Origin of the sequence: Staphylococcus simiae (genome assembly GCF_002902085.1) — a bacterium.
In the GTDB taxonomy this organism is placed as follows: Bacteria; Bacillota; Bacilli; order Staphylococcales; family Staphylococcaceae; genus Staphylococcus; species Staphylococcus simiae.
This window is the reverse complement of record NZ_PPQR01000022.1, coordinates 1-57671: the sequence shown is the minus strand read 5'-3', so window position 1 is coordinate 57671 and position 57671 is coordinate 1. Positions and strand designations below refer to the sequence as shown.

At 34.1% G+C, this 57671-nt stretch carries 46 protein-coding genes and 2 pseudogenes (1 of these 48 running past the window's edge); 34 read left to right on the top strand and 14 right to left on the bottom strand.

The genetic code is table 11. The annotated features are described in order from the left end of the window. From CD113_RS03710 to CD113_RS03690, 5 genes are all read right to left on the bottom strand, one after another. Positions 1–656, bottom strand: partial view of a class I SAM-dependent methyltransferase gene (locus CD113_RS03710; RefSeq protein WP_002461545.1) — the 5' portion only. 100 nt of this gene lie to the left of the window's left edge; only the first 656 of its 756 coding nucleotides appear in the window; it begins with the start codon at positions 654–656; its stop codon lies off the left edge, out of view. A 156-nt stretch (positions 657–812) separates the two neighbouring features. Beyond that, complete coding sequence (locus tag CD113_RS03705; protein ID WP_002461547.1) at positions 813–2174, bottom strand: amino acid permease; 1362 nt, start codon at positions 2172–2174, stop codon at positions 813–815. 427 nt (positions 2175–2601) lie between these two features. After that, positions 2602–3516 (bottom strand): ribokinase, encoded by a 915-nt coding sequence (gene rbsK, locus CD113_RS03700; protein ID WP_002461549.1) that lies wholly within the window; start codon positions 3514–3516, stop codon positions 2602–2604. Positions 3517–3705: 189 nt separating this feature from the next. Continuing rightward, complete coding sequence (locus tag CD113_RS03695) at positions 3706–4920, bottom strand: pyridoxal-phosphate-dependent aminotransferase family protein (protein WP_002461550.1); 1215 nt, start codon at positions 4918–4920, stop codon at positions 3706–3708. Between the two features lie 255 nt (positions 4921–5175). Beyond that, positions 5176–6504: an MFS transporter gene (locus tag CD113_RS03690; protein WP_050801492.1), complete on the bottom strand. Its 1329-nt coding sequence runs from the start codon at positions 6502–6504 to the stop codon at positions 5176–5178. Positions 6505–6725: 221 nt separating this feature from the next. On the opposite strand from CD113_RS03690, the gene CD113_RS03685 reads away from it, so the two are divergent. From CD113_RS03685 to CD113_RS03670, 4 genes are all read left to right on the top strand, one after another. After that, positions 6726–7712: a choloylglycine hydrolase family protein gene (locus tag CD113_RS03685; protein WP_002461552.1), complete on the top strand. Its 987-nt coding sequence runs from the start codon at positions 6726–6728 to the stop codon at positions 7710–7712. A 125-nt stretch (positions 7713–7837) separates the two neighbouring features. After that, complete coding sequence (locus tag CD113_RS03680; protein WP_002461553.1) at positions 7838–8230, top strand: hypothetical protein; 393 nt, start codon at positions 7838–7840, stop codon at positions 8228–8230. 225 nt (positions 8231–8455) lie between these two features. Further along, a complete protein-coding gene (locus tag CD113_RS03675; RefSeq protein WP_002461554.1) occupies positions 8456–9517 on the top strand; it encodes a WD40/YVTN/BNR-like repeat-containing protein in 1062 nt (353 codons plus the stop codon). Between the two features lie 234 nt (positions 9518–9751). Beyond that, positions 9752–10804, top strand: coding sequence for a M23 family metallopeptidase (locus tag CD113_RS03670; protein ID WP_002461555.1), 1053 nt, complete (start codon positions 9752–9754; stop codon positions 10802–10804). Positions 10805–11418: 614 nt separating this feature from the next. Here CD113_RS03670 and CD113_RS03665 read toward each other — a convergent pair. Continuing rightward, positions 11419–12237: a formate/nitrite transporter family protein gene (locus CD113_RS03665; protein WP_002464958.1), complete on the bottom strand. Its 819-nt coding sequence runs from the start codon at positions 12235–12237 to the stop codon at positions 11419–11421. Between the two features lie 521 nt (positions 12238–12758). Further along, positions 12759–14069, bottom strand: coding sequence for a branched-chain amino acid transport system II carrier protein BrnQ2 (brnQ2, locus tag CD113_RS03660; protein ID WP_002464959.1), 1311 nt, complete (start codon positions 14067–14069; stop codon positions 12759–12761). A 305-nt stretch (positions 14070–14374) separates the two neighbouring features. On the opposite strand from brnQ2, the gene CD113_RS03650 reads away from it, so the two are divergent. The 4 genes from CD113_RS03650 to CD113_RS03635 all read left to right on the top strand — a co-directional run bounded on the left by CD113_RS03650 (position 14375) and on the right by CD113_RS03635 (position 18458). After that, positions 14375–14884 (top strand): YfiT family bacillithiol transferase, encoded by a 510-nt coding sequence (locus tag CD113_RS03650; protein WP_002464960.1) that lies wholly within the window; start codon positions 14375–14377, stop codon positions 14882–14884. 345 nt (positions 14885–15229) lie between these two features. Then, the gene (locus CD113_RS03645; protein ID WP_002464961.1) at positions 15230–16123 is read left to right on the top strand and encodes a 5'-nucleotidase, lipoprotein e(P4) family; all 894 of its coding nucleotides are present in this window, start codon (positions 15230–15232) and stop codon (positions 16121–16123) included. A gap of 606 nt (positions 16124–16729) precedes the next feature. Then, complete coding sequence (locus CD113_RS03640; protein WP_002464643.1) at positions 16730–17779, top strand: ABC transporter permease; 1050 nt, start codon at positions 16730–16732, stop codon at positions 17777–17779. Positions 17780–17792: 13 nt separating this feature from the next. Then, a complete protein-coding gene (locus CD113_RS03635; protein WP_002464644.1) occupies positions 17793–18458 on the top strand; it encodes an ABC transporter ATP-binding protein in 666 nt (221 codons plus the stop codon). A 555-nt stretch (positions 18459–19013) separates the two neighbouring features. Here the strand turns inward: CD113_RS03635 and CD113_RS12860 are convergent. After that, positions 19014–19097, bottom strand: a pseudogene (locus CD113_RS12860) (hypothetical protein); the annotation flags it as partial. Here CD113_RS12860 and CD113_RS03630 point away from each other — a divergent pair. The 4 genes from CD113_RS03630 to CD113_RS03615 all read left to right on the top strand — a co-directional run bounded on the left by CD113_RS03630 (position 19060) and on the right by CD113_RS03615 (position 23634). Then, positions 19060–20046, top strand: coding sequence for a PTS sugar transporter subunit IIC (locus CD113_RS03630; RefSeq protein WP_231910059.1), 987 nt, complete (start codon positions 19060–19062; stop codon positions 20044–20046). The pseudogene CD113_RS12860 and the gene CD113_RS03630 overlap by 38 nt on opposite strands. A gap of 343 nt (positions 20047–20389) precedes the next feature. After that, positions 20390–21508, top strand: coding sequence for a carbohydrate kinase (locus CD113_RS03625; protein WP_002464646.1), 1119 nt, complete (start codon positions 20390–20392; stop codon positions 21506–21508). Then, a complete protein-coding gene (locus CD113_RS03620) occupies positions 21483–22403 on the top strand; it encodes a pseudouridine-5'-phosphate glycosidase (RefSeq protein WP_002464647.1) in 921 nt (306 codons plus the stop codon). Before CD113_RS03625 ends, CD113_RS03620 begins: the two co-directional genes overlap by 26 nt. A 10-nt stretch (positions 22404–22413) precedes the next feature. Further along, positions 22414–23634, top strand: a complete 1221-nt coding sequence (locus tag CD113_RS03615; protein WP_002464648.1) for a NupC/NupG family nucleoside CNT transporter — start codon at positions 22414–22416, stop codon at positions 23632–23634. A gap of 232 nt (positions 23635–23866) precedes the next feature. Here CD113_RS03615 and CD113_RS03610 read toward each other — a convergent pair whose 3' ends face one another. After that, the gene (locus CD113_RS03610; RefSeq protein ID WP_002464649.1) at positions 23867–25180 is read right to left on the bottom strand and encodes a YjiH family protein; all 1314 of its coding nucleotides are present in this window, start codon (positions 25178–25180) and stop codon (positions 23867–23869) included. A 733-nt stretch (positions 25181–25913) separates the two neighbouring features. Beyond that, positions 25914–27533, bottom strand: coding sequence for a PucR family transcriptional regulator (locus CD113_RS03605; RefSeq protein ID WP_002465168.1), 1620 nt, complete (start codon positions 27531–27533; stop codon positions 25914–25916). Between the two features lie 345 nt (positions 27534–27878). Here CD113_RS03605 and allW point away from each other — a divergent pair, with 345 nt between their 5' ends. Together allW and allB are read left to right on the top strand one after the other, a co-directional pair. After that, positions 27879–29363 carry an allantoin permease gene (allW, locus tag CD113_RS03600; protein ID WP_002465169.1) on the top strand — a complete coding sequence of 495 codons (1485 nt, stop codon included), beginning with the start codon at positions 27879–27881 and terminating at the stop codon, positions 29361–29363. Next, complete coding sequence (gene allB, locus CD113_RS03595; RefSeq protein ID WP_002465170.1) at positions 29363–30727, top strand: allantoinase AllB; 1365 nt, start codon at positions 29363–29365, stop codon at positions 30725–30727. Before allW ends, allB begins: the two co-directional genes overlap by 1 nt. A gap of 116 nt (positions 30728–30843) precedes the next feature. On the opposite strand, the gene CD113_RS03590 is transcribed toward allB, so the two are convergent. Next, positions 30844–32112 (bottom strand): M20 family metallo-hydrolase, encoded by a 1269-nt coding sequence (locus CD113_RS03590; RefSeq protein ID WP_002465171.1) that lies wholly within the window; start codon positions 32110–32112, stop codon positions 30844–30846. A 22-nt stretch (positions 32113–32134) separates the two neighbouring features. Then, on the bottom strand, positions 32135–32962 hold the full coding sequence (locus CD113_RS03585; RefSeq protein WP_002465172.1) for an alpha/beta hydrolase: 828 nt from the start codon (positions 32960–32962) through the stop codon (positions 32135–32137). A 173-nt stretch (positions 32963–33135) separates the two neighbouring features. On the opposite strand from CD113_RS03585, the gene allC reads away from it, so the two are divergent. From allC to CD113_RS03540, 9 genes are all read left to right on the top strand, one after another. After that, positions 33136–34368 (top strand): allantoate deiminase, encoded by a 1233-nt coding sequence (allC, locus tag CD113_RS03580; RefSeq protein ID WP_002465173.1) that lies wholly within the window; start codon positions 33136–33138, stop codon positions 34366–34368. A gap of 44 nt (positions 34369–34412) precedes the next feature. Next, a complete protein-coding gene (allE, locus tag CD113_RS03575) occupies positions 34413–35201 on the top strand; it encodes a (S)-ureidoglycine aminohydrolase (RefSeq protein ID WP_002465174.1) in 789 nt (262 codons plus the stop codon). A 14-nt stretch (positions 35202–35215) separates the two neighbouring features. After that, on the top strand, positions 35216–36247 hold the full coding sequence (allD, locus tag CD113_RS03570; protein ID WP_002465175.1) for an ureidoglycolate dehydrogenase: 1032 nt from the start codon (positions 35216–35218) through the stop codon (positions 36245–36247). 138 nt (positions 36248–36385) lie between these two features. Beyond that, the gene (gene allD / locus CD113_RS03565; RefSeq protein WP_002465176.1) at positions 36386–37435 is read left to right on the top strand and encodes an ureidoglycolate dehydrogenase; all 1050 of its coding nucleotides are present in this window, start codon (positions 36386–36388) and stop codon (positions 37433–37435) included. Between the two features lie 14 nt (positions 37436–37449). Further along, positions 37450–39207, top strand: a complete 1758-nt coding sequence (gene fdrA / locus CD113_RS03560; protein WP_002465177.1) for an acyl-CoA synthetase FdrA — start codon at positions 37450–37452, stop codon at positions 39205–39207. Next, on the top strand, positions 39207–40472 hold the full coding sequence (locus CD113_RS03555) for a YlbE family protein (RefSeq protein WP_002465178.1): 1266 nt from the start codon (positions 39207–39209) through the stop codon (positions 40470–40472). Before fdrA ends, CD113_RS03555 begins: the two co-directional genes overlap by 1 nt. Next, positions 40469–41260 carry a DUF2877 domain-containing protein gene (locus CD113_RS03550; protein WP_002465179.1) on the top strand — a complete coding sequence of 264 codons (792 nt, stop codon included), beginning with the start codon at positions 40469–40471 and terminating at the stop codon, positions 41258–41260. Before CD113_RS03555 ends, CD113_RS03550 begins: the two co-directional genes overlap by 4 nt. After that, positions 41253–42194: a carbamate kinase gene (arcC, locus tag CD113_RS03545; RefSeq protein ID WP_002465180.1), complete on the top strand. Its 942-nt coding sequence runs from the start codon at positions 41253–41255 to the stop codon at positions 42192–42194. Before CD113_RS03550 ends, arcC begins: the two co-directional genes overlap by 8 nt. A gap of 136 nt (positions 42195–42330) precedes the next feature. After that, positions 42331–43551: a CynX/NimT family MFS transporter gene (locus CD113_RS03540; RefSeq protein WP_002465181.1), complete on the top strand. Its 1221-nt coding sequence runs from the start codon at positions 42331–42333 to the stop codon at positions 43549–43551. A gap of 227 nt (positions 43552–43778) precedes the next feature. On the opposite strand, the gene CD113_RS03535 is transcribed toward CD113_RS03540, so the two are convergent. After that, positions 43779–44453 (bottom strand): hypothetical protein, encoded by a 675-nt coding sequence (locus tag CD113_RS03535; protein WP_002465182.1) that lies wholly within the window; start codon positions 44451–44453, stop codon positions 43779–43781. A 147-nt stretch (positions 44454–44600) separates the two neighbouring features. Between CD113_RS03535 and CD113_RS03530 the strand changes: the two genes are divergently transcribed. After that, positions 44601–45968, top strand: a complete 1368-nt coding sequence (locus CD113_RS03530; RefSeq protein WP_002465183.1) for a YqeG family HAD IIIA-type phosphatase — start codon at positions 44601–44603, stop codon at positions 45966–45968. A 134-nt stretch (positions 45969–46102) separates the two neighbouring features. Next, positions 46103–47089 (top strand): hypothetical protein, encoded by a 987-nt coding sequence (locus CD113_RS03525; RefSeq protein WP_002465184.1) that lies wholly within the window; start codon positions 46103–46105, stop codon positions 47087–47089. 209 nt (positions 47090–47298) lie between these two features. Here CD113_RS03525 and CD113_RS03520 read toward each other — a convergent pair whose 3' ends face one another. Continuing rightward, positions 47299–48489: an NADH-dependent flavin oxidoreductase gene (locus CD113_RS03520; protein WP_002465185.1), complete on the bottom strand. Its 1191-nt coding sequence runs from the start codon at positions 48487–48489 to the stop codon at positions 47299–47301. Positions 48490–48912: 423 nt separating this feature from the next. Here CD113_RS03520 and CD113_RS03515 point away from each other — a divergent pair, with 423 nt between their 5' ends. The 9 genes and pseudogenes from CD113_RS03515 to CD113_RS03475 all read left to right on the top strand — a co-directional run bounded on the left by CD113_RS03515 (position 48913) and on the right by CD113_RS03475 (position 57506). Continuing rightward, a complete protein-coding gene (locus tag CD113_RS03515) occupies positions 48913–49914 on the top strand; it encodes an LLM class flavin-dependent oxidoreductase (protein ID WP_002462826.1) in 1002 nt (333 codons plus the stop codon). Positions 49915–49949: 35 nt separating this feature from the next. Next, positions 49950–50282, top strand: coding sequence for a glycine cleavage system protein H (locus tag CD113_RS03510; protein WP_002462828.1), 333 nt, complete (start codon positions 49950–49952; stop codon positions 50280–50282). Then, the gene (locus tag CD113_RS03505; protein ID WP_002462830.1) at positions 50283–51077 is read left to right on the top strand and encodes a protein-ADP-ribose hydrolase; all 795 of its coding nucleotides are present in this window, start codon (positions 50283–50285) and stop codon (positions 51075–51077) included. Continuing rightward, positions 51070–52028, top strand: a pseudogene (locus CD113_RS03500) (SIR2 family NAD-dependent protein deacylase). Before CD113_RS03505 ends, CD113_RS03500 begins: the two are co-directional and overlap by 8 nt. Next, the gene (locus tag CD113_RS03495; RefSeq protein WP_002462835.1) at positions 51985–53007 is read left to right on the top strand and encodes a lipoate--protein ligase; all 1023 of its coding nucleotides are present in this window, start codon (positions 51985–51987) and stop codon (positions 53005–53007) included. The pseudogene CD113_RS03500 and the gene CD113_RS03495 overlap by 44 nt, the downstream one beginning before the upstream one ends. A 410-nt stretch (positions 53008–53417) precedes the next feature. Continuing rightward, positions 53418–54173: a metal ABC transporter ATP-binding protein gene (locus tag CD113_RS03490; RefSeq protein WP_002462837.1), complete on the top strand. Its 756-nt coding sequence runs from the start codon at positions 53418–53420 to the stop codon at positions 54171–54173. Next, positions 54166–55011, top strand: coding sequence for a metal ABC transporter permease (locus CD113_RS03485; protein WP_002462838.1), 846 nt, complete (start codon positions 54166–54168; stop codon positions 55009–55011). The genes CD113_RS03490 and CD113_RS03485 overlap by 8 nt, the downstream gene beginning before the upstream one ends. Then, complete coding sequence (locus CD113_RS03480; protein ID WP_002462840.1) at positions 55008–55958, top strand: metal ABC transporter solute-binding protein, Zn/Mn family; 951 nt, start codon at positions 55008–55010, stop codon at positions 55956–55958. The genes CD113_RS03485 and CD113_RS03480 overlap by 4 nt, the downstream gene beginning before the upstream one ends. A gap of 519 nt (positions 55959–56477) precedes the next feature. Continuing rightward, positions 56478–57506: an SDR family oxidoreductase gene (locus CD113_RS03475; protein WP_002464530.1), complete on the top strand. Its 1029-nt coding sequence runs from the start codon at positions 56478–56480 to the stop codon at positions 57504–57506. Positions 57507–57671 lie beyond the last annotated feature (165 nt).

Here is a 57671-nt window from a genome sequence, read left to right as displayed (position 1 = left end):
GCATTTTTAATGATTTTAACAGTACCTAACAATCCTTCATCATAGATCATACCTTTAGGTGTCATTAATGACATAGGGCCATTATTAAATTTGATATTGTTAAAGCCTGCATTGTTATATAATGCTAACCAATCATTTTTAATTTGTGGTGACACATTTACATTGATTGCTGATGATAATTGCTCAATGATAGCGTCTTTTTTATCTTCATTGGTAATTACAATATCGTGTGTTAGCAATACACCACCAGGTTTTAATACTCGATAGTATTCAGCTAAAGCTTTTTCTTTAGCTTTGACAGGCAACATTGTTAACATTGCCTCGTTTAAGATAATATCAAACGAATTATCTTCAAATGGTAGTTGCATCGCATTTGCTTGTTGCACATCAATGAGATGCTCTAACTTAGCTTTAGAAATATTATTACGTGCTTTATTTAACGCTTTATTATTTAAATCTACCGCATCGATATGGCAACCATAAGTTTGAGCAAGGTAGATAGATGTAGTACACATATTACATGCTACTTCTAATACACGTTTTTGAGATGAAAAGTGACCTTGCTGAATGAGCCAATCAGTGGCCTTTTTACCACCTGGGCGTAATCTAGTCTTACCTAATTTAGCTAAAAATGTGTGTCCAGCTTCTTTCGACATAATGATATGCCTCCTTAATGATAATCATTATCACTAATATAGCATAAACACATACGAAAGCTAGGATATTTTGAAAATTACAATAACTTGTCACAAATTAATTTTAGAAATGAAACAAATTGAAGATTAATCAATCATGCTGTTATCTCAATGTAGTTAATTAAGTTGTAGTCTTTTTTTGTTTAAATGATAAGCGATGGTTAATCCAATATACCAAATAGGAGATAAAATAAGACCTATACGTGTATCAGCATTGAACATTAAGACGATAATGATAAAGATAAAGAAAGTGACAACTGCATAGGCAGAAACAATACCACCTGGTAATTTAAAAGTACTTGCAGCATGTAGTGCTTTATCTTTTTTCATATAACTAATATAAGCAATAACAATCAGTGACCATACAACGAGTGTAATTGAAGTTGCTACTGACGTAATGTAGACAAAGACTTGTTCGGCGTTTGGAATAATAAGGTTTAATAGAACTGTAATAGAGATTAAACCACATGTGACAAATAGGGCATTTTGCGGGATACCTCTACGTGACAATTGATGCATTGCTTCTGGCGCTTGTTTCTTATCACCTAAACCAAAGAGGACACGACTATTCGCAAAGATACCGCTATTAGCTGATGAAGCAGCTGCAGTCAAGACAACGAAATTAATTAACGTTGCTGCAAAGGGAATCCCTGCTAAAGCAAATAATCCTACAAATGGACTGTTGGCTGGGTTGATTTGATTCCAAGGTACGATCATCATAATCACTGCGAGTGCCCCTACATAAAAAATGATAATACGTAAAGGCACACTGTTAATTGCTCGTGGTAAAGATTTCTGTGGATCTTTAGTCTCACCAGCTGTAATACCGATAAATTCGATACCTGTAAAGGCAAATACTGCCATTTGGAATGACATTAAGAAACCAAGTGTACCATGAGGGAACATACCGCCATGTGAATATAAGTTACTAAAACTTGCTGTATTACCAGAAGGTGATTTAAATGCTAATAAGACCATGACAATTCCTACAACGATAAGTGCAATAATCGTTACTACCTTAATAAGTGAAAACCAAAATTCGAGTTCACCAAAGACCTTTGTACTAGTTAAATTAAGGGCTAAAAGTAATAATATGACTGAAAAACATGTTAACCATGCTGGAATATTGGGATTGAAATATTTTATGTATTGTGAAATAGCCGTAACATCAGCCATAACAGTAATGACCCAAGACATCCAATAAGACCAACCGACGATGAAACCAGCGAATGGACCTAAATATTCGTGTGCAATATCTGGAAATGATTTGAAATGAGTTCTAGCTAATAACATTTCACCCATAGCACGCATAAATAAAAATAAAAAGAACCCAACAATCATATAGGTGAATAAAATAGATGGACCTGCTTTTGAAATCGTGTTACCTGAACCAAAGAATAAACCCGTTCCAATTGCACCGCCGATTGCGATTAATTGAATATGTCTATTACTTAAATCTCTTTTTAATTCGTTTGTCATAAATGACATCTCCCCCTGTTGTTGAACTGACAATCGTCAGATTCAAGATTTAATTTAACCCTTTATACCACTAAAGTTACATTACACTAATTGTCTGAAAATTACAATAATTCACACGTAATTTTTTATATAAAAATTATAATAAAGTACGGAATATTTTTTAAAGTTGATAGTTTAAATATAGAAATATAAATGTAGTGTGAATTATAAAATAATGTTAGAACAGTTGAGGTGGGGAATAGAGTGTTTAATAAAAGTATGTTCTGATTTTTGTCTTATTGATTAAACGTAAATAGAAAGCATCTAAACGATCAGTCCAATTTGTTACAGAAACAAAAAAGAACATAGTGTGAGCAAAGGCTAACGTGATCATGTTAATCACAGTATAGCTTGCTTGAACTATGTTCTAATGGTGTCGTAACAGTAGTTAATTATTTGAGATATCACTAGCAAGTGGGATAGATGATTGTGCGCCAGATTTTTGGACAGTTAAAGCGCTCGCTTTATTCCCAAAATCTATCGCTTCTGCTAGATTATCCATCTCTTTAGTTAGCTTGCTGACAAAGGCACCGATAAATGTATCACCAGCAGCTGTAGTATCAATTGCTTTAACTTTATAAGCTTTAATCAGTTGATGGTCATGTTGCGTTGCAAAATAAGTACCTTGTTCACCCAGTGTAATCAAGACCGTCTTGATACCAAGAGATAAAAAGTAATTGGCATTATCAATCATAGATTGCTCATCAGTTACAGCTAAACCTGATAATACTTCAGCTTCAGTTTCATTAGGAATGATAATGTCGATTAATTTCAACAATGATTGTGGTAAATCTTTAGCTGGTGCCGGATTAAGTATAGTTGTGACACCGTGTTGCCTAGCAATTTCAAATGCTTTAGTAATCGCAGGAATTGGCACTTCTAATTGTGCAACGATAAAGTCTGCATTGATAATGGCATCTTGTGCTGTCATCACATCAGACTCATCGATAGTCATGTTAGCACCGCCATAGACATAAATCATATTTTGACCTTGTGAATCGACAGTAATAAATGCTTGACCTGTTTTTGTATCTTCAGATTCGAAGACATAGGACGTATCGATATTAGCCTTGTTAAAATCATCAAGCATAAAGTTGGCGATACCATCTTTACCAATTTTAGTGATAAAAGTGGTGTGTGAATTCATACGAGCAGTTGCAATAGCTTGGTTAGCACCTTTGCCACCACCATAGGGTTGCTGTGCTTCTTCAATATGCAACGTTTCACCAGGTTTAGCATATCGCTCAACAGTTAAAAATTGATCTACATTTGTTGAACCTAAAATAACAACATGATTGGTCATAAGACTTCGCTCCTTAGAATATCTTTAGTCATATCATAACATGTAAGCTTCTGTTGGTTGAATGTTAAGTGATTCATGGATAGGAGAAAAAGGATTGATAAAATAAAAGTACGTCATGAGGTTGGGGCTACGAAATAATTTGTTTTGAAACAATGATTTCTGACCCACTCCCATGACGTATTGAATTAATTAGTCATTATAATAATCGATTAATGTTTGCATCGCTTTTGCAGGATCCAAACCTTTTACACCTTGTTGTTGTAAGTACACTGAGAAAATAGATAAGAAAGATAATAAGTTTTGTTTATTCACTACATAACCCATTAGACCAATTCTCCAAATTTTACCAGTTAATTCACCAAATGATGCAGCAATCTCTACACCGAAATTGTGTAATAAACCATTTCTGAATTGAGCATCATCAATACCCTCAGGAATATTGACACAAATAACCATCTTCATTTCATTATCAGCATCTCCAAAGATAGATAAACCTAATGCTTCTAACGCACGTTTTAAACCTTCGTGATGATATTCATGACGTTCAGCTCGTGCATGAACACCTTCTTCAATTGCTAATCGCAAACCCGTATATAAACCATAAAGCATAGCTGTTGCTTCAGTGTGGTGATTTAAGCGTTTGCTACTCCAATAATCTTGTAATTGTGTTAAATCTAAATAGTTACTACGTATAAACGTATCATCTTCATTATCTTCATTTGTTGTAATACCTAATTCTACACGTTTACGCTTATTAATTTCTTCACTAAAACGATCATTAAAAGTAATCGGTGTAATGCCAGAAGGTACAGCTAAACATTTTTGTGCGCCACCAATAACGGCATCTAATTCCCAATCGTCAACAGGAATCACAGTGCCTAAATATGTAGCTACGGCATCGACAACGGAGAAAATGCCACGTTCTCTACATGCTTTACCTAATTGATCAATAGGTTGTAAACGGCCTGTAGACGTTTCACCGTGTACAATTGCTAGTACTTTTGGTTTAACTTCATCTAAAGCATCAATAATTTCTTGTTGTTCAAATACTTCGCCCATTGGCTTTTGAATGTTATGAACAATACCACCAGCTCGTGTAACTAATTCTGTGAATAAATAGCCAAAGCGACCAATGATAGGTACTAGTACGACATCTCCAGGTTTAACTATACTTGCAATCACAGCTTCCAAACCGGCGCGACTTGTACCGTCAATTGGGAATGACCATTGATTATGTGTTAGAAAAGATTCGCGGATTAATGACATTGTTTTGTTCATAATGTCAACGAATTCATAATCAAATTGTCCTAAAATAGTATTAGACATCGCTTGAGACACACGTGGGTCAACACTAACTGGACCAGGTGTCATAATTAATCGTTTACTAATTTGTAATTCTTCCATAAATTTTCGACCTCATTTTTTATATATTCACTCATCATACAGTATAAATGTTTATAAACAATAGATAATCGTGCAACTCAACAAATTTTAAAAGTATTTTTGTCTGAATATTACAAAAAAATATCCGCTACATGCTATATCTATTGCCATAATTAAAAAAGATACATCTATAGTTATAAACTGAATCGTAAAAAATAAACATAAAGCCGTGATATGTCACAATTTGTCACATATCACGGCATTAAAATATTTAAATTAGGCTTTAACATTTTTAGGGATAAGGAAGAAAGCAGATAATGAACCAATCGCCATCATGATAATCGTCACTATAAATGATATGGTAGCTGCAGTACTAGATGCATAGTGTAATTGTAACGCTGCAAATACTGTCGTGTTTAATGCGATACCAAAGGCACCACCTAATGTACCACTCATTTTGTACATACCTGTCGCAAGACCAACTTTTTCTTCAGACATGCTAAAAATAGCAATCGTTAATCCGGGTGTAGCAACTAATCCGTTACCAATCGCACAGATAATGAAACCTACAACAACGGCAATCATATAATAAGAAGTTGGCAAGGTTGTCATCGTTATACCGATAATACCTAGTGCAGGGAACAATGGACCTAAGATCAACATCAACTTACCGCCAAATTTGAGTGTCGCTTTTTCTCCAAAGCGAATCATCAACATCGCCATAATCGCATATGGCAATGTAACATAACCTGCTTGTTCAGCTGTTAAATGCAGATGTGTTTGAGCATAAATATTAAATACTACTGTCGTACCTAAGCCACTATTTAACACAAAGTTATTAATGAAAGCGCCAATAAATGGACGATTACGAAAGACGCTAAAGTCAATAAATGGATGGTGCTTACCGCGTTCAATAAAGATAAATACTGCCACACTTAAAATGAAAACAATGGCACAAGTGATTGAAAATGTGCTAAACCAACCTTGTTCAAATCCTTGTGTCAGTAGTAAAGTGAAACTTCCTATTATAATACCGAATATAAACATTCCAATATAATCGAAAGGTGCACGATCCAAGTGTTTCGTAATTTGATCTTTACTACCTTTAAGTAACATCATTGCTATGCATGAAATGACGATACTAATAATAAAGTTAGTTTGCCAATTGAGACGAGTCGCTATAAAACCACCGATAACACCCGCTAGTCCGATACCGCCAACCGTACTTATCATTAAGTAGCTAATGGCACGTCTTAATTGTTGCCCTTTAAATTGATTATTTAACACACCAACTGTAGACGGTAAAAGAATGGCCGCTGATAAACCTTGTAACACACGACCAATAATTAACAATGTAGTTAAACCAGAGATAATTAATAATAATGACGCTAAAATATTTATCATTAATCCTATATAAGTCATACGTAATTGACCTATTTTATCAGCGATATCTCCTGCAGCAACCATGAAGATACCTGTAGCAAATGATGTTAAACTAATAGATAAATTTAATATACCTGGAGACGTATGATATGTTTGGCCGACTAAAGGACCTATATTAATGAAAGATTGTGCAAACAACCAATATGTAAGCGCTGATAGCATAATCGCTATAATGATATTTGATTGAGATCGTTGATACGTTTGTGACAAAACAATCACCTCTAAATTATTATTTTTACTAACATACCGTGTTATAGTAACTTCAAGATGCGCTACATAACACAATAACTAAATATATGATAGCATATAAATGAGAATTAATATCAATTAAAAAGTAGGGAAATACATTGTGATATACATTTGATGATAAAGGAGAAATAATTATGTGCACAGGGTATACAATAACAACGCAAAATGGACAAGTCATACTTGGTAGAACGATGGATTATGATTATCCACTGGATGGTTATCCAGCTGTTACACCTAGACATTATCATTGGACATCACGAACAGGTACAACAGGACAAACGAAGTATGGATTTATCGGTACTGGTAGTGATATGGAAGGATTTATCTACGGAGATGGTGTCAATGAGCACGGTGTTGCTTTATCAACACAATACTTCCGTGGTTTCAGTTCTTATGCGACTGAACATAAAGACCAAGCGATGAATATTACTCAAAATGAAATCGTAACATGGATCTTAGGTTACACAACGAGTATTGAAGATTTAAAACAACAAGCATCAACGATTAATGTTGTTGCGATTGTATTAAATGATATTGGAGAAGTACCACCGCTACACTATCATGTTTCAGATGCAACAGGTCAGTCCGTTGAAGTATCTTTTGATGAAGGTCGTGTCGTTGTGACAGATAACCCATTAGGCGTGTTAACTAATCATCCTGATTTAGCGTGGCACTATAATCATTTAAGACAGTATGCCAATATATCACCTTATACTGCTGACAACTTTAACTTTGACGGCGTAACGATAGAACATTTAGGTAATGAATCAGGGACATATGGACTGCCAGGTGGTTTTACGTCATCTGAACGCTTTGTACGTATGGCATTTTTGAAAGCTAATATTGATCAAACTAATGATCAAGCGTTAGATATTTTAAATGCTTTTAAATTATTGGATGCTGTAAGTATACCTAAAGGCATAGTGAGACCAGCTGATGCTGACAGTCATTATACGATGTATCAAACGGTATTAAATTTAACGCATCCTAGTGTGTATGTGAAATATTATAATAGTAATGCCATAACACAATTAATGTTAACGGAAGAGTTAATTAGTCGACAAGAAATGACAATTTATGATATTAAACCGCAAATGTCTATTCAACAGTTAAATGATTAAGCTAATAGCATGTTAATGACACTTAGCAGTAATTGTGTCATACATTGTTATAACCATGCGATAAGTGTAGTCTATAGGTAGTAAAGCGTTTTAAAAATCCGACTATAAAGAGAGGATGCCATAATATGCAATTAGACTTAAAAGAAGCGGAAATCTTAGATTATTTAAAGCAACAGTATCCACAAAAGACGTTTAGTAAAGGTAGACTGCTTATTGGGCAACATAAACGTGATGATTTAGAAATATTTTATTTTGGTGAAGATTTCTTAGTAGTCATCATGGTAGGATTTAAAAATTATGAAGTAAGAACGACAAATGAATTGGACTATCAAAAAATAAACCGCGTAGCACTCAAAGATGGTGTGCTTTATAGAAAAATGACCATAGAAACGAATGAAGAATTATTGCAATATGAAACATCTAAATTGTTGGAGTCAGATTTTCATAATAATAATTTTGAACAATTTATCAAAGGACAAAAAGAACGTGTCATATATGAACACGGCCAATTTTTATAATGTCAGGAATATATAGAGAATCGTACAAAGTATTCTATGCTTAATATAATACGATTGGCAGTAACTGTCTGGATTATAAAGTATTGATAAATCAACGTTTTATAATCCTAGTCAGTCTTGCCGGAGAGGAACAGAAATAATTTTTCATAAAACTATTTCTGTTCCTCTCCATTTTTGGGGTAAATATAGTCATAAAAAATACATAAGAGATTTGGAGATATTTAGATGAAAACATTTTATGCAGGATTAGAAAAAGAATTGTTAGTGATTACAGAAACAACACAAGGATATCAAGTAACGAGACACTTTAAAGGGACGAATCCAACAAGTATCGCTATAGACCCTAAAGATCATAATATCGTTTATTGTACGACATATGGTAATGGCTTATGGAAGAGTATAGATGCTGGTCAACACTTTGAAGCGATTGGACAAAGTAACTCATACTATACACCTAATTTTGGTAATGGAATTGCTTCTGCATATATGACAGCAGTTTATATAGATGACACTACGAATATATTATATGTTGGAACTGAACAAAGTGCTTTATATTATTCGCATGACGAAGGGCAAACATTTAAAGAGTTTGAAGCAATCCAATCATTACCATCTAAATCACGTTGGCAATTTCCACCGCGTCCTGAAACCCATCATGTTCAAGCAATCGCAGGAAGTTATGTTAATAATCAAATATTAAATGTTGCTATTGAATTCGGTGCAGTGATTAGAACGATAGATGGTGGTCATACTTGGCGAGATGATGAACAGCCGAGTCCGAGAGATATTCATACATTACGTAATCACCCTATGGTACCAGGTAGATTATATGCTGCTTGTGGTGATGGGATGTTAACTGCAGGACATTCTTATGCTGAAAGTCAAGACGATGGACAGACATGGACGTTCAAAAGTGATGGCATCAAGCATCGATATTTATACAGTTTAGCAGTTAATGCGCATAATCCTGAAGATATCATTGTATCAGCAGCACATAGTGCATATGAAGCGCATATGCCAACAAATAAAAAAGCTACAGTTTATCGTAAATTGCACAATGAAGCATGGCAATTGTGGAATGAAGGTTTACCATTTGAAGAAAGTTATATTCATAAATTGATAGCAGATCCAGATAAGGACGGTTTATTTTATGCATTAAATAATCATGGGTTATATCAACGACATAGTGATAACGAATCATGGCAACAATTAGAACTTAATTGGTTGGATGACTATAAAGATCAACATCCTAGTTTTTTAAAAGTTGTGACAACTAAAGATGAATAGAGGACAATAGTAGTAATTTGTAAAAGAATTGCTTAAAACTCTATCGATAATTCAAATATTACAAAATCAATAATAAAAGTAATGATAATGTAATGTTGGTAGAGTAATTTTACAGAAATATTAAAAGATTGATATTTTAACTAGATTTACTTTACTCATTTTTTTAAATACCTTAATATGTGTAGTACGATTTAGCTATAACTACGTATTACAATATTGGAGGATGTTTAATAAATGAAAAAATTAACAGCAGCAACAATCGCTACAATGGGATTCGCTACTTTTACTTTAGCACATCATGCTGATGCGGCTGAATTAAATAATAATGCCCAACAATCACAAGAAAGTACGACGCAATCAACGCAAACACAAGATGTCTCTTATGGGACTTATTATACAGTTGATAGTATGGGAAACTATCATCATACGCCAGACGGTAACTGGAACCAATCCATGTTCGATAATAAAGAATATGATTATACTTTAGTAGATGCACAAGGACATACACATTATTTCTATAATTGTTATCCAAATAGTGTAGCTTCTAACAATGCAACTCAACAAGCAACAACACATCACACATCTATTCAACCAGTAACAGCTGAAGATAATAATGACTACACAGCAAGTCAAAGTCATGAACAAATTGAAAAATATGGCTATAATCCAAATATGGGACCTGATGCAACATACCAACAAAATGGTTCACAATCAAACTACAGTGATGCATATAATCGTAACGATGGTACTGGTGTCGTAAATTATCCAAATGGTAGTTCAGGACAAGTAGTTTCAAATGCGAACACTAATGCATCATCTAATGCAAATGGTTCAGCAGCTACACCAAATGATAATCAAGGTACGACTAGCCATGCTACAGCACAAGGTCATGCATCTAATGCAAGCTGGTTAACTAGTCGTAGACAATTACAGCCATTTGGTCACTATCATGGCGGTGGTGCTCATTACGGTATAGACTTTGATGTACCTGCGAATTCACCAGTTTACTCATTAACTGATGGTACAATTGTACAAGCAGGATGGAGTAACTATGGTGGTGGTAACCAAGTGACAATCCGTGAAGCAAACAGTAACAACTATCAATGGTATATGCATAATAATAGCGTTACTGTAAAAGCAGGAGATAAAGTGAAAGCTGGAGATCAAATTGCTGTTTCTGGTAGCACTGGTAACTCAACTGGCCCACACGTTCATTTCCAACGTATGTCAGGTGGTATCGGTAACCAATACGCAGTCGATCCAACTTCATATTTACAAAGTAGATAAGATATAACAAATCCCAAACACACAGACGTTGATAAAACGTTTAAGTGTTTGGGATTTTTTATAGAACCTTGAAGTATGATATTAGCTAGTAAAGAAGGAGCCTGGAACAAAATGTATTTTACACTTAAAAATTTAAGCATTTGGCAGTAACTGTCTGGTTTTCAAAACGTTGATTTATCCCATTTTGAAAACCTAGTCAGTCTTGCCGGGGTGGAAGGGACCCAACACAAAAAACTGGTTATCTGAAATAGGTTTACAGTTTATTAATACATAATAAACTGCATAAGATTTTCTAGCTATCAAGATAGCAGAAACTCTAACATGCAATGCAGGGACCCAACACAGAAAAACTGGTTATCCAGTTTTTTCATGCCATGCAAGTTGGGCAAGGGACCCGTCATAGAAAAATTTTAAAAATAAAATTTTTTCTTATATGTGCAAGACGGGCATAGTTGGGCAAGGGAGCCGTCATCAAAAATCCATGTGTGGATTTTATATTAATGTGCAAGACGGGCATCTACGAAATGAATTTTATATAAAATTTATTTCTGTACCACTTCCATCTACTAAGTCATATGATTAACAGAGTAGACAATGATGGTATGAGCTTACTTTTAATCAATAAATTGTTTATGATCGTTTAAATAAGCATAAAATAGACCGATAATTAAGCCTCCGCCAATATAGTTACCAATAAAGGCAGCAACGATGTTTGAAATGGCTGGAATAAAATGTAATGTATCTACTTGATAAATAAGTCCACCCATAAATAGGCAACTATTGTAAACGACGTGCTCATAGCCCATAAAGGCAAAGATAGTGACACCAAACATCATGACAAACATCTTAGCTAAGACATCATCAATTTGCATCGCAATAACTAATGAAATATTAATGAAAAAGTTAGCAAATATTGCTTTTACTAGAATACTTAAAAATCCTGTAGATAATGTTTTATGTTCTATAACGGATGATAATTGAGAAAGCATTTCTGGTGTCATAACATTAGAAAAGCGCATAAAACTAAATAGAATTAAAGCACCTAATATATTCCCAGCAAAACATAATAAGAAAATTTTTAATACTCTTGTTGGTTTAATAACTTTGTAGTATAGCCCAACAGTGAAATACATAAAATTGCTGGTCAGTAATTCAGAATTGGTAAATAATATGAGTACCAAGGCAAAACTAAATGTAATTGAACCAGCCATATTTACTATACCAGCAGGTAAATCAGGTTCATGTGTTGCTTTAACAGATAATACGAAAACAGTAATAATACCAATGATGAATCCTGCCATCATGGCACGTAATAAATAACGTTTGAAATAAACATTTTGTAATATATCTTTAGTCTTAATAGTTTCAACAACACTATTAACCCACTCATCACCGTAAAATATTTTATCCCATTTTATTGGTTTATCTTTCAATGTTAGTTCCTCACTTTTCATTTAATATAGAGAGTATACTATGAAAAGATCATTTTGTGAATGTTTTCACAAAATATTTTTTGAAAAACATTCTTTGTAAAATTAGCAAAGATTATATTTTGAAAATGATTGAGTATTGTTAATAATTTATAAGCATTGAAATTCAATGATATTACCTATAAAAAAGGGTTCTCTTCCAAATGGGACTGATACATAATTATTTTTTTAAGCCTCTCACCCCAGCTTGCATATTATAGTAAAAATTCTGTTAACAGAATTTTTCTTTGCTGGGGCCCGGTCCCTCAGGAGTCTTGGCTTCAAAATAATTTATATTTTAAATTATTCACTTTTTATTTATCAATCCTGAAAAATAGAGAACCTAAAAAAGATGAGACATTAAATATGTCTCACCTTAAAGATTGTTATGCATTGTAGATTGGAACGTATTGCTGTGCTATATCGCAATCAATATGAACTGTATTTTTATTAGCAAACAGCTCAGAATCGAACTTACATAATTATTACGATGCTGTCCTATTAGGTTGACGTTTGATAGCAAAGTCAATAATTAAGCCAATAATCGTAAATAGGATAAAAGGTATTAACCAAGCTAAATCGATACTAGCTAGCGGTAAGGCTTTAAACCAATTTAAGACAAAGCCATGTAGTAAGTTAAAGCTATTTAAAATTTGTAAGATTGAAATCACTAGCGTAACAATTGTTGCTAAACGATATGCCCAACTAAATCTGAATGAGCTGAACATATTAATAAATGAAATTAAGACAAGAACAATTGATACTGGATATATTAAGGTTAATAATGGTACAGCAATACTTAAGATCATTTTTAAGCCTAATGTTGTAAATAAGAAACCAATAATTGAAAAGACTAAAGCAAATGATTTATACGAAAATTTGTTGACATGTTTTTTAGTGAACGTAGCACAGGCATTGACTAAACCAATACACGTCGTTAAGCATGCCAGTATAACAGTTAACGCAAAGACGATATCGCCAAATGAACCAAAGACACGTAATGAGTTGTAAGTTAAAATATCTGTGCCGTCTTTATAATTGCCAGGTGCTGTAGATGCACCAACATAAGCTAAAGCAAAATAGATAACGCCAAGTAATAGAGCTGAAATTAACCCTGATAAACAGACATATTTTAATATTTTTAAACGGTCAGTCATACCTTTAAATTTATAGCCGTTCACAATGACTACTGAAAAGGCTAATGCAGCAACTAAATCCATTGTAAAGTAACCTTCTAAACTACCTGAAACGAATGGATGTGCCACATACTTGTCATGTGGTGCGCCTAATGCTGATTCCGGATTGATAATGACTGCAATACTTAATAAAGCTACCATTAATAATAATAGTGGTGTTAATAGTTTTCCTAAATTATCAACAATTTTTGATGGATTTAAACTGATCCAATAAACAATCGCAAAAAAGATTGCAGCAAAGATAACTAAAGTCCATTGGTTATGTATCGGTAAGATGTTTCTAGTACCAATTTCATAAGCAACGTTGGCTGCCCTTGGAATACCATAGAATGCACCGATAGACATATAAATGACGACAGCAAAGCCAAAGCCAAACCACGGATGGATTCTATTTCCTACACTTTCAACACCTTCATCATAATAAGCTACTACAATTACAGTTATAAAGGGGAGCAATATACCCGTAAGTGCAAAACCTAGCATGCTAATCCACATATTTTCGCCAGCAGTATGACCTAGCATAGGTGGGAATATTAGATTTCCGGCACCAAAAAATAATGAAAATAACATGAGTCCTGAAATAATAACTTGTTTTTTCATTGTCATTTCCTTCCTAGTTGTATGTATTCATAATAATTTAAAAAATCTGAAAAATAAGACGATAATCAATTTTCAAACGATAACAATTTGATTTTATTAGTAAACAATGAATATTGCAATAGTAATACATTATTAAAAATGAATATTAACTCATAATGAGTTGATTTGTCACTGAATTATATTATAAAAATGATTTGTTTTAAGTTGTGATGAATGACAAGGAAGATAATGCAGTTAGCAACGAATTGAATTAGAACTTATAAAGTTATAAGATAATGTTAAATATGAATAAGGGGGAGAATGACATGGACGTAAGATTTCCTATAGGCCAATTACAAGTTCCGCAAACAATTACAGAGGATCATTTGCGACAATGGTCACAAGATATTGAAGAATATACTAAACGATTACAACATTCTGTTGACAATATAAAGGAAAGTCAACTTCAGTCAACATATAGACAAGGGGCATGGACAGTGCAACAGCTTGTTCATCATATTGCAGATTCACAATTAAATATGTATCAAAGATTGAAATTAGCTTTAACTGATGATAATCCAGAAATACCACCATTTGATCAAAATCAATGGGTATTAATGGAAGATAATGATTTACCAATATATATATCAATTCAGTTATTAGGGGCGTTGAATCAAAGAATTGTTGCAGTGATTAAAGATATTGATTTAGCACAACTTGATCGTACATTTAAGTTAAAAGATGAAGGTACAGTAACAGTTGGGGAAACCATTGCTAAATTATCATGGCATGAAAATCATCATTTAGCACATATTAATATTGCTTTAGATCAGTAAAAAGTGCTTAAAAGAGTTAGACACAAATCGCACTATAATTAACTTTAAGATATTAGTAGCAACTGTTGTGTTTTAATATACATGTTTTGAAATACTACTCACCCTTACTAGTGTCATATGACCTGTCATTAAATATATAATTTTGGTTTTTAATTAGTTCCTGCAGTTGTGTCTTTATAAAATAAAGCGAAAAAATTATTTTTATTGTACTTCTAAAAGACCTAATGTTTAATGATCAAAGAAAATAACATAATACAAACTATTGTTAAAGTAAAAATTGCATAAGATGTTCAATTTCATTTATAATTTTAATTGTATTTTATAATTCTTAGATGAGGTGATTCGATGACTAAATTAACAAAATCAGTTGCGGCAATCGGTTTATCTGTAGCTGTCACAATGTCAGCGCCTATCGCGACACATTCAACGGCATTGGCCAAAAGTTCCGATGACATAGAACAAACGCAACAGACAAAACAAACTACATCCACAGAACAAGTTAACTTAGGTAAAGAAAATACGATGGCAGTTGCTTGGTATCAAAACTCTGCTGAAGCTAAAGCATTATATTTACAAGGATATAATAGTGCTAAAGTTCAACTTGATAAAGAAATTAAAAAGAATAAAGGCAAACATAAATTAGCAATTGCATTAGATTTGGATGAAACAGTATTAGACAACTCACCATTCCAAGGCTATGCATCAGTACATAACAAAGCTTTTCCAGCAGGATGGCATGAATGGGTTCAATCTGCTCAAGCTAAACCTGTTTATGGTGCGAAAGAGTTCTTAAAATATGCCGATGATAAAGGTGTAGATATTTATTACATATCAGACAGAGATAAAGATAAAGACTTAAAAGCGACACAACGTAACTTGAAAAAAGAAGATATTCCTCAAGCTAAAAAAAGTCATATTTTACTAAAAGGTAAAGATGATAAGAGTAAAGAACCTCGTAGACAGCAAGTTGAGAAACATCATAAACTTGTGATGTTATTTGGTGATAACTTATTAGATTTCACGGATCCTAAAGAAGCAACAGCACAATCTCGTGAAGACTTGATTAACAAACATAAAGATGATTTCGGTAAAAAATACATTATTTTCCCTAATCCAATGTACGGTAGTTGGGAATCTACAATTTATAACAATAATAGTAAACTAACAGACCAACAAAAAGATAAATTGAGAACACAATCAATTAAGCAATTTGATCCAGAAACTGGTAAAGTTAAATAATCATCATCGATAATGTAAATATGAGCCTCTTACAACATATTAAAGTAAGAGGCTTTTAATTGTGTCTGAATATGTCAATTTTAGGTTCTCTATTTTTTTGGACTGATAAATAGAAAGTGAATAATTTAAAACGAAAATTAATTTGAAGCCGAGACTCCTGAGGGACCGGGCCCCAACATAGAAAAATTCTATAAATAGAATTTTTACTGTAATGTGCAAGTTGGGGAAGCAGTGCTAGTCGAAGACCCGGGCCCCAACACAAAGAAACTGATGAATCAGTTTCTACAAACCATGCCAGTTGGGGAGGCTGAGACAGCACCCTAGGAAGGGACCCAACACAGAAAAACTGGTTATCCAGTTTTTTCATGCAATGCAGGTTGGGCATAGCGAGGCTTAAAAAATAATTGTGTTTCAGGCTAATTTGTTAAAGACCCCAATTTTATGATGACAAATATAACAAATGTTCATGAAACCTTTAAAATAATATAACTTTGGGTATAATGAGACAGAACAAAGAACCAAGCAACTGCAATTGTTATTTCTATGTGAGAATTAAGAAGCGTTATAGCAATCGTAAAATGATACTTATAAAAAGGAGAGACCTACATGTTTTTAGCTTGGAATGAAATTCGGCATAATAAATTAAAATTTGGACTTATTATTGGTGTCTTAACAATGATTAGTTACTTATTATTTCTATTATCAGGACTAGCCAATGGTTTGATTAATATGAATAAAGAAGGTATCGATAAATGGGATGCTGATGCCATTGTCTTAAATAAAGACGCTAACCAAACTGTACAGCAGTCAATTTTTAACAGTAAAGATGTTAAAGATAAATATCAGCAACAAACACCTCTAAAACAAACAGGAGAAATTATTTCTAATGGACATCAAGAAGAAAATGTCTTGGTATTTGGGGTGACAGCTAAGTCATTCTTAGTACCTAAGTTAATTGAAGGTCATAAAGCAACTAACACGAATGATGTTGTTGCAGATCAAACACTTAAAGACAAAGGATTTAAAGTAGGAGATAAATTAACGTTGTCTCAGTCAGATGAAACGCTACATATTGTAGGCTTTTCAGAAAGTGCTAAATATAATGCATCTCCAGTTATTTTCACTAATAATGATACTATTCAAAAAATTAATCCAATGTTAGCTAAAGATAAAGTCAATGCAGTTGTTGTACGTGACAAACATTGGAAAGATAAAACGTTAAATCATAATTTAGAAGCAGTGAGTATTAATGATTTTATTGAAAATTTACCTGGTTATAAACCTCAAAATTTAACGCTTAACTTTATGATATCATTCTTGTTTGTGATTTCAGCAACTGTCATTGGTATCTTTTTATACGTCATTACATTACAAAAAACGAGTTTATTTGGTATTTTGAAAGCTCAGGGATTTACGAATGGTTATTTAGCCAAAGTGGTATTATCACAAACCGTCATTTTAGCAGTATTTGGTACAATAATTGGTCTTATCTTAACTGCGATAACTGGTGCATTTTTACCTGATGCAGTACCTGTCAAATTTGATGTCATGACACTTGTTATTTTTGCACTTGTGTTAATCGTCGTATCAATGATAGGCAGTTTATTCTCAGTGTTAACTATAAGAAAAATAGATCCATTAAAAGCTATAGGATAGGAGGGACTAAGGTATGTTGCAATTTGAAGATGTGACAAAATCTTTTAAAGATGGTAACAAAACAATTGAAGCGGTTAAATCAACAAACTTTAATATTGATGAAGGTGACATCGTTGCGTTAGTTGGTCCATCAGGTTCAGGTAAAAGTACCTTTCTAACTATGGCGGGGGCTTTACAAACACCGACAACTGGACGTATTTTGATTAATCAACAAGATATTACAACAATGCGTCAAAAGCAGTTGGCCAAAGTGAGAATGTCTGATATTGGCTTTATTTTACAAGCGACGAATTTAGTACCATTTTTAACTGTTAAACAGCAATTTACATTACTAAAGAAAAAGAAGAAAAATGTTATGAATGATGAAGACTATCATCAGTTAATGACACAACTAGGCTTAGTAGAATTGGGGAATAAATTACCATCTGAATTATCAGGTGGTCAAAGACAGCGTGTGGCAATTGCTAAAGCACTTTATACTAATCCATCAATTATCTTAGCAGATGAACCAACGGCATCATTAGATACTGAAAATGCGATTGAAGTTGTTAAAATTTTACGAGATCAAGCTAAAAAGAGAAATAAAGCGTGTATTATTGTGACACATGATGAACGATTAAAGAAATATTGTGATAAGTCTTACCATATGCAAGATGGTCAATTACAATTAGAACAATAACAAGTCGAAGATAAGACAGAAACTACTGTGACAAGTTGTTTCTGTCTTTTTTGATGGTTCTCTATTTTTCAGGACTGATAAATAAAAAGTGAATAATTTAAAAAATAATTATGTACCAGTCCAATTTGGGAGAAACCCTTTTTGATGTGTAAATTTAACGAATATTGTTAATTTACATATAAATAAATATAAAATTATCAGAAATTTTAAAATATTCCGTGAAACATAATAAATTTTGTAGTAAAATAACGCCTAAGAGTTTTTGAAATAAAGAAAGTCAGTGACAAAAAGGATTCTATAGTTGGTATGATGATGCGATGGGCAGTAACAATCTATTGCTAAAGTGATTTTTTATTAACCTAGACAGTTTTGTTGAATTGATGTGACAGAATAAATTTTGAAAAAATATTTTTGTTACACGCCTAAGTAATGAATGACACATCTTTCAAAAACTCATTGCACAATTGTATATTTTCATGGTGATACAACATTGAAAATTGTATGTACTATTCATGTATAACATGGAATATACAAAATAATATAAAGGAGACCGTATATGGATTTATTAATAGGTACATTGTTTTTGTTTTTAGTCTTAGTTATTTTTACGTTATTTACATATAAAGCGCCCAATGGTATGCGAGCGATGGGTGCTTTAGCGAATGCTGCAATTGCAACTTTTTTAGTAGAGGCATTTAATAAATACGTTGGTGGAGAAGTCTTTGGTATCAAATTTTTAGCAGACTTAGGGGATGCTGCCGGGGGTCTTGGCGGTGTTGCTGCAGCAGGTTTAACTGCGCTTGCCATAGGTGTTTCACCAGTATATGCCTTAGTCATTGCAGCCTCTTGTGGTGGTCTCGATTTATTACCAGGATTCTTTGCAGGTTATATTGTCGGTTACATTATGAAGTATAGTGAAAAATATGTACCAGATGGTGTTGATTTAATTGGTTCAATCGTACTGCTAGCACCATTAGCACGATTAATAGCAGTATTATTGACGCCTGTTGTTAATAACACTTTAATTCGTATTGGTGATATTATTCAAAGTAGTACAGATACGAACCCGATTATCATGGGTATTATTTTAGGTGGTATCATTACCGTTGTAGGTACAGCGCCATTAAGTTCAATGGCGTTGACCGCGTTACTTGGATTAACGGGTATTCCAATGGCAGTTGGTTCAATGGCAGCATTTAGTTCTGCTTTTATGAATGGTACATTATTCCACAGATTAAAATTAGGAGATCGTAAATCAACTATTTCAGTAAGTATTGAACCATTGTCGCAAGCAGATATTGTATCTGCAAATCCTATACCTATCTACATTACTAACTTCTTCGGAGGTGCGATTGCCGGTTTAATTATTGCGTTATCCGGATTAATAAATGATGCAACAGGTACAGCTACGCCGATTGCTGGCTTCTTAGTCATGTTTGGCTTTAATAACCCAACAACGATTGTTCTTTATGGTATTGCAATGGCAGTTGTTGGTACATTGTCAGGCTATATTGGCTCACTAGCCTTTAAAAATTATCCAATTGTGACTAAACAAGATATGATTAACCGTGGTGCTGCAGATGCATAAAATAACATAATCAAGTCATTAAGAATAACGTAGACTGTTGAATTGTTAGAATGACAATTTAACAGTCTTTTTGGTTTGAAATTTAAAATGGGGAGACATACATGAATTTGTCAAAATTTTTTATCTTACAATAATCATCTTTTTAAACATATATCATTCTAGTTAAAATAGTTAATTTTAAAAGATTTATGGAAGATACTTTAATTGTGGACAAGTTCAAACAAACATATATCACTGATATAAAGCAATTTGTAAGCGTTTACACACAACAAAATACATGCTAAGATATGGCTGTAAATAAGCATTTTACGCAATGTTGAAAACTTTTAAAAGGAGGGATGACATGAACGCCACTGAAAAGGAAATACTAAAAAGAATCAAAGATAATCCATTTATATCACAAAGAGAATTAGCTGAAGCGATTGGATTATCACGACCAACTGTCGCAAATATTATTTCTGGGCTCATACAAAAAGAGTATGTCATGGGCAAAGCTTATGTATTAAATGAAGATTATCCTATTGTTTGTATTGGTGCTGCTAATGTAGATAGAAAGTTTTATGTACATAAAGAACTGGTTGCCGAAACATCGAATCCTGTGACATCAACCAGATCAGTTGGTGGTGTTGCAAGAAATATTGCTGAAAATCTTGGACGTTTAGGTGAAACAGTCGCCTTCTTATCAGCCAGCGGTCAAGATAGTGAATGGGATATGGTTAAACGATTATCAAGCCCATTTATGAATATGGATCATGTACAACAATTTGAAAATGCGAGTACAGGGTCATACACGGCACTGATTAACAAGCAAGGAGACATGGCTTATGGCTTGGCAGATATGGAAGTGTTTGATCATATCACACCAGAATTTTTAATTAAGCGTACGCATTTATTAAAAAAAGCTAAATGCATTATTGTCGATTTAAATTTATCTAAAGATGCACTGGATTTTTTATGTGCTTACACAGCAAAACATGACATTAATCTTGTAATTACGACAGTTTCATCACCGAAAATGAAAAATATGCCTGATTCATTACATGCTATTGATTGGATTATTACGAATAAAGATGAAACAGAAACATTTTTAAGTGTTGATATTAATAATACAGATGACTTAATAGAAGCTGCTAAAAAATGGAATGATTTAGGAGTAAGGAATGTCATCATTACTAACGGTGTGAAAGAACTTATTTATAGAAGTGACAAAGAAGAAATCGTTAAATCAGTAACACCGTCTAAAAATGTCAAAGATGTTACTGGTGCAGGTGATTCATTCTGCGCAGCGGTCGTCTATAGTTGGCTTAATGGTATGTCTACTGAAGATATATTAATAGCTGGCATGGTCAATTCCAGTAAGACAATAGAGACGGAATATACAGTGAGACAAAATTTAGATCAACAACAGCTTTATCATGATATGGAGGAGTATAAAAATGACACAATTACAACAATACATTGATTATTCACAAGAGGTAAAACAAGCAAAGGACAATAACCAACCTATTGTAGCTTTAGAATCTACAATTATTTCTCATGGTATGCCATATCCACAAAATGTTGAAATGGCCAATAAAGTAGAACAGCTTATTCGTGATAACGGTGCAGTGCCTGCAACCATTGCGATTATTGATGGCAAAATTAAGATTGGATTAGAGAAAGATCAATTAGAAACATTAGCAACTAGTGACAATGTCGCTAAAGTATCAAGAAGAGACTTAGCTGAAGTTATACCTACGACTCAAATTGGAGCAACGACAGTTGCAACGACAATGATTTGTGCTGAACTAGCAGGAATTCAATTCTTTGTTACTGGTGGTATTGGCGGTGTGCATAAAGGTGCAGAACACACTATGGATATATCTGCTGATTTAGATGAACTCGCAAAAACAGAAGTGACTGTCATTTGTGCTGGTGCTAAGTCCATCTTAGATTTACCAAAAACGATGGAATATTTGGAAACGAAAGGTGTACCAGTGATTGGTTATCAAACTGATGAGTTACCAGCATTCTTTACACGTGAAAGTGGTGTTAAATTAATCAGTTCTGCTCAAAGTCCTGAAGAAATTGCCAAAGTACATCAAACCAAACATGATTTAGAATTAGGTGGCGGCATGGTTATTGCTAATCCTATTCCACATGAACATGCATTATCAAAAGACTATATTGAAAGTATTATTGATGATGCAGTAGAAGAAGCAGAAAGTAAAGGTATTAAAGGTAAAGATTCTACGCCATTCTTATTAGGAAAAATTGTCGAAAAAACAGAAGGAAAGAGTTTAGCAGCAAACATAAAATTAGTTGAAAATAATGCAATATTAGGTGCTAAGATTGCAGTAGCTTTCAATCATATGTAGGTGATGATCTATGTCCATTTTATTTGCAATCACAGGTGTACTATTTGCCTTAATCATTGCATATTTGTTTAGCTTTGACCGTAAAAGTATAGATTTTAAAAAGCCTGTTATCATGCTGATTATTCAAGTATTACTTGTATTATTTATGATGAATACGACGATTGGTTTAACAATATTAACAGCTATGGGTGGCTTTTTCGAAGGTTTAATAAAAGTAAGTAAAGCAGGCATTGATTTTGTATTTGGAGATTTACAAAACAAAGGTGGCTATACATTTTTCCTAAATGTTTTGTTACCATTAGTGTTTATTTCAGTACTTATAGGCATATTTAATTATATTAAAGTATTACCTTTTGTTATAAAATACGTGGGTATAGCAATAAATAAAATCACACGTATGGGACGTTTAGAAAGTTATTTTGCTATTTCAACAGCAATGTTTGGGCAACCAGAAGTATATTTAACTATTAAAGATATTATTCCTAAATTATCAAGAGCAAAATTGTATACTATTGCAACTTCCGGAATGAGTGCGGTTAGTATGGCAATGTTAGGTTCATATATGCAAATGTTAGAACCTAAATTTGTTGTAACAGCAGTAATGCTTAATATATTTAGTGCTTTAATTATAGCGAGTGTTATCAATCCATATCAATCAGATGATTCAGATGTTGAAATTGAAAATTTAACACAATCAACTGAAGAAACAGATATAGATAGTAAAACAGGTAAACCTAAAAAAGTGCCATTCTTCCAAATGATTGGTGATAGTGCAATGGATGGCTTTAAAATAGCTATCGTTGTGGCTGTTATGCTATTAGCATTTATCTCTTTAATGGAAGCAATTAACATTATATTTAGCGGTATTGGTTTAGACTTCAAACAACTAATTGGTTATGTTTTTGCACCAATCGCCTTTATTATGGGAATTCCATGGAGTGAAGCGGTATCTGCTGGATCATTAATGGCTACGAAATTAATCACTAATGAATTTGTTGCTATGTTAGATTTTAAACATACTTTAGGAGATGTTTCTGCAAGAACGCAAGGTATTATCTCAGTTTACTTAGTGAGTTTTGCTAACTTTGGTACAGTAGGTATTATAGTGGGATCTATTAAAGGTATTAGTGATAAGCAAGGTGAAAAGGTCGCATCATTTGCGATGCGTTTATTACTTGGATCAACACTTGCATCTATCATTTCAGGCTCAATTATAGGTTTAGTATTATAGGCGCAAGCTAAAAATAAATGAAAATGGTTTGATGATTGTACATAATATGGTGAAGACATCATCTAGATGTATAATTGATAAAATGACAAAGCCAACTCATTAATTGATTGAATGATCAAATATGAGTTGGCTTTATTTTTTAGTTATATCATCATACATAAACTTATAAAAAGTATGATGGCGTTAGTGACGTTGATACTTAATCATCGAATTCACACCTACAACACAGCGTTTAGCCAAAAAGGAGTAACGCAATTGGTATGGCGAATAATAGTGATAGTGCTACTCTAATAAACCAAATAACGACTAACTTCCACACAGGTATCTTAATTTCAGTAGCCATAATACAAGGTACCAAGGCTGAGAAAAAGATAACTGCTGACACGCTAACGATACCGACAACGAGTTTAGTGCTGGCAGCGGCTTTAGCAACGAGTAGCGACGGCAAAAACATTTCAACAACAGAAATAGCTGATGCTTCGGCAAGCATGTGTTTATCAGGTATCGGGAATAGATAAATAAATGGATAAAAAATATAACTCACCCAACTAATAAGTGGTGTGAAATTGGCGATGACTAGACCAAGGAAACCAATTGATAAAATAGATGGTAATATCCCAACGGTCATCTCTAAACCATCTTTAACATTATCCCAAACATTTTTCACTAATGAAGGTGTCTTAGCATTTTGTTTCATAGCTTCAGCATAAGCTGTCTTTAAACGACTACCTTGAATTTCAACTTCTTCTTCACCTTGTTGACCGTTATAGTATTCTGTTGATTCATTAGCTATTGGAGGTAACCAAGCCGTGATTGCTGTAACTATGAACGTGATGCTTAATGTTATCCAAAAATATAAATTCCAATGCGACATTAATCCAAGTGTATTAGCAACAATAATCATAAATGTTGCAGACACGGTTGAAAAACCTGTAGCAATAATTGTGGCTTCTTGCTTGTTATACATTCCTTGTTTGTATACGCGATTAGTAATTAGTAAGCCAAGGGAATAACTTCCGACAAAAGAAGCTACGGCATCGACTGCTGATTTACCAGGTGTTTTAAAGATTGGTCGCATAATAGGCTCCATAAATACGCCTACAAATTCTAATAAACCATAACCAACTAACAATGATAATGCGATAGCGCCAACTGGTATCAATATACTAAGAGGCATCATTAACTTATCAAATAGAAATGGACCATAATCTTTGTTGAACAAAATAGCAGGACCAAGATGAAAAACATACATGATACCAATGACTGCACCAGCCAGTTTGAATAACGTGATGATAAAGTTAGTTATAGATGTCTTGAAAGTGCCGCGTATGATGGGTAATAATGCACCAATGACTATCATAATTAAGGCAATATATGGCATCGCTGGTCCTAATAGTGACCTAATTACTAAATGGACATGATCGACTAATATCGTATTGTTACCGTTCAATGTAATTGGAACAAAGAAACATAGTATACCAATTAAACTGTAAATGTAGAATCTCCAAGCACTAGGTTGCTTGGCGTACTTGTGATATGTATTCATTTGCACAACCCCTTTGTTTAAGTCAATACATAAATAAAGCATGCTTGATTGCTAGGAAAAATTTTAATAGCACAATACAACCACTAATTCTAAATAATCTGAAAACTTAACTTTATTGTATAGTTAGTTATAATCATCGACTAATATAAAATAACTAATAATAAATAGTTTGAAACTATGATGAATTTTTGTGGGCGAAAATTGAGTGTTTTTTATTTTTCAGGACTGATAAAGAAAGGTTCTCTTTTTTTCAGAACTGATAAATAAAAAGTAAATAATTTAAAATATAAATTATTTTGTAGCCGAGACTCCTGAGACAGCACCCTAGGAAGGGACCCAACACAGAAAAACTGGTTATCCAGTTTTTTCATGCAATGCAGGGACCCGTCATAGAAAAATTTTATAAATAAAATTTTTACTTTAATGTGCAAGACGGGCAAGGTTGGGCATAGCGAGGTTTAAAAAATAATTATGTATCAGTCCAATTTGGGAGAGAACCTAAAGAAAAAGTGAATAATTATATATTTGTCAAATTTGAAAGAGAACAAATTTGAGTGGGGGTTATTAAGGCAAAAAAGCTTATCGTACGTGGTAAAAATGTACGATAAGCTTTTTTGAATATTGCATTTGATAATCATAACGGTGTTATAAAGATAAACTAGCGCAGTATCATTGTCATAAATCATTAGTTAAGCCTTTAAATAACTTATGAAACAATAATCAATCAAAGTTACTAATGATTTAAATCTACTAATTCTGAGGCATATAATGCTAAACGAAGATTAAGTGAAATATCAGGATCTTCAATGGTCGTATCTAAAATTTGTGCGCACTTATTAATACGATATTTTACAGTATTACGATGAATAAATATTTGTTCAGCTGTTTTAGTAATGTCGCAATGATTATCCATATAAATACGTAAAGTTTGTTTTAATTCTGCTTCTTTTTTAGTCTTTGGATTAGCCAATTCACCAAGTGTATACTTAATAAAAGGTATCAATTTATTAGATGGTATTAATTGTAACAGTTCGCTGATATCTTTTGAACGATAGCTTTCGATTTGTTCAAACTGCCCTTTAGCACGGATATTATTAAGTGCTTCTGATGCTTCAAAGTATGAGTAAGGTAACTGTGAAAACTCTGTTACTTCATTACCAACACCAAAAGATAAGCTACCTTCAAAAAAGTTATGGAAATCTTGTTGAATCAACTTTAAGTAATCCCAGAAATAATGATGTCTATTTTGTAATAAAATGACAAATTGATCATTACTAGGTATTTTATAAATGCTTATTTTTGAATCTAAATCAGAAAATTTATGGAGTAACCATTGGAACGTCAAATATTGTCTCTCATACAAATAGTTACTGTTCTCTAATTTTTGAGTTTCATCTATACTACAGGTCACAACTTGATAGTATTTTGAATTATAGATATTGTAGCGCTCTAGTAGTTGTGGATGCTGTTTGACTGATAAAGCAGTATCACTATCATTAAGAACTAAAGATTCAAAGAAACGGTTAATTTCATTTTGTTCAGCTTCTTCAATTTTAGCTGATTTATAAATGGAAAAGCTTAGCACACTAACAACTTGTTCGATGGTCAATAGACTGAATGGGTAAGTCAATTTGTCTGACTGAGCGACCATTAAATAATATGGAAAATAGTTATAACTTCTAACTTTATAAATGATTTGATTTTCTTTGACGAATACTGAACGTCTATCATCGCGTTCAATCTCTGAAATATGTTGTTTGAAATATTTAATATGATCATTAATAAGTGATCTTTGATGTTGATAGTGTTGACTCATTGAAATAGGTCGTTTAAACGGATCGAATAATAAAATTGGTACACCTAAACGCTTACTTAAAAATTGAATCATGGTGTCAACATCGAATCCCTTTATTAATAATTGATTGAGTTCTTGTTGGATATATAATGCGTAATTTAATTTTTCAGTTTTGGCATTTTCAATAACTGCTGATATATGGTGTGATGCGTCACCTAAATTCCAATTTTCTGGAATTTCAATCAATGGAAAAGCTAAGTCATCTGCTATGCGAATAACTTCTTGGTCGATAGCATGTAAAAAGCGTGAAACTTTAATACCTAATCCTGTAACGCCTACATCTTTTAAATCACGAATGAGTTGAATTAATCCTTGTTGATCATCTTGATAGAGTAATCCAGTTGTCAGGATAAAAGTATTGGGTTTCGTAAAATGTTTAATGTCGCTATTTTCAGTAATATCTAAACCTTCAATAATGGTATCTAAGTTACCGTGATGATTGATTAATGAAAATTCATTAAATTGAGGCATAGATAAAATGTCGCGTAGACTGGCCATAAGGAACCTCCTTCTGAGTCAAAATAGGGTATGATGTATAGAAATATAATTTACTGTATAAACTTAACTCTATTATATGCAATATTCACAAAATATTGTAGGAAATTGCCACACTATTTGTCAGTTTGTGACAAAACGCAAAAAAAATATGTCAAAAGCGATAAAGAAAAACGCTTACATTACTAATAAACTAATCATAAAGAGAGACGAAATTACATAAAGTACAAACCGAATGATACAGGTTGTTCCAGTTATTGTGGTTATGAAGTGACGGTTTGTCTGGGGTGTTATTGTTCGTAACTCTCACATTTTATGTACGATTAAAGGGGGCTAACTGAAACCGATATGAGTAAAGAAGCATACGAGGCATCATATGACGAAGCGTTTTTTGAACGTCGAGGTTATAACAAAGATATCATGCCTAAAAATAGTTCACAACGCAACAGTTCAGCATTTAACTTCTTCACTTTATGGATGGGTGCTGTTCACAATATTCCTAACTATACTGCAGTAGGTGGCTTTTTACTGCTCGGTTTATCACCACTACAAGTGATGTTCTCGTTAGTCATTAGTTCATTTCTTATTGCAATGTTACTAGTGTTTAACGGTTATGCAGGTTCAAAATATGGTATACCATTTGCCATGCAATTGCGACACACATACGGTGATGCAGGTGCGAAATTACCTGGCATCTTACGTGGTGTGGTAGCTGGAATCGGCTGGTTTGGTATTCAAACTTTTGCTGGATCCCAAGCATTACTAATATTAATGAACAAACTGATTCCTGGTTATGAAGATTTCGGTAATGGTCATACGATTTTAGGTATTACAATTCCTGCTTTAATTGCCTTCTTAATCTTCTGGGCAATTAACTTTGGTATAGGAATTGGTGGTGGAGAAACGCTAAATAAATTTACAGCTATTTTAAATCCACTTATTTACATCGTTTTTGGTGGTATGGCAATATGGGGTTACATGACAGCCGGTGGTTGGCATAATATTATGAATTACGATATTACAACTAAAACATCTGGCATCATTTATCCTGCAATTCTAACATTTATCTTAATCTTTAACTCATTGTTAGGTGTCTGGGCAGGACCAGGAGCAAGTGTAGCAGATTTCACTCAAAATGCGAAATCAACACGCTCTCAAGTTGTAGGTCAAATTTCTGGTATTGTGGTAGCACATTTATTATTTGCGATTTCTAGTGTGTTTATTATTATTGGTGGTTCAATTGCACTAGGACATCAAGAATGGAATATCCTAACGATTATTAATGAATGGGATAGCATTTGGGCTATTCTAATTGCAACAGGTGTGCTATTAATGACAACGATTTCTACTAACGCGACGAGTAACATTATACCCGCAGCCTATCAATTAACAGCATTGATGCCAAAATGGATTAACTATAAACGTGGTGTAATGATTGCATCTATCTTAAGTATTGTTATCATGCCATGGAAAATGATGGAAAACCAAGATAGTATCTTTGTATTCTTAAATGCCATTGGTGCTATTTTAGGGCCAGTAGCAGGCGCAATGATTGTTCACTTTTACTTTATTTCGAAATGTAAAATCAACATTGATAAATTATATTTCGATTTAAATAATAAACCTAAAGATTTGAAGAGAATTAATATCCCTGCATATATTGCTACAATTGTGGGTGTAGTTATTTCACTACTAGGATTTATCCCTGCATTTAGAATTATTGCAGATTTCTCTTGGTTTATTGGTTTTATCAGTACAGGTGTAGTATACATTTTATTACATTTAGTACATGAATCTCGTAACAAAAATTCGAATTTGGAGGAGAGACAATAATGACATTCGATTTAATTATTAAAAATGGGTTAGTTATTTTAGAAGATGGCGCAAAGCATGTAGATGTAGGTGTAACAGACGGTAAGATTACAGCAATAGCTGAAACATTAACTGGTGATGCTGATAAAGTTATCGATGCACAAGGCCAAGTCGTATCTCCAGGTATGGTGGATGCACACGTGCATATAACAGATCCAGGTGGCGGTTACCGTGATGGTTGGGAAGGCTATGACACAGGTACACGTGCAGCTGCTAAAGGTGGCGTGACATCATTTGTTGAAATGCCATTAAACCAAGTTCCTGCTACAACAGATAAAGCATCAATTGAAGAAAAATTTGATGCTGGTAAAGGTGATTTAACAGTTGATGTAGCTAGTTACGGTGGTTTAGTGCCTTACAATTTAGATGGTGGTATTCAAGAATTAGATGACGCTGGTGTCGTTGCTTATAAAGCATTCTTAGCAACTTGTGGAGATCGTTCAATTGAAGGCGACTTTGAAAATGTCGATGATTATTCATTGTATGAAGGTATGAAGCAAATCGCTAAAACTGGTAAGATTTTATCAGTACATGCTGAAAATGCTAATATTACTGATAAATTAGGTGAGATTGCATATAAAAATGGTGAAACAACATTAAGTGCATATGTAGATTCTCGTCCAGTATTCACTGAAGTTGAACCGATTCGTAAATTAATCTTATTTGCTAAAGAAACAGGATGTCGTTTACACATTGTTCACGTTGCATGTGAAGAAGGTGTCGAAGAAATTGTTAAAGCACAACAAGAAGGTGTCGACGTAACATGTGAAACATGTACACATTATCTATACTTCTATAAAGAAGAATTAGACGATATTGGTCCAGTTGTTAAATGTTCTCCACCAATTCGTGAACAATCACGTTTAGAAGGTATGTGGGATCGTGTACAAAATGGCGATATTGATTTTGTAACATCAGATCATTCACCATGTACACCGGATTTAAAAGATACTGACAATGCTTTCGAAGCATGGGGCGGTATTGCAGGTATCCAAAATAACGTCGATGTGTTATATGATGAAGGTGTTCAAAAACGTGATATGTCATTAGAAAGATTTGCTGATATTATTGCGACAGCACCTGCTAAACGTTTTGGTTTAGATAGTAAAGGAAGCATTGCAATCGGTAAAGATGCAGACTTCGTATTTATTAATCCAAATAGTTCTTACACTTTAAAAGCTGAAGACCTAGCATATCGCAATCAAATGAGCCCATATATTGGTAGAGAAATTGGCGCTCAAGTAGCTAGAACAATTTTACGTGGTAAAGAAGTTTATAGCCAAGAAAATGGCGTCACTGATGCCAAAGATGGACAATTTATTTAATGCATATATAGAACTAAAAAAAGGAGCTGCGACGATTGAAGTTGCAGCTCCTTTATGTTGTTTAATGTGTTAAATGACCTGATTATCAAGATCCTCTAGTGTTGTTGTTTAATGTGTTAAATGACCTGATTATCAAAATCCTCTAGTGTTGTTGTTTTATGTGTTAACTCTAGCGTTGTATCTATCAAAGTTTGAACGCCTTTAGCAATTTGAGCAGTTGTTACTGATTCTAAAGGAGAGTGGCTAATGCCATCTTTACAAGGAATAAAGATCATACTTGTTGGAACAATGGAAGCGAAATTCATAGCATCATGACCGGCACCACTATACATGTATTTATATTCAAAACCATGCTGTTTACATACGTTTTCTGTTATTTTAGCCATCTCAGCATTTAATTTAGCAGGATGTTCGTTACCTAAATCTGTGATCTTGCAGTGTGTATGACGTTGAGTTGAAATTTGATCGATGCTATTTAAAATTTGTTGAACAACATCTTCTCTTATTGCTTCATCTTTTCCTCTAATATCAATTAAGAAAGATACTTCTCCTGGAATAGAATTCATAGTATTAGGATAGACATCAACATAGCCAACAGTTGCCACAATACCTTCATTTGTATATTGTTGTGCAAGTTGTTCGATTTTTAATATCATTTCAGAAGCAGCTGTTAGCGCATCAGTTCTCATTGGCATAGGTGTTGAACCTGAATGGCTTGTTACACCTTGAACTGTAACTTTAAAACGATGTGGTGCAGCGATATGTGTCACGATACCAATATCGTCGTTATTATTTTCTAAAATGGGACCTTGTTCAATATGTAATTCTAAAAATGCTTTGATTTGGTTTCGTTCGAATAATGCGGTTTGACCTCTCACTTCTTGTGATAATGGTTGGACAATATCATATAACACGTAGCCATCGTTATCTACAATGTCTTTTAACGATGTTCTATTATATTGTCCAGTTAAGTATTTACTGCCAATCGTTGCTTCATTAAAACGCGCAGACTCCTCACAAGCAAAAGCAATGATAATGAGTGGATGGTCTGTTTCAATGTGATGTTTATTTAAATATTCAACAACTTCTAACGCACCGATGACACCTAGTAGTCCGTCATACTGACCGCCGTCTTTGACTGTGTCAATATGAGAGCCAATGACTACAGGTTTGAGATCAGGGTATTTACCTTCTCTTCTCGCAATAACATTACCGATAAAGTCGAAATAGACATCTAAACCAGCACGTTGGCAAAGCATAGAGAATTTTAAAGCAGCCATACGCTCTGGATGACTAAAAGCGATACGGTTAATACCACCATTATCAGGGTTATAACCTAATTCGTTAAAAGTTGCTAAATGATTTAATACATTATTTATATTCATTGATTATCACTTCTTTTCTTAGTTAATTACGATTAACATTATCAATAAAATTTACAGCTTGTTGATAGATGTCTTTATTAAAGTCGTCCACTTTTCTATCGAAGTCATGGGCGTCTTTATCTAAAGGGGTAAATGATGTTGACGGTACATGTTTGATAATATGTTCACTTTCGCTAAATGGTACGTCGGTATCACCTTTGCAGTGAACGATAAACATAGGTGGGAATGACTTCAGTTGTTTGGGTGAAATGTTGTATTTCATCGATGCTGTTTGTTCTAAACTTAACATGTCGAACCAGTTTGCTTTTCCACGCGCATAAACATAGAGTAAAAAGCGTTGTTGTAATTGATCGGCAACAACTGGCGTTTGCGATGTTAATGTTTGAATCATTTCAGGTGTGATGCTACCAGCTAATTTTTCGAAATATGCTGATGGTCTTAAAAATGCAGGTACTTGTAAACGACTATAACCATAAAAATCGATAATACCGTCAACTTGGCGATCGCGTGCAACAATCATTGATAAGTAAGCACCTGATGAACGACCGAAGACAAATGTTGGTACATCTTGATAGTTTTCTTTGATGGCATCAAAACATGTTAATGCATCATCAATAATTTGATCTATCGTTGCTTCTGGTGCAAGACGATAAGATGCCAATATGACATCATAATGTTGAGTCAAAATGTCTAAATAATCTTGTGGTAAGTCATTAGGTTTACCAAAGACAAGTCCGCCACCATGATAATAGACGATGATTCCTTTTGAGGGTTGTGTTGTAGCTTTAATAATTGTATAAGGCAATGTAAAATTATCGCTCGTTAAAACAGATTTTTCGATTGTAGACAAAATGATGTCCCTCCAAATTGATATATTTTACTTATTATAGCATCTCAAAAAAGATGAGTACTGTATTTGTCTAATTCGAATAAAAAGATAAAGTAATATTGTGAGATATGTGAATGATAGCATAACTGAAAGCGCTTATAATAGATGTTGAAATGACAAAGGAGTTGAAGAGCATGGACATTCGATCTTCTTTTGATGCATTAGATAAGCAATTCACCGCTTATGGTGGATTGATTGGTGGCGGCATTACTAGACTTTTATATTCTGAAGAATGGGTAAATGCTGTACATGCACTTAAGAGTACATTGGAAAAAGAAGGTTTTAGTACACGATTTGATGATGTAGGTAACTTAACTGGACGTCTTGAAGGTTCAAAATACCCGAATGAGGTGATTGCTTCAGGATCTCACATTGATACAGTTGTAGAAGGCGGTCATTTAGACGGCCAATACGGTATATTAGCTGCTACTGTAGCAATGGCTTCATTAAAAGAGGAATTTGGTCAACCATTACGTTCCATGGAAGTTGTAGCGTTAGCTGAAGAAGAAGGCAGTCGTTTCCCATATGGTTTCTGGGGAAGTAAGAACTTCTTCAACTTAGCTGATAAAAATGATGTGATTGACATAACAGACAGTGAGGGCGTTAAATTCGAAAATGCCATGCGTAATGCTGGCTTCGGTTTTCGCGAGCATGACAATGACTACAGTGATATTAAATCATGGATTGAACTTCATATTGAACAAGGTAAAGTACTTGAATCTGAACAACAATCAATTGGTGTTGTTAATGGCATTGTTGGTCAAAAACGCTACACTGTAACACTGCATGGTGAAGCAAATCATGCTGGAACGACACCAATGGGATTACGTCGAGATACTGTCGTCGCATTCAGTGATATTGTGACGCATTTAACACAACGTGCACGCGAAGTTGGAGATCCTTTAGTATTGACATTCGGTAGTGTAGAACCTGTTCCTAATACCGTTAATGTTGTACCAGGTGGCGTGACATTCTCAATTGATTGTCGTCACATTAACCAAGATGAATTGAATGTATTTGCCGATGAAATTACAGCTTATGTTCAAAAGGTTGCTGACAGAGATGGTTTAACTGTTGATATTGATTTATGGATGGATGAAGCACCTACTTTAATGGAACCATCTTTAGTTCAACAAATTGAACAGTCAGCTCAAAAAGTTGTTGGTGAGCAAGATTATAGAGTAATGTCTTCAGGTGCTGGTCATGATTCGCAAATTTTTGCTAAATATGTACCAACAGCAATGTTATTTGTACCATCAATCAATGGTATTAGTCATAACGTAAATGAAGAAACAGAATTAAGTGATTTAGTTAAAGGTATTGAAGTGTTGAAAGATGCACTCTACAACTTAGCTTATAAAGAATAACAATGATTAATAAAAACAATGGATAACAGAAAGGAAGATTTATAATGGGTTACTTAAATCATAATCAAGGATATAGAGAAGACTTACTAGGAACACGTTCAGTTGTCAAAAAGGATAACTATGCGGTTATTACGCCAGACGGTTTAGTGAATAATGTCGTTCCCGGTTTTGAAGATTGTGATGTAACAATTTTAGGTTCACCAAGATTAGGCGCACGCTTTGTAGATTATCTTGTAACTGCAAGAAATAAAGGCGGTAATATGCAAGGATTTGGTGGCGACGGTGTTCAAACATTTATTTATGTTGTTAGTGGTAGCATCAATGCTTACGCAGGTGATGATAAATATGAATTAGCACAAGGTGGCTATCTATATGTACCAGCTGATCAACAAATGAAATTTGAAAATAATAATAATGGAGAAGATAGCCGTTTATTCCTTTATAAAAAACGTTATCAACCACTTGCTGGTCATAAACCATCAGTAGTATCAGGCAATGTTAATGATATGAAATCTGATGCGTATGAAGGTATGGAAGAAGTTCGTATTTTAGACTTATTACCAAAAGAATTAGCTTATGACATGAATATGCACATTTTATCATTTGAACCAGGTGCGTCACATGGTTATGTAGAAACACATGTTCAAGAACATGGTGCATATGTATTAAGTGGTCGTGGTGTTTATAACTTAGATAACGAATGGATGCCAGTTGATAAAGGTGATTATATCTTTATGGGCGCTTATGCACCTCAAGCAACATATGCAATCGGCTTAAATGAACCATTTGCTTATCTTTATTCTAAAGATGCTAACAGAGATATTGAAATTTAAGGAGAATGGATAACATGACACAAGATGGATTGGTTTATGTTGAACATGATCGTTTAAGAAATCTTTTTAAATCAAAAATGATGGCAGCTGGAATGCCAGAAGAACAAGCAGCAAAAGTAGCAGATTTAATGATTTTCGCTGATTCTCGTGGTATTCACTCTCACGGCTCTGTGCGTATGCAATATTATGCGGAAAGAGCTGCACGAGGTGGTTTTAATTTATCGCCACAATTTCAAGTTGAACAAACAGGACCATCAACTGCAACTTTCTTTGGTGATAACGCAGCTGGACATCTAGTTGCTTATAAAGCGATGGATAAAGCGATTGACATGGCTAAAGAAACTGGTTTAGGTGTTGTAGGTATTAAAGAAATGGCACATAGTGGTGCAATTGGATATTTCGCACTTCAAGCAGCACAACAAGGTATGGTAGCACTTACTGTATGTCAATCAGATCCAATGGTAGTACCATTTGGTGGTACACAGCCGTATTTTGGTACAAATCCTATTGCTTTTGCAGCACCAAGAGCGAATGGTGAACCAATCTTATTTGATATGGCAACAACAGTTCAAGCTTGGGGTAAAATTCTAGATGCTCGATCTAAGAATAAAGAAATCCCAGATACTTGGGCTGTAGATCATACTGGTGAACCAACGACGAATCCTCATGATGTCGGCGCACTATTACCAGTTGCAGGTCCGAAAGGTTACGGCTTAATGATGATGGTTGATATTCTTGCTGGAAGTTTATTAGGTTTACCATTTGGTAAGCATGTGTCATCTATGTATCAAGATTTATCTGAATATAGACGACTTGGCCAATTCCATTTTGTTATTAATCCATCTTATTTTGGTGACCAAGAAACATTCTTGGAACAAGTAGCACAAATGGTTGATGAACTACATGACATTCCACCAGCACAAGGTTTTGATCAAGTATACTATCCTGGTGAAATTCAAGAAGATGTTAAAAAGAAATATCAAGATACAGGAATTCCGGTAGCTGCATCCATTTATGACTATTTAGTTTCAGATCAAGTTTATTAATTATTATAAGTAATCATATATAGGGGTAGAAATGTCGCTAGTTTGTAAGAATGTAAAAGATGCATGACGTAAGTAATGCGTACATTTGCATAGTTATTATGGCAATGTTTCTACCTCTTTTTAAAAGGAGGATATGTGATGCGCGTATCGAAATCTGAATTATTTGATTTAATGAAACAAAAATTGCAACAAGCAGGGCTAGATGAACAAGCTGCTAGTGATGTGTCTGATGTACTAACATTTGCAGATCATAGAGGTATACATTCACACGGTGCAGTACGCGTCGAATATTATGCTGAGCGTATTGCTAAAGGCGGCATTAATACTAATCCTCAATATCATTTTGAACAAACAGGACCAGCTACAGCCACTTTCTTTGGTGACAATGGTCCAGGACATCAAGCTGCGAAACAAGCTATGGAAAAAGCAATTGATATTGCTAAAAATAATGGTGTTGCTGTAGTAGGTGTTAAAAACATTTCGCATAGTGGTGCATTAGGTTACTTTGTAGAAATGGCTGCAGAACAAGATATGGTTGCTTTAAGTATGTGTCAATCAGATCCAATGGTAGTGCCATTTGGTGGTACGGAACCTTACTTTGGTACAAATCCAATCGCTTTTAGTTCACCATCTAATGATGATCGTATTATTACATTTGATATGGCAACAACAGTTCAAGCATGGGGCAAAGTGTTAGATGCTAGAGCGAAACATTTGAGTATTCCTGATACATGGGCTGTTAATGATAAAGGTGAACCAACGACAGACTCACGTGATGTACATGCGCTTGTTCCAGTTGCAGGTCCAAAAGGCTATGGCTTAATGATGATGGTTGATATCTTATCAGGTAGTTTATTAGGACTACCACATGGCTTACACGTTTCTTCTATGTATAAAGATTTAACGAAAGGCCGAGATTTAGGACAATTACATATTGTCATTAATCCAGCATACTTTACTGATATGGATCAATTTAAACAACAAATATCTACTATGCTAGACGAATTAAAAGCACAGCCAGCAGCACAAGGTTATGGCGAAATTTATTACCCAGGTGAACGTGGTCGTTTACGTAGCGAAAAGTATGATCAACAAGGTATCGACATTGTTGATGATATTTATAACTACTTAATTTCAGACGATGTACACTACGATAGATATCATGGCAAAAATAGATTTGCTGAATAAAATGGAGGATGAATATGAAGTATACAATTATTAAAGAAAACCGTTATCAAGATTCAATCGTCTTAATGTTACTATCAAATAAATTGTCACAAATAGAAGGTGTGAATCAAGTTTCAATAATGATGGGCACACCAGCGAATAAAGATATTTTCAAAACGTCAGGTATGGAAACAGCAGAATTAGACAATGCTAATCCAAACGATATTGTGATTGTCGTTGATACTGAAGACGAATCAAAAGTAGCTGAAGTAGATCAACAAATTGAAGATGAATTAAATGGTAAAGATGATGCTGATAATGCCACAGCTAAAAATGATGTAGCTAAAAATTGGGATAAAGCATTAGAGCTTGCCAATAATCCTAATCTGGCATTGATTTCAATTCCTGGTCAATATGCGGCAATGGAAGCTGAAAATGCCTTGAACCATAATTTGAACGTCTTTATGTTTAGTGACAATGTGGCTAAAGAAGATGAAGTACGCTTGAAAAAAATGGCACATGATAAAGGTTTATTAGTTATGGGACCTGACTGTGGTACTGGTATTATTCATGGTGTGCCACTGGCATTTACGAACACTGTGAATGAAGGCAATATCGGTATTGTTGGTGCATCTGGTACTGGTATTCAAGAAGTTACAACAATTATTGATCGTGAAGGCAATGGTGTTACAAACGCTATTGGTACTGGTGGTCGTGATTTATCAACAGAAGTTGGCGCTATTACAATGTTAGATAGTATTAAAGCGTTAAATCAAGATCCTAAAGTGAAAGTCATTACTGTTATTTCTAAACCACCAGCTAAAGAAGTTGAAGACCGTGTGTTAAATTTACTACGCAATATTGATAAACCAGTTGTGACACTATTCTTAGGTGAAAAACCAACATATACTGAGAAAGAAATTTATCATGCTTATACTTTAGAAGAAACGGCACGTGTTTCAGTACAACTTGCTGCAGATGAACAACCTAATTTTAAACCTGCAATAAATACAGAAGTTAAAGCTAACTTTAACGATGGTCAAGATGGTATTAAAGGTTACTATTCAGGTGGTACATTAGCTTCTGAAGCTGCCATGTTAATTCGTGATAATGCTGGCTCAGAAGAAGGAGAAACACCAGAAGGTTATAGCTTTAAAGGTGGTAATCATGAAGTGATTGACCTTGGAGATGACATGTATACACAAGGTCGCCCACATCCAATGATAGACCCTTCAAAACGTATTGAAATGTTAGAACAAGCGGCTGATAGTGATTCAACTGCTGTGATTATGTTAGATAATGTTATTGGTTATGGTAGTCATGAAGATATGGCTAATCAACTTGCGCCAACGATTAAAGAAATATTAAATAAAGCTAAGTCACAACAACGCGACTTAGTTGTATTAGCAACTGTTGTAGGTACAGTTCATGATCATCAAGGATATCAACAACAAATTGATACTTTAGTAGATGCCGGTGCGGTAGTATGCGCAACAAATGATGAAATGGTTCGTACTGCTTTACATTTAATTGGAAAAGAAGTTGCACAACCATCATTAGACGTTAAAGAATTTGATGCAGAAAAAGTAGACTTAACTGTAGATGAAAAAGTACTTAATTTAATTAATATGAAACCAAGTGTCATCAACATTGGATTAGAAAGCTTTACTGAAGCAATCAAAAATAGCGATGCAGAAGTTGTTCAATTTAATTGGCGTCCAGTTGCTGGTGGCGATGAAAAATTAATGAAAGTCTTACAATTCTTAAATAATTTCAAAGGAGAGACAGTATAATGAGTTATCAAACAATTGATGAAGCAAACCAAGCAGTCATTGATAAAATGGTGGCAGCTGCTCCGTTCCTAGTAGATGTTGTACCAGCAAAAGATAAGATTCCAGAATTAAAAGAGCATGTCTTACTACATGCAGGTCCTCCAATTAAATATGAAAATATGACTGACCCTATGCAAGGTTCATGTGTCGGTGCCATTTTATTTGAAGGATGGGCTGAAGATGAAGCCGGTGCACGTCAATTATTAGAAAATGGTGAGATTACATTAATACCTTGTCACCACGTTAATGCTGTTGGGCCAATGGGTGGTATTACATCAGCAAACATGCCTGTATTAGTTGTTGAAAATAGAGAAAATGGTAACGAAGCATATTGCCAAATGAACGAAGGTATTGGCGCAGTATTACGTTTCGGTGCTTATAATGAAACGGTTATTAAGCGTTTGAAATGGATGCAAGATGTTCTAGGTCCAGTACTTAGCAAAGCCATTCGTCAAATGGATGAAGGTTTAAATGTTAATGTATTAATTGCTAAAGCAATTGCTATGGGTGACGAATTCCACCAACGTAATATTGCAGCTTCACTAGCGTTCTTAAAAGAAGTTGCACCAATTATTACAGCTTTAGAAGATGTAGATCAACAAGACCGTATCGATGTTATCCAGTTCTTATCAGATACAGATCAATTCTTCTTAAATGTTGCTATGGCAACAGGTAAAGCGATGATGGATGCAGCACGTGAAATTAAACATGGTACAGTTGTAACTGCAATGTGCCGTAATGGTGAAAACTTTGGTATCCGTATTGCTGGTATGGGCGATGAATGGTTTACTGCACCGGCAAATACACCAGAAGGTTTATATTTCACTGGCTATTCAAAAGATGATGCCAATAAAGATATCGGAGATTCAGCTATTACTGAAACAATTGGTGTTGGCGGTATGGCAATGATTGCTGCACCAGCAGTAACACGCTTTGTTGGTACTGGTGGCTTTGATGACGCTTTAGAAACAAGTAATGAAATGATGGAAATTTGTTTAGGTGAAAATCCTAACTTCGTTATTCCAACATGGAACTTTAAAGGTGCTTGCTTAGGTATTGATGCACGTAAAGTAGTTGAAACAGGTATTACACCAGTAATTAATACAGGTATTGCACATAAGATAGCTGGTTATGGACAAATTGGTGCGGGTACAGTACATCCACCAATAGAATGTTTCGAAAAAGCAATCACTGCATACGCTGAAAAATTAGGATTCAACGCGTGATTTTAACAGCACGATCAATTGGCAAACATGCGCATCGTATATTATCTCAGCACCCATTATTAACGGTGCATAGTAAATTCAATAAAGGCTTTAATGTTATCACAGATAATGATGACTTAATCTTTATTGGAACAGATGATAATGGTATGTTTCCGTTTGGTATTACGGTAGATCAACAAACTAGAGATGATATATTACAACAAATTGAAGTCGGAAGTGTGATGACAGTTAAGCATCAGACGATACAATTTGCAAATAACATACAATTACGCTGGAAAGTAGCTCAACATGAATTGTTATTGCAGCCTGAAGTTGTTCGCTTAGAACAACTTCAGCAAGCAATAGCACATTATGACTTTTCAGACTTTGATGATAGTGATTTTAGTAAAGCACGCATGAAGCAAGTATTAAAAGCTCTAATAACTGATGATGTAGCTGTAACTAGTGAACTGCAATTTCTAATTGGTAGAGGCCAAGGGTTAACACCAACTGGAGATGACATATTATCTGGGATATTAGCAATACACTATGTTACACCTTTTATAGCACAGCATCATCTAGATGATATTGCGCATTTATTAAATCATCAATACACAACGCTCGTGTCTGAAACTTTTTTATACTATGCCATAAATGGTGAGTTTAGTTCTAAAATTATTAAATTACTACACTATCCATCTATTGAAACGATTGAGCAATTATTACAAGTAGGTTCGTCGTCAGGTAAAGATACTTTGTATGGCATCTACTTGGCACTTAATATGAGGAGTGAGATAGATAATGGGTAAAAATATAGTGTTAGCACTAGGTGGTAATGCAATTTTACAACCTAAACAAGAAGCTACATATCAGAATCAATATAATAATGTATATTCAGCTGCGCGTAGAATGGCAGAATTGAAAAAAGTTGGACATAATATTGTCATTACACACGGTAATGGCCCACAAGTTGGCAATATTATTACACAAAATGAAATTGCTAAAGATTATGTTGAACCATTACCGATTTATGCGTGTAATGCTGAATCGCAAGGTTTTATTGGTTTCATGTTAGAAAAAGCTTTGAAAAATCACTTAAATGATATGCGTATTGATAGCAATGTTGTTAGTTTGTTAACAATGACTGAAGTAGATAAAGACGATAAAGCTTTTGATAATCCAACTAAACCCATTGGTGTCTTCTTTGATAAAGAAGAAGCTGAAGCATTAGAACGTCAATATGGTTATGTGATGTCAGAAGATGCTGGTAGAGGCTATCGTCGTGTAGTTCCTTCGCCAGAACCTTTAGTTATTCATGGTGTTGAACAAATTAAAACATTAATTGAGCATCAAGCTATCGTTATTTCATCAGGTGGTGGTGGTATTCCAGTCTATAAAGATGCTAAAGGTGATATTCAAGGTGTTGAAGCGGTTATTGATAAAGACCGTTCAGGTTTAAAATTAGCTGAACAAGTTGACGCTGATGTCTTTATGATGTTAACAGATGTTTCTAATGTTTATATTAACTATGGTAAAATGAACGAAGAAAAATTAGAAACGATTACTGTATCACAAGCAAAACAATATGTAGATGAAGGACAATTCCCAGCAGGTAGTATGTTACCTAAAATGGAAGCTGCTATTCGTTTTGCTGAAAGTGGCAAAGAAGCGATAATCTGTTCTTTAGATGATGCTATTGAAGCAGCTGAAGGTAAAGCAGGTACACGTGTAGTTGCAGATTAGTTATAAAGTTGGATCGTTCAAACAGTACATACTGTTGAACGATTCTTTCAATTTTTTGACCATAAAAATGATAATGTTTGAATGGACTCATTAAAGTTGAAGGAATGTTAATTTAGAACAGGGAAGGAGTTTTAATATGGATCAGCCCTATAAAGTACATAGGCTACAAGAAAATTGGGGACTCATGATAGCTATCGTGTTAATTGCATCTACACTACGTGCACCATTAACATCGGTAGGACCAGTCATCGATGAAATTAAAGAAGTGATGCATATTAATAATGGTATTGCAGGTATACTAACAACAATTCCTTTATTAATATTTGCTATCGTTTCACCGTTAGTTTCTAAAGTAACGGCCAAATTAACAATGTCACGAACAATTACGTATGCCATGATATTATTAATTGTTGCACTTATTTTAAGAGTATCAGGAGATTTTACGTTATTTATTGTTGGTACCATATTAATAGGGATAGCTATTGCTTTTGGTAACGTGATGTTACCAAGTTACATTAAATGGTATTTTCCATTACAAATTGGTGTAACGACAGGGATATATAGTGGTACGATGAATTTTACAGCAGGTGTAGGTGGGGGGCTTAGTGTACCTCTGTCTGAAATGTCACCGTTAGGCTTTAGATTATCTTTATCTTTCTGGGTCATTTTAGCCGTACTTGCATTGATTTTATGGCTGCCTAGAGCTAAAAATGGTATTAAACTTGAACAACAAACAGCAGCTGCCACTGAAAAGGAAAATGTTAAAAAAGTAAATATAACTAAATCAAAATTAGCATGGTTAGTCGCTTTAACCATGGGCTTCCAATCTATGGTATTTTATACGGTAGTTGCGTGGGTACCATCTATTCTTGTTGATCGTGGTCTATCATTTGCCACAGCTGGTTATTTATTAATGCTTAACCAATTTTCACAAGTGCCAATGACATTTACCTTCCCAATTATTGCATCTAAATTGAAAGATCAACGTATTCTAGTTAGTATCATTACGATTTTATTCTTAGTTGGTTTCGGACTGTTCTTTACACAATCATTAACATTATTAGTTATTGGTATGATCATTGCCGGACTAGCGATGGGTGCATGTTTCAGCTTGTGTATGACTTTCTTTTCAATACGTGCGCGTACACATGGCGGCAGTATTTCATTATCTGGCTTCGGTCAGTCTATCGGTTACTTAATTGCTGCAGTAGGCCCATTCTTAGTAGGTTATTTACATGACCTGACAGGTAGCTGGGTATCAGGTATTATTGCCTTAATTATTATGTCTATATTGTTCTTTATCGTAGGTTATCCATCTGCTAAAAATAAAGTAATTGAAGACGAAACACATAGTTAAACAACATCAAAGGTAGTTATGAACAAGCGTAACAATTCATGTTATTGCAATGTCATAACTACCTTTTTATAGTTTTATTATTTTTTATGGCTGATAAATAAATAGTGAATAGTTATATATCAATCCAATTTGGCAGAGAGCTCTTTATTATAGTTCTGTCATTTTCAAGAATAATTTATAGTGTATCGATGAAAATTTAGCAGTCTAATTAATTACGAAATGTTACTTTAATTAAAGTATGAATTAACATATTCGCAAACTGTGTTGATTTGTTCTTTAAATGAACCGTTGAATTTGTTATCAAAAAAGGCACTGCCTATGGTAAACGCCCATGGTGACACAGTTTTAATGAAATCTAATTTATCGTAACTATCAATACTACCAGCTACACACACAGGTGCTTCAATTTGTTGTACAAATGAACGTATTAATAATGGTGCATCACCCGTATAGCGATAACCTAATAAATCAAACCCGTAGATACCCTTTTTTATATTTTGATTAGCAGTAGTAATAATATCATCAATATCCCCATGTAAAATAGAAGGTCTGTCGCTAATATCACCAGCAAATGGTAAATATTTAATGTTGTTTTGTTGACAATACGTATTAATTGAATCGAAATAAGTGGTTCCCATAAGGACATCACAACCACAGTATTTTGCTAATTTAGCACCTTCAAGGCATTCTGGCTCTGTATATTCAACAATTTCTAAAAATGTTGTCTTATCACAACGCTTCATATAACTAAATAATGCTTTCATCTCTTCTACAGCTAATCCCTTATCTTTAAATCCCCAAAATTTTGCTTGAGCATCTTTACATTCTTCAAAAATTTGTGGCGCATTTGCTACTGTATAATCATTATGCGTTAACATGACTATTAATTCTGTATTGTTCAACATATAATCCCCTTTAGTTAAAATAAACTTATTATTATGTATGTAATTGACATATTTTCTTTTAAAGTTTACACTCATATATGTTTATAAGCAACATATTTATAAAAATATAAAACATAAAAATAATGTTAACAGGATGTGTTTAATTTGAAGAAATATAAAAATAATCTTTTCCCAGATGCTTATGCTGATAGTGTTAATGATATAGACTTTCAAAAACTATATGATTTGGGGTATCGTGGCATTATTTTTGATATTGATAGTACTCTTGTGCCACATGGTGCAGAAGTAACTAAAGATATAGAGTTACTGTTTGAAGACATTCATGCCATTGGTCTACAAACATTATTTTTATCTAATAATAGTGATGAACGTATTGCACTATTCAATGAGAATATTCAGACACAATATATTCCGATGGCAAATAAACCGAATACGATTAATTATTATAAAGCACTAGACATGTTAAATATGGCACCTTCAAACGTTATTGTGATTGGTGATCAAATATTCACAGATATTTTAGGGGCGAATCGTAGTGGCATTAAAAGTATCATGGTGAAATACTTATTACATGAAGGTGAAACAACTATTGGTAAAAAGAGGAAAATAGAACATGCATTGTTGAGTCTTTTTAAGCTGCAACAACGTGTCTCAACCACAACATTACCAGTGATGAAAAAGACGCAAGAGAAAAAACGTTTGAGCGAAAGAAGTCCATTATTATATCAAGCAGCTGTAACAAAAGAAACATTACGTCGACATCTGAATAATAAATTAACTAAGAAAGTGTTTGCGACACATCAACAAACACAATTATTACCTAATCAAATTTATTCATACACATCCAATTTAATTAAGACAGGTAAAGGTATTGATCCAGAGCTTCAATACAATAAAGCGTATAATATTGATAAATCGGCAGCCAAAATAAATGGGATTGTTATACGACCTGGGGAGACATTTTCATTTTGGAAGCTTGTAGGTAAAGTTAATAAGAAAAACGGCTATAAAGACGGACGTGTCATTGTTAACAATCAAGTTCAAGCGGGAACGGGTGGAGGCTTATGTAACCTAGCTAATACAATTAACTTACTCATTTTACATAGTCCGTTAACCATTACAGAATTTCATCATCATTCAGATGCATTAGCGCCGGAACAAGGTGAAAGAAAGCCGTTAAGTAATGGTACATCTGTATCTTATAATTATGTAGATTATTGCTTTAAAAATGACACAAACCAAGCAATGCAATTATGCTTATGGGTAGCAGACAACCAACTACATGCCACTCTACGCTCGGAAGAACCTATACCATATGAATATGACATAGTCGAAGAGCAGCATCGTTTTGACAAAGAAAACGACAAATATTATAGAAAATCACAAATCTATAAAGTAACTAAAGAAAAGACTTCAGGTAAATTGTTAGATAAAACTTTGGTGTGGGATAACCGATCAGAAGTTATGTATGATTACGACTTAATTCCACAAGAACAAATTGTAAATCATTAACCAAAGTTAGCTTTCTAAAATTAGACGAATTGTGTCTGATTAAAGAAAGCTATTTTTTGTATTTCTAAAAATATAAAAAATAGGTATAATAAAAATATAAAAAAGTTGCGATTATAAATAAAGGGGATATTATGATGAAGTTTAAATATGTAGCAAGTGGTTTAACAGCAGCAGCATTATTATTAACAGCATGTGGTAATAATGACAGTGATAGTAAGGATAGTAAAGTGAATGATAGTACGACGACAAAGGATGATAAATTATCAAAATCACAACAAGAACATTCAAGTAAAGCGTCTAGTAGTAAATCGAATAGTAAGTCATCTTCAAGTGATAATCATCAATCATCAGATTCTAATAAAGCATCTTCTAAATCATCGATGACAGCAGATAATTTAGATCAACAGCATAAATTAGCCTTAGCATTATTTGATAGTAATGCTGGCCAATACAGTATTACAGCCCAAGAGTTGCAAGCAGGTGAATTTACAGGGTCATTTACTGGTAATAATCCGCATCAAACAAAACCAATAAGTAAATTGCAATTAAATAAAACGAATAGTGTTAAGAATGTTCCTGCAGGAGTGAGTATATATATTGTTGATCAAAGTAAAGGTTCATTTCGTACAGTGATTGCAATTAGTCGTGATGAAGTAATTATTGCAGGTACACAAAGTGAACTTACTTATCAAAGTATGCAAAAATCAGGACAAGTATATAAAGTAGATGATTTGATTAAACGATTTGGTGATGAACCTGATTTAGATAGTGTAGCAAGTAAGATTTCTATTAGTGATCAGCTATCAGATGCAGAAAGTGAGGCAACATCAAATAGTTCAAGCGATGATGACGACTCTGATACATCTTCAAACAGCTCAAGTGATGACGATGATAGTTCAAGTGATACAACAGTAACACGTGCCAATGTTATTGATAAAGTTGAAGATTATGAAGGTCATAAGTTAGATACTGATGAATACACATTTAAAGAACCAGAACAAATGGGTGATGGTAAATGGGGCTTTTCATACACTGATAAGAGTGGTGACTTAGCTGGGTCTTACATTATTGATCAAGATGGTAACGTGACTAAATATGATGAGCACGGTGATGAAATTTAAGTTGACTGCCATAATAAATTCGGTTGATGGCGCAAAGCAATCGAACACGTTAAATTAATAACAAAATAGCCTTTATGCCTGTCAATGTTATCTCATTAAGAGATGTAGTGACAAAGCATAAAGGCTTTTAATTAGGTTCTCTATAAAATTAGAATGATGCATCATTTGTTGTGATTGATGCGCGAGTTAAAAAAACAGCAAGTCTTTAATTAGTCGTCATAATTATGTTGTAATTTACGGAGTTCATCTCTTGTTTGGCGTTCTAATCCTTCGCCATAATCCATCATCTGAACAATATCTTTAAAGGCAGCTTCCGGGATAGCCAAGTCATCTAGTTCAGCCATTGTAAATTTGAGATCGATATCTTGAGGTCGATGGTCAGCTAATTTATGGACGAAATCTGGTTCAGTGACAAATGGAGAAGACATGCCTACCATATCAGCATTTTGTAGTGCATCTAATGCTGACTCAGGAGAGTTAATACCACCACTAGCAATAAGTGGTAGACGTCCATTTAAGTGTTCGTACACCACTTGATTGACACGGCGACCAAAATGCTTGCCAGGTGTACGACTCGTATTTTGATATATATGGCGTCCCCAACTCGCAATAGCTAAATACTGAATGTTGGCTACGTCCATAACCCAATCAATATATTGGTTGAATTCGTCGATGGTATAGCCTAAATCACTGCCACGAGTCTCTTCAGGCGTTGCTCTAAACCCTAAGATGAAATCTGACGGTGCATAATGATCAATGACTTCTTGGACGGCTTGCATGACTTCTAAACCAAAGCGAGCACGGTTAGCTAACGTATCCTTGCCGTATTCATCGGTACGTTGATTTGAAAACGTAGATAAGAACGTTTGAATTAATAAGCGTTGGGCGATAGAAATTTCAACACCATCAAAGCCAGCTTCAATGGCACGACGTGTTGCTGCTTTATAATCTTCAATGACACTGTTAATTTTATCGGTTGTCATAGCAATAACTTCATGTTCAATAGGAGAATGTAACTTCATAGGACTTGGACCATACACTTTGCCGTAGTTCCTAATAGCTTGGTTAGAAAAACGACCAGCATGTGCGAGTTGAATAATAGCGATATTACCATCTTGCTTCATGGTATCGGCCATCTTCGTCAATCCTGGAATACAATCATCGCTAGCAATGTTAAAGCCATATTCAAATAATTGACCATACGGTTCTATATATGCTGCACCTGTGACTTGCATACCTGCACTATTTGATCGTCTAGCAGCATAACGTAAATCTTCATTAGTAATATGACCATTTTTAGTAGAAGAATTGGTAGTCATCGGCGATAAGACGAAACGGTTAGCTACTTGAATACCATTAGGTAATTGCAGAGGTTGTAATAATGGTTCGAATTGATTCATGAGTGTCTCTTCCTTTACTATTCATTAATAGTTTCAACGTAACATGCTTTATATGAATAATCAATGACAGTAAGGCTAGTTAGAAAAGTAATTGTGACAACAAAGTCATAACAGTCGAGCCTGGGACATAAAGCATTTATACTTAATATTAAGCATTTGGCAGTAACTGTCTGATTTGTAAAATGTTGATTTATCAACGTTTTACAAACCTAGTCAGTTTTGCCGGGGTGGGACTACGAAATAATTTGTTTTGAAATAATTATTTCTGTCCCACTCCCATATTAGAGATAAGAACGGAATTTTTAAAATGAAAACAAGGCAAAACCATATAAAATTTAATTGAAAAACGTTATCATAGAGATGGGTAATAATATGGGGAACGTCATTCATAGCAAAGCTTAATTGGAATTTGGAGATGAGGAATTGGTTAAGTTAAGTGTATTAGATTATACAGTTATTGATGAAGGGAAAGATGCTGAATCTGCATTGCAAGATTCGCTTAATGTCGCGCGATTAGCGGACAAATTAGGCTATTCACGTATATGGTTTACTGAACATCATAATGTCCCAGCATTTGCCTGTGGTAGTCCTGAATTAATGATGATGCAGACATTGTCTCAAACGACGCATATTCGTGTCGGTTCAGGTGGGGTGATGTTACCTCATTATCGTCCTTATAAAGTGGCTGAGCAATTTAGAATGTTAGAAGCGCTCCATCCTAATCGTGTAGATTTAGGTATAGGTAATAATCCAGGTACTGCAGTTGTCAGAAGGGCATTAGATGGAGAACATCCTCAATATGCAGACTATCATCAAAGTATTGAGCAACTGCGACAATATCTTACAGCAAGCGGTCCTGCGACTACTAACACAGCAATTGCACAACCAGAGATTAAACATACTCCAGAGATGTGGTTGCTAAGTGGCAGTACGACATCAGCAACTTTTGCAGCAACACAAGGTATGGGTTTAGCAGTCGCGACATTTTTATTGCCGGATGAAGATAAAATTATGGCAGCACAACAAAATGTGGCGTTATATCGTCAACAATTTCAAAAGACAGCATTAAATATGCAACCATCTGTTGCGATTACTGCCTTTGTAGTTGTAGCAGATAGCGATGAAGAGGTCGCTCAACTACAACACGCCCTAGATGTATGGTTATTAGGTAAAGATAACTTTGCTGAGTTCAAGCGTTTTCCTTCATTTGATACTGCGCAACATTATCAGTTAACTGCGCGTGATAAAGAAATGATAGCGAATAGTCGTGCGCGTATTATAGCAGGAACCAAAGATGAAGTTGCCACAAAACTTGATCAATTTGTTGCACATTTTGATGCTGATGAAGTGATTGTTGCACCATTAATTCCAGGTGTTAAAGCTCGTATGAGGACACTAGAATTACTAGCTGACATATATTTATAACAATACTAAATGGAAACAAGAAAGGAAGATTATTAATGAAAAAATTAGCAAATTATTTATGGGTAGAAAAAGTTGGAGATTTATATGTGTTTAGTATGACACCAGAATTACAAGATGATATTGGTACAGTTGGTTATGTAGAATTTGTTAGTCCAGATAAAGTTAAAGTCGATGATGAAATTGTTAGTATTGAAGCATCAAAAACTGTTATCGATGTACAAACACCATTAGCAGGTACGATTGTTGAACGTAACACTAAAGCTGAAGAAGAACCAGCAATTTTAAATTCTGAAAAACCTGAACAAAATTGGTTGTTTAAATTAGATAATGTCGATAAAGAAGCTTTCAACGCATTACCGGAGGCATAAATGACACAACCAGAAACGAATGAACAACGACTTTTCTATTTAACGAATTATATGTGGCAAGAACTTCATGGTGACAAGCCTTTAGACTTCCCAACTACATTTAATGAACAATGGGAATTATACCGAGGTTTGGCAAATGTTAGACCACCATATAGCGTAAGTAATGCGTATTTAACGATTCAAGATGAATTATTATCAAATTTAAATGCGCAACATGTTGTTACAATCAATGATTTGCAACCTATCGAAGGTGACAATATTTATTTGTGGCAAGGTGATATTACTCGTTTAGCAGTAGATGGCATTGTTAATGCAGCCAATAGTGCATTACTTGGCTGCATGCAAGCCAACCATGATTGCATCGATAATATCATTCATACTAAAGCAGGTGTACAAGTTCGCTTAGATTGTCACGACATCATAACTAGGCAGGGACGTAAAGAAAGTGTTGGTAAGGCAAAATTGACGTCAGCATATAATTTGCCAGCACAATATATTATTCATACAGTAGGACCCCAAGTTCGTAAATTGCCAGTATCTGATATGAATCAGAACTTACTAGCTAAATGTTATCTTAGCTGTTTAAAGCTTGCTGACCAACAAGGTTTACGTCATCTTGCTTTTTGCTGTATTTCAACGGGGGTCTTCGGTTATCCGCAACATGAAGCGGCTGATATTGCTATTCATACGGTAAGACAATATTTAGCGCAAACAAAGAGCACTTTGAAAGTTATTTTTAATGTTTTTAAAGATGAAGATTTACAGATTTATGAGGAGGCGTTAGTTAATGGCTGATCATACAACTTGGCAAGCGTTGGCAATGCAGCAACAACAAAATGATTCAGTTGACCAAGCTGGAGTATTAGCGCAAGCAATCAACGAAGCAGATGCTGTCGTTATTGGTATTGGCGCAGGTATGTCAGCTGCTGACGGCTTTACTTATATTGGTGACCGTTTTACTAATCATTTTCAAGATTTTATAGCGAAATATAATTTCTTTGATATGTTGCAGGCGAGTTTATATCCATTTGGTAGTTGGCAAGAATACTGGGCTTTTGAAAGTCGTTTTATTCAACTTAACTATTTAGATCAACCTGTAGGTGAATCATATATCGCACTGAAGCAGATGATGAGCACTAAAGATTATCATATCATTACGACCAATGCGGATAATGCATTTTGGGCAGCTGATTATGATAAAAATCATGTCTTTCACATTCAAGGTGAATATATTTTGCAACAATGTAGTCAACACTGTCATGCTCAAACATATAGAAATGATGACTTGATTCGTCAAATGGTTCGTGACCAACAAGATATGTTAATTCCATGGGAACTGATACCACATTGTCCGAAATGTGATGCACCGATGGAAGTGAATAAACGTAAAGCTGAAGTTGGCATGGTTGAAGATGATGACTTCCATGCGCAATTAGAACGCTACAATGCATTTTTATCACAACATCAGCAAGGTAAAGTGTTGTATTTAGAAATAGGTATAGGTTATACAACTCCACAATTTGTTAAACATCCATTTCAACGTATGACACGTAAAAATACCAATGCACTTTATATGACTTTAAACAAAAAAGCATACCGTTTACCACAAAGTATTCAATCAAGAACGATACATTTAACAGAAGATATTAGACATTTAATAACTGAAGCACAACGAAAATTGACAACATAGGAGTAGCAGATTATGTATTTAATAGAACCTATCCGCAATGGACAATATATTACTGATGGTGCAGTAGCATTAGCGATGCAAGTATATGTTAATAACCATATTTTTTTAGGAGAAGATATACTCTTTCCTTATTATTGTGATCCTAAAGTTGAAATTGGACGTTTTCAAAATACAGCTATTGAAATTAATCAAGATTACATAGAACAACACGATATTCAAGTTGTACGACGAGATACCGGTGGTGGTGCAGTATACGTAGATTCAGGTGCTGTTAATATGTGTTGTATTTTAGAACAAGATACATCTATATATGGAGATTTCCAACGTTTTTACCAGCCTGCGATTCAAGCATTACACAATTTAGGAGCGATAGATGTAGTCCAAAGTGGTCGTAATGACTTGGCATTAAATGGTAAAAAAGTCTCTGGTGCTGCGATGACATTAATGAACAACCGCATTTATGGTGGCTATTCATTACTATTAGACGTTGATTATGATGCAATGGTCAATGTCTTAAAACCAAATCGTAAAAAAATTGAGTCTAAAGGTATTAAGTCTGTACGTGCACGTGTAGGTCATCTTCGTGAATCGCTAGCGCCTCAATATCAACATATTACAATTGAAGAATTTAAAAACTTAATGGTAGAGCAAATTTTGGGGATTGATGACATCAAAGATGCTAAAAGATATATTTTAAGCGATGAAGATTGGGCAGCAATTGATGAATTAACTGCTAAAAAGTATAAAAATTGGGATTGGAATTATGGACGTTCTCCAAGGTATGAATATAATCGTAGTGAAAAATTATCTTCAGGTACAGTGGATATTACGATTGCAGTAGAACACAATCGTATTGCAGATTGTCGTATTTTTGGAGATTTCTTTGGTCAAGGTGATATGACAGAAGTAGAAGCAGCCTTAAAAGGTACAAAAATGACTAAAGAAGATTTGAGCAATGTCTTGAATACGTTAGATTTAACATATTATTTTGGCAAGATAACAGCAGACGAACTCGTTCAAATGATTTTGAGTTAAATAGAACTGATTAATCACACAGTGACATAAGCGCTGTTGATTAATCAGTTTTTTTAGTTAATACGCTAACAACGTTACCTATGTTACCTATACCTCAAAAATAATACTTATCTAGGGCTGAGACAAAAAGTATTATAAACTTAAAATTAAGCATTTGACAGTAACTATCTGGTTTGTAAAATGTTGATTTATCAACGTTTTACAAACCTAGTCAGTCTTGCCGGGGTGGGATAGAAATAATTTGTTTTGAAAAAATTATTTCTATCCCACTCCTTTTTTATATTTGGTATATATAAATATCAAAAAAATTGCTAAAAACAAAAAGTTTGATTGACTATAAAATTGTTTTAGGTTAACCTAAAAATATTGAAAAAATACATGTATTATAAAGATAAAGGCGGATGTTAAATATGTTGAAAGTTAAAAATTTGGCGGTTCGCTATAATAATGGAACGGAAGCACTTAAAGATGTAACGTTTAATTTAGATAGTGGACAAATATATGGGATTATTGGGCCTAATGGTGCTGGGAAATCTACGTTATTAAAAGCAATAGTTAATTTAATACCACATAAAGGTTCAGTAGAGTTTAATGAACATAATATCTTAAAAGAACTTAAAAACATTTCATATGTAGAACAAAAAAGTAATATTGATACATCATTTCCTATGAATGTCTTAGATAGTGTTGTTGTTGGCATATATCCTAAATTAAAGCCATGGCAATTTGTAACTAAGCAGATGAAACAACAAGCTGAAGATGCTTTAAAGCAAGTTGATATGTGTGATTTTAAAGATAGACAACTAGATGAATTATCTGGTGGACAATTTCAAAGGGTACTTATTGCTCGTACGCTTATTCAACAGACTGATCTTATTTTACTTGATGAACCGTTTGTAGGAATTGATGTCTATAGTGAAGATATTATCATTGATTTATTACATGATTTAGTTGCACAAGGTAAAACGATTTTAATCGTGCATCATGACTTATCTAAAGTGAAGAAATATTTTGATGGTGTCATCATTATCAATAAATCTATTGTGGCTATGGGACCAGTAGATGAAGCATTTACTACAGAAACGTTAAGTGATGCATATGGTACTGGTATCTTTTTACCGTCAGTAAATGATAGTGAAAGTGTAGGTGATAACAGTCATGATTAACTTTATTAAAGATATATTTGAATTTAATTTCTTGCAAAATGCATTGATTACATCCGTTGTGATTGGTGTAATTTGTGGTGTTGTTGGTTGCTTTATCGTATTAAGAGGTTTAGCCCTTATGGGAGATGCCATTTCACATGCAGTGTTACCCGGTGTGGCCATTTCATATATGATGGGAATTAATTTTTTCTATGGTGCTGTGTTATTTGGTATTATGGCAGCTTTAGGTATTGGTTTTGTCAATCAAAATAGTAAAATTAAAAATGATTCTGCCATAGGTATTGTCTTTTCATCCTTCTTAGCACTAGGTGTATTACTAGTGACGAAAGCACAATCAGCGATTGATTTAACTGAAGTATTGTTTGGTAATGTACTGACAGTGAATCAAGAAGATCGCACTTTGACATTTATTGTAGCTGCTGTTGTACTTATATTGATTATTGTCTTTTATAAAGCATTTTTAGTATCTAGTTTTGATCCTACCATTGCACAAGCAGCAGGGATGCCTGTTAAATTAATTCATTATACGATGATGATTTTACTAACATTAGTAACCGTTGCTTCATTGCAAACTGTCGGTGTTATTTTAGTAGTATCATTACTGATTACACCTGCCTCTACAGCGTATTTATTAGCTGAAAAGTTATCGATAATGATTGTGATTTCTGCCTCAATTGGTGCATTGTCATCGATTATAGGGCTATTTTTAAGCGTGCAATACAATTTACCTTCAGGCGTCGTGATTGTCTTAGTTATAACAGTCATTTTCATTATTACGTTCCTATTCGCACCTAAAAATGGTTTACTATGGTTGAAAATAAAGGAGGCTAATAAGTGAAGAAATTAGTGTTATTTACTACATTGATAGCATTATTATTGATACTTGTTGCCTGCGGTAATGAGCCAAAAAGTAAGGTATCAACCGGTGAAGTAGATAAAGATAAAATTCAAGTGGTTACTAGTTTTTCAATGTTAGAAGATATGGCCAAAAAAATTGGTGGTAAACATGTTGATGTCCATAACTTGGCGCCTATTGGTACAGATCCACATGAGTATGAACCGAAGCCAGAAGATATTAAGCATATCGAAAAGGCAGATTTGATTTTATATAATGGTTTGAATCTTGAAGGTGGCAACAAAGGATGGCTTGCTAAGGCTATGAAGACAACAAATTACCCAACAGAAAATGCCATTGAAACGGGTAAAAAGATTAAGCCACAATATTTAAAAGATGACGATGGGCATAAGGAAGTTAACCCACATGCATTTATTGATCCACATGCCGGGGAAGTAATGGTTAAAGCTACAACTCAAGCTTTTATCGACAAGAATCCTAACAATAAAGCTTATTATAAGAAAAATGAAGCAGCATATTTAAAAGAGTTACATCAGATAGAACAAGATTATCAACAACAATTAGGAAGTATACCTAAACAAGACCGGATACTTGTGACGAGTGAACAAGCGTTTCAATATTTAACGTCACGTTATGACTTTAAAGAAGGTTATATATGGCCGATTGATACTGAGGAAAATGGTTCACCTGAACAATTAAAAGGATTGATTCGTTTTATTAAACAGTATAATCCTAAAGTATTATTTATCGAGTCTAATGTAGATAAAAGACCGATGCAAACCGTTTCTGAAGAAACAGGCGTACCAATTTATCATAAACCGATTTATTCTGATGAAATCGGACGCAAAGGTCATGAAGGAGACACATATTTAAGTTACTTGAAATATAATTTGAAAGTGCTGACTGACGGTTTGAAAAGTAAGCACTAAATGATAAAGCATAGGCACTTGTAGTAACTATACTTTGAGTATATTGCTAGCAAGTGCTTTTATTATTTATTTGGGTTCTCTATTTTTCAGGACTGATAAATAAAAAATGAATAATTTAAAATATAAATTATTTTGAAGCCGAGACTCCTGAGGAAGCAGTGCTAGTCGAAGACCGGGGCCCCAACAAAAAGAAACTAATCATTTAGTTTCAACGGACAATGCCAGTTGGGGTAGGCTGAGACAGCACCCTAGGAAGGGACCCAACACAGAAAAACTGGTTATCCAGTTTTTTCATGTAATGCAGGTTGGGCATAGCGAGGCTAAAAAAATAATTATGTATCAGTCCAATTTGGGAGAGAACCACGTTAGTTCAAGGTCTACTGACGACTAGCGTGTGATTAATCATCTCTTTTATAATGAATCGTTTAATATAAATGACGATGACATTTTACTATCATTATTTAAAAATACTGCTATAATAGGTTATCAATTAGAAAGAGAAACAGAGGAGATTATGACATGAATAATAAAGTGCTCGTTACAGGTGGTACAGGATTCTTAGGAATGCGCATCATTGCAAGACTTTTAGAACAAGGGTATGACGTACGAACAACAGTACGTTCTTTAAATAAAGCAGATAAAGTAGTGGAAACAATGCATCGTTATGGCATTGATACAACGAAGTTAAATTTTATTGAAGCAGATTTGTCTAAAGATGTACATTGGGATGAAGCAATGGAAGGATGCACTTATGTCTTAAGTGTTGCGTCTCCAGTATTTTTCGGTAAGACAGATAATGCTGATGAAATGGCTAGACCAGCTATTGAAGGTATTCAACGTATTATGAGAGCTGCACAACATGCAGGTGTTAAACGTGTTGTGATGACAGCAAACTTTGGTGCAGTTGGCTTTAGTAACAAAGATAAATCATCAATAACAAATGAAAGTTATTGGACAAATCAAGATGAGCCAGGTTTATCAATTTATGAAAAATCAAAACTATTAGCTGAAAAAGCAGCATGGAATTTTGTCGACAATGATGACAATACGGTTGAGTTTGCTACAATTAACCCAGTTGCTATCTTCGGTCCGTCATTAGATGAACATATTTCAGGTAGTTTCCATTTATTACAAAATTTATTAAATGGTTCAATGAAACGAGTACCACAAATTCCGTTAAATGTAGTTGATGTCAGAGATGTTGCTGAACTACACATCCTAGCAATGACGAATGAACAAGCAAACGGTAAACGATTTATTGCAACTGAAGATGGACAAATTAATTTACTAGAAATTGCTAAATTAATTAAAGAAAAACGTCCTGAAATTGCTCACAACGTATCCACTAAAAAATTGCCTAACTTCGTCTTAAGTCTTGTTGCAAAATTTAATCACCAAGCAAAAGAAGGTAAATTATTATTAGATATGAATCGTAATGTAAGTAATGAAAGAGCTAAAACATTACTAGGTTGGGAACCCATTGCAACGCAAGAAGAAGCAATATTAGCTGCCGTTGATAGTATGGTTAAATATCATTTAATTAAATAATAGTAATATAAAAAGTTCTCTCTCCAATTGGACTGATACGAGCTGACCCCAATTAGTAGGAGTAATATAAAAAACATACTAAGATTAGCTGTGAGGAAATCTATGACGATAGATTTTTTCACAGCTATTTTTTATAGTTGTAGAGAGAAGTAGACTGTGCAGGCT

Excerpts from the sequence above, each read along its gene's own strand:
- CD113_RS03540 (WP_002465181.1), top strand. The coding sequence starts at position 42,331 with ATGGATCAGCCCTATAAAGTACATAGGCTACAAGAAAATTGGGGACTC.
- allC (WP_002465173.1), top strand. The coding sequence starts at position 33,136 with ATGGACATTCGATCTTCTTTTGATGCATTAGATAAGCAATTCACCGCT.
- CD113_RS03505 (WP_002462830.1), top strand. The coding sequence starts at position 50,283 with ATGACACAACCAGAAACGAATGAACAACGACTTTTCTATTTAACGAAT.
- allD (WP_002465175.1), top strand. The coding sequence starts at position 35,216 with ATGACACAAGATGGATTGGTTTATGTTGAACATGATCGTTTAAGAAAT.
- allE (WP_002465174.1), top strand. The coding sequence starts at position 34,413 with ATGGGTTACTTAAATCATAATCAAGGATATAGAGAAGACTTACTAGGA.
- CD113_RS03620 (WP_002464647.1), top strand. The coding sequence starts at position 21,483 with ATGACACAATTACAACAATACATTGATTATTCACAAGAGGTAAAACAA.
- CD113_RS03690 (WP_050801492.1), bottom strand. The coding sequence starts at position 6,504 with ATGCTATCAGCGCTTACATATTGGTTGTTTGCACAATCTTTCATTAAT.
- CD113_RS03640 (WP_002464643.1), top strand. The coding sequence starts at position 16,730 with ATGTTTTTAGCTTGGAATGAAATTCGGCATAATAAATTAAAATTTGGA.
- CD113_RS03650 (WP_002464960.1), top strand. The coding sequence starts at position 14,375 with ATGGACGTAAGATTTCCTATAGGCCAATTACAAGTTCCGCAAACAATT.
- CD113_RS03605 (WP_002465168.1), bottom strand. The coding sequence starts at position 27,533 with ATGGCCAGTCTACGCGACATTTTATCTATGCCTCAATTTAATGAATTT.
- arcC (WP_002465180.1), top strand. The coding sequence starts at position 41,253 with ATGGGTAAAAATATAGTGTTAGCACTAGGTGGTAATGCAATTTTACAA.
- CD113_RS03615 (WP_002464648.1), top strand. The coding sequence starts at position 22,414 with ATGTCCATTTTATTTGCAATCACAGGTGTACTATTTGCCTTAATCATT.
- CD113_RS03705 (WP_002461547.1), bottom strand. The coding sequence starts at position 2,174 with ATGACAAACGAATTAAAAAGAGATTTAAGTAATAGACATATTCAATTA.
- allB (WP_002465170.1), top strand. The coding sequence starts at position 29,363 with ATGACATTCGATTTAATTATTAAAAATGGGTTAGTTATTTTAGAAGAT.
- CD113_RS03485 (WP_002462838.1), top strand. The coding sequence starts at position 54,166 with ATGATTAACTTTATTAAAGATATATTTGAATTTAATTTCTTGCAAAAT.
- CD113_RS03670 (WP_002461555.1), top strand. The coding sequence starts at position 9,752 with ATGAAAAAATTAACAGCAGCAACAATCGCTACAATGGGATTCGCTACT.
- CD113_RS03680 (WP_002461553.1), top strand. The coding sequence starts at position 7,838 with ATGCAATTAGACTTAAAAGAAGCGGAAATCTTAGATTATTTAAAGCAA.
- CD113_RS03475 (WP_002464530.1), top strand. The coding sequence starts at position 56,478 with ATGAATAATAAAGTGCTCGTTACAGGTGGTACAGGATTCTTAGGAATG.
- CD113_RS03590 (WP_002465171.1), bottom strand. The coding sequence starts at position 32,112 with ATGAATATAAATAATGTATTAAATCATTTAGCAACTTTTAACGAATTA.
- CD113_RS03645 (WP_002464961.1), top strand. The coding sequence starts at position 15,230 with ATGACTAAATTAACAAAATCAGTTGCGGCAATCGGTTTATCTGTAGCT.
- allD (WP_002465176.1), top strand. The coding sequence starts at position 36,386 with ATGCGCGTATCGAAATCTGAATTATTTGATTTAATGAAACAAAAATTG.
- CD113_RS03675 (WP_002461554.1), top strand. The coding sequence starts at position 8,456 with ATGAAAACATTTTATGCAGGATTAGAAAAAGAATTGTTAGTGATTACA.
- brnQ2 (WP_002464959.1), bottom strand. The coding sequence starts at position 14,069 with ATGAAAAAACAAGTTATTATTTCAGGACTCATGTTATTTTCATTATTT.
- CD113_RS03525 (WP_002465184.1), top strand. The coding sequence starts at position 46,103 with ATGAAGTTTAAATATGTAGCAAGTGGTTTAACAGCAGCAGCATTATTA.
- CD113_RS03625 (WP_002464646.1), top strand. The coding sequence starts at position 20,390 with ATGAACGCCACTGAAAAGGAAATACTAAAAAGAATCAAAGATAATCCA.
- CD113_RS03495 (WP_002462835.1), top strand. The coding sequence starts at position 51,985 with ATGTATTTAATAGAACCTATCCGCAATGGACAATATATTACTGATGGT.
- CD113_RS03695 (WP_002461550.1), bottom strand. The coding sequence starts at position 4,920 with ATGGAAGAATTACAAATTAGTAAACGATTAATTATGACACCTGGTCCA.
- allW (WP_002465169.1), top strand. The coding sequence starts at position 27,879 with ATGAGTAAAGAAGCATACGAGGCATCATATGACGAAGCGTTTTTTGAA.
- CD113_RS03610 (WP_002464649.1), bottom strand. The coding sequence starts at position 25,180 with ATGAATACATATCACAAGTACGCCAAGCAACCTAGTGCTTGGAGATTC.
- CD113_RS03510 (WP_002462828.1), top strand. The coding sequence starts at position 49,950 with ATGAAAAAATTAGCAAATTATTTATGGGTAGAAAAAGTTGGAGATTTA.
- CD113_RS03685 (WP_002461552.1), top strand. The coding sequence starts at position 6,726 with ATGTGCACAGGGTATACAATAACAACGCAAAATGGACAAGTCATACTT.
- CD113_RS03555 (WP_002465178.1), top strand. The coding sequence starts at position 39,207 with ATGAGTTATCAAACAATTGATGAAGCAAACCAAGCAGTCATTGATAAA.
- CD113_RS03520 (WP_002465185.1), bottom strand. The coding sequence starts at position 48,489 with ATGAATCAATTCGAACCATTATTACAACCTCTGCAATTACCTAATGGT.
- CD113_RS03635 (WP_002464644.1), top strand. The coding sequence starts at position 17,793 with ATGTTGCAATTTGAAGATGTGACAAAATCTTTTAAAGATGGTAACAAA.
- fdrA (WP_002465177.1), top strand. The coding sequence starts at position 37,450 with ATGAAGTATACAATTATTAAAGAAAACCGTTATCAAGATTCAATCGTC.
- rbsK (WP_002461549.1), bottom strand. The coding sequence starts at position 3,516 with ATGACCAATCATGTTGTTATTTTAGGTTCAACAAATGTAGATCAATTT.
- CD113_RS03490 (WP_002462837.1), top strand. The coding sequence starts at position 53,418 with ATGTTGAAAGTTAAAAATTTGGCGGTTCGCTATAATAATGGAACGGAA.